Below are 56,812 nucleotides of genomic sequence, written 5' to 3'. Positions count from 1 at the left end.
CGTCTCGTCCAGCATGCGTCCCGTCACCTTCGGATACCAGTGATAGATCGCCCCGAAGATGACGAGGATCGGCGCGACCCCCATGACCATGTGGAAATGCGCGACGACGAACATCGTATCCGACAGAGGCACGTCGACGACGACGTTGCCGAGGAAGAGACCGGTGAGCCCGCCATTGACGAAGGTGACGATGAAGGCGAGCGCAAAGAGCATCGGCAGCGTCAGGTGGATGTCCCCGCGCCACAGCGTCAGCACCCAGTTGTAGACCTTGATCGCCGTGGGCACGGCGATGATCAGCGTCGTGGTGGCGAAGAAGAAGCCGAAGGCCGGGTTCATGCCGCTGACATACATGTGGTGCGCCCAGACGACGAAACTCAGCGCGCCGATGATGACGATCGCCCACACCATCATGCGGTAGCCGAAGATGTTCTTGCGCGCATGCGTGCTGATCAGGTCCGAAACGATGCCGAAGGCAGGCAGCGCCACGATATAGACCTCCGGATGACCGAAGAACCAGAACAGGTGCTGGAAGAGGATCGGGCTACCGCCGCCATGCTGGAGCTGCGTGCCCATCTCGACGATGGCGGGCATGAAGAAGCTGGTGCCAAGCACGCGGTCGAACAGCATCATGACGCAGGCGACGAAGAGCGCCGGAAAGGCGAGCAGCGCCATCACGGTCGCGGTGAAGATGCCCCAGACGGTGAGTGGCATCCGCATCAGCGTCATGCCGCGCGCCCGTCCCTGCAGCACCGTCACCACATAGTTCAGGCCGCCCATGGTGAAACCGATGATGAAGACGATCAGTGAGCTGAGCATCAGGAGGATGCCCCAGTCCTTGCCGCCTGGCGTGCCTGACAGAACCGATTGCGGCGGATAAAGCGTCCAGCCGGCCCCTGTCGGGCCGCCGGGGACGAAAAAGCCCGCGACCAGGATCAGCACCGCAAGCAGATAGATCCAGTAGCTCAGCATGTTCGCGTAGGGGAAGACCATGTCGCGCGCGCCGACCATCAGCGGAATGAGATAGTTGCCAAAACCGCCGAGGAAGAGCGCGGTCAGGAGATAGATCACCATGATCATGCCGTGCATGGTGATGAACTGGTAATAATGATCGGCATCGATGAAGGAGAGAGCGCCGGGAAAGGCGAGCTGAATCCGCATCAGCCAGGAGAGCACCAGCGCCACCAGGCCGATCGAGATGGCGGTGATCGAATATTGCACGGCGATGATCTTCGCATCCTGGCTGAACACATATTTGGTCCACCAGCTGTGCGGATGATAAAGCTCGACATCCTCGACTTCGGCGGAGGGGATGCTGCCGGATGGAATCTCGACCATGATCTCTCTTCCCTTTCCTTCCCGATGCGGCCTCCGGCCGTCTTCCGCCGGTTAACCGGCCGGCGGCCTCCAACCCTCTTCGCCGGCTCAGTTTGCCGGCGGTGGCTCTCCCGATGATGCCGTAAGCTGGGTGAATGTCTGCTGTTGATCGAGCCAGGTCTGATAGTCTGCGGCGTTGTCGACCACGACGGTCCCGCGCATCTGCGGATGGCCGACGCCGCAAAGTTCGGCGCAGAGAATTTCGAAGGTTCCCGTCCGTGTTGGCGTAAGCCAGAAATAGGTGACCATGCCGGGGATCATGTCCATCTTGGCGCGGAATTCCGGCACGTAGAAATCGTGGAGCACATCGACGGAGCGCAGCAATATGTGCACCGGCTTGTCGATCGGCAGGTGGAGCTCGCCGCCCTCGATGATGACGTCGTCGAGGCCGCTTGCGTCGTTCTTGTCGAGGCCGAGCGGATTTTCGGCGGTGACGTCGCGCGTCTCGGCGCGGCCGAGCTTTCCGTCAGCGCCCGGCAGGCGGAAGCTCCACAGCCATTGCTGGCTGACGACCTCCACCGATGCGGCATCTGGGGGCACCGTGATGAACTGTTTCCACACGATGAGGCCGGGCGCCAGCATGGCGGCGACGCCGACCGCCGTTCCCGAGGCGAGCAAAACCTCCAGCCTGCGGTTCTCGGGCTCGTAACGCGCCCGGTTGCCTGGCTTGTGCCGGAAGCGAAACACGCAATAGGCCATGAAGGAAATCACCGCCACGAAGACGATACCGGTGATCCAGAAGGTGATGACGAGCGTGCTGTCTATATAGCTCCAGTTGGACGCGATCGGCGTCCACCACCACGGGCTCAGCACATGAAACAGCACGGAGCCGACGACAACAAGGACGAGGATCAGCACGACAGCCATTTCCGCTCCTCCCTGAGCAGTCGACCGTGAAACCGTATTCCGCAAAAGTCCGTATTTATTATCGCACAGATAGAAAATATCGGCAATTACGGCGATTTAGGCAGGGGCCACATGGTCCGCGACCCTCCATCAGGAGTATTGCCGTCATCTGGAATCTTGCCCGTCATTTGGAATATTGCTTGAGATAAGCGATGAGATCGGTGATTTCCTGATCATCCTTGAGGCCGACGAAGGCCATTTTAGTACCCTTCACCTTCACTCTCGGATTGTGCAGGTAATCGCGCAGCGTCGCCTCGTCCCAGACGAGCCCGCCATCGCCGGCCGCCTTCATCGAAGCTGAATAGGCGAAATCGGGATGCGTCCCGGCCTTCCTGCCAAGCACCCCGTTCAGCGACGGACCGACCTTGTTCGTATCGGAATCGACGATATGACAAGTCGCGCATTTCTTGAAAACAACGGCACCCGCATTGGCATCACCCTCCTGCGCCCCTGACTTACCAGGGGAAAGGGCAAACACGGATGCAGCGATCAGCAGAACAACACGGTAATCCACGGCAAACCTCATCCTCCTCAAGGTCGCCCAGCCACTCACACCCTCCGCTCACATTCGCGCGCCGATGGTGGTTGCTACGTCTCAAAGCTTAATCTTTCGCGGAAGCAAGTCAATCGGCTCCCCAATTCGGAGTTGGGGAACGGATGGGAAGGTCGAAACCATCAGGCTGAGTGACCCTGCCTGCGCACCGCGGCAATGGTCTTCTGCGCAAATATCTGGCCGGCATGCGGCAGAGCAGACAAAAGCAGTCTGTTCCGGCAGGATGGCCCATGGCAAACTCCACCGCAAGTGCCGGCGCAGGCGCATCGAACATGACGTCACTGGAGGCTGTCTTGCCACTGAACCGATTGGTGATCTACGCCGGCGATGTCGAGGAAACCGCCGCATTCTACGAGACATATTTCGGCTTCAAGCGCATTCGGCTGCCCGGCGACCGCATCGTCGAGCTGGTCGCGCAGGATGGCGGCGCCAATATCATGCTGCATCAGGCGGCCAAGGGGCAGCGCCGCGGCCAGTCCATCGTCAAGCTGGTCTTCGATGTCGAGAACGTCGAATCCTTCTGTGCCGAATGCGCCGGCAACGGCCTGACATTCGGGCCGATCCACAAGGCGGACGGCTATGTCTACGCCAATGCAAAGGACCCGTGTCAGAACTCGATCCAGGTTTCCAGCCGGGCCTTCCGGACCTGACATTGACCCGAAGCCTCGGGCCCCGCGCTTTCAGCCGCACAGCAGACTCAGGAGATCCTGCACGTGCCGATGAATGGCATCCGCACCCTCCTCTGCTGAGAGCGAGGTAACATCCAGGTTGAGCGTATTCGCATGCTCGGGATCGAGCACCTGCAGCGTCCGGCTGCGCTCCAGCGAGGCCTCGGCATTGACCGATTTCAGCCGCTCTCGCCGCTCCGGTATCGCCACCCGCCGCGCCAACTCCTCCGCCTCGCAAAGCAATCGCACCGGCACCAGCAAGGCGCCCCGCCCTTCGGCAGCTTCGGCAATCTGCCGGAAGGTTCGGTGGCTGCGCTCATCGCCCTGAATGCCGGCATGGGTGAAGATGAAATTGGCTGACGGTGTGCTGAAAGCGACGATCGTATCCAGCACCGCCTGCCGCACCCTTCCCGTCTGCTCCCAGATAGCCTCTGGCAGCGGCTTTGTCAGATCGTGATCGAGAACGCCGAGGACCGGATTGTTGACCCAGTGATTGTCGATGATTTTTGCCGAAATGAGCGGGCTCAGCCGCTTGGCGATGGTGAGCTTGCCGGTACCGGGAAAGCCGATGAGCAGGAGGAAAATGCCGATCATGAGAGCGCAACTTCGATAATATTGCTTAAGCTATGCCGGCAATCTGACCGCTTGCACCGCCGTCTGCAAGGGGCTTGAGCGAGCGCTTCAATTTCGAAGGGCTTGTTGTCAGTCGAGCCAATTTTCGATGTCGCGGGGACCGCAAACGACCGCCACCACGAAGATGCCATAAGGCATCGGGAAGCCGGCGGCCGAGCGCATCTCGAATACCGGATACCGACCGAAAAGATGGACAGCTTCAACGCCGCCATCGTCGGGACCATCGCAGTGACGCAGATCTTCCGGTAATCTCCGCCTATTTGCACACGGCCCGTCCGCCCCTGCGCGACATGAGATCGAAGTGGAAATGGTTCCAGTGTTCGGGATTATAGCCCGGGCCAAGTACCGTCGTGAAATAATTGCAACTATCGCTGCGTACGGCCTTCAATAGGCGCCCTTCGCGGAAGGAGAACAGCCCCTTCTTGCGCACATCGATCTTGTGGCCGTTCTTCAGCACGAACTTGCCGACATCGATGGCATTGCCCTTCGCATGTTCCGAAATCGGATTGTATCTCTGGCGGCTGTTGTTCATGCGCCGGCAGGAATAGCCGCCGAGCGGCTCGATTGTCTGAATGCCGGTCCAGTAACGGAAGCGGGCCGATGGTGCGAGCTCGTTCTTCACCCATTTGGCGAAGGCGAGTGTCACCTGGCAATTCAGGATCACCGCCGGCTTGACGCCGATATTGCCGGAGAGGCCCTTCAGCGACACCGGGTATGGCACCTGGCAGGCCGGCCCGTTGGAGATCGGCGGGCGATCCTCGAAGATCACCCCCATGCGTTTCAGCTCGCGCCGGCAGGAGAGTTCCGAGGCCGGCATGGCGCCGGGATCGATGGGCGCTGCCGGCTCGCTCATCATGGGGTTGTTCGGCCGCAGCATGGCGACCTCTTCCGGCTCATCCTCCTCGGGCACGCGCGTCGGCGCCAGAACTGGGCTGCCGTCGCTCCAGGTCTGGGCACCATTGCCCCGAGCGACACGTACCGGCGCGCGGCTCATCTGCGCAGCCGCGACCGGTTGCGGCATATTCCGCTGATTGATCTGCGTGGGATTTTCCGTGCCGATGCCGTCGACGACAGGTTCGGTGGCGTTGCCCTCGGCGATCTGCTGCTGTTGCTCCTGCGCCAGGCCGACGACCGGCTGATTGCCCGGCCCGGCACCGAGCTCCTCATCCATGTTGACGCCGCCCTGGGGAACGGCGAGCGGCTGCACGCCGCCCCAGTTGCCGTTGGATGCCTGTTGCTGACTCTGTTGCGCCAAGGCTTCATCGCTATCGATCATCGGCAGGCGCCTCTGCCCCTGCTGCGGCGTGGCCATGGGCGCCGATTGCTGTGCCGGCGCGCGCATCTGCTGGCCCGTTCCGGCAAGGTTTGGCGTATCGAGATAATCGATCTGCCCCTGCGTATTGCCGACGGGCGCGCTGGCGACGGGATAGGGTTGCTGGCTCTGGACCGGAGCCATGTGCATGGCCCCGCCCCGCACCGGCGAAATGGAGCTGACACGCGTGCTGCTATCGACATTCTCAGGCGGCACAAGCCCATCGCTGATGGAACAGGTCGTCAACGCCGTGGAAAGCAGGATTGGCAGGGCGGTACGCCGGAGAAGGGAAAGAAACGCCATACTTATCGCTTCCGCATGCGGCCTGTGATCGGAAAACCTCGATTCAAATTTAATTAAAAACGGTGAATGAAAGCTTTACGTGTGGAGATTGGAAGATCGGGAGCGCCTGCACTCGTCAGAGAGGTATCTCCACACCGCAGGATTAAAACGTATCCCAGCACACAAGAGCTGTTGCCATGAGCCGGCCTGCTCTAGCTTTCCGGCAAACTTCGAGAGGCACAGACCCCTATGACCCCACCCGAGATCCGCATAGAAGATCTCCGCACGCTTGAAGAAGCCCTGCATCGGCCGGAGATACGTCGCTCCCGCGAAGCCTTGGAAGACTTGCTGGCAGATGGCTTTGGCGAATTCGGCGCATCGGGAACGGTTTATCGCCGCGACGTTATGATCGGGCTTCTGCTGCAGGAAGACGACAGCGCCGACAACGACGAACTGCATTCCGACGACTATGCCTTGACGCAGATTTCGGCCGATGCTGCCCTGCTGACCTATCGTACCTGGCGCCGACAAGCGGATGGATCGGAGCGGCATGTGCTGCGCAGCTCCATCTGGAAACACGATGGACGGCGATGGCAGATGCTCTTCCACCAGGGCACGCCGACCCGGCTATAGCGTCGCAGCTGATTACCGATTGAGCTCTGGCGATCCGGCAAACGCTCGTCTTTGCTTTCGGACCTATTGGCATCTCAAGCCAGCACCATAACTACTGCACCATGAGCCCGGTCCTTACTCTGGAAAGTAGCCGATGGAAGCAGCGGTAAGCAAACTGTTCGAGCGCTATGAACGCCTTTTCCGGCAGGCTCTCGCAGGCAAAACCGATCTGGATGAGGTTGCCTCCCTCTATGCCTCTGATGTCATCGCCGCCTCGCCTGCCGGGGTCATGTCCAGCAAGAATGACGATGAGCTCAAGCAGAGGATGGCGCAGGGGTTATGAGCACTATCGCTCCATTGGCACGAAGGAGATGACGCTTCGGTATGTCCGCCTCTCGCCAATCGACGAGAGTCACTGTGTGGCGCATGTCGCCTGGAGGGCGACTTACGCCCGCAAGAGCGAGCCAGACACGAAAATCGACTTCGATGTCCATTACCTCGTGCAGGTTCTGGATGGAGAGGCGAAAGTCTTCGGCTGGGTTTCGGGCGACGAGCAGGCGCTCTTGAAGCAACACGGTATTGGCTGACGCTTGCTGCCAGGCCTGATCTGTCTTCCGAGGAAAAACAAAGGGCCGAGGCAGCGATGCCGCGGCCCTTTCTCGTCAGATCGTCACCAGCCTATCAAGCAGCCCGGCCGTATCGCGCACCCTGCCCCGTCTGGTCGCGCAGGCGGAATTTCGACAACAACGTCCGCAGCTGCTGGCTTTCCTCCGCCAGCGTCTGGCTGGCAGCTGTGGTCTCCTCGACCATCGCGGCATTCTGCTGGGTCATCTGGTCCATGTGGTTGACGGAGGTGTTGATCTCATGCAGCCCGGTTGCCTGTTCGCGGGCGGCAGTCGCGATGGAGTCGACATGGGCGTTGACGCGGTTGACCAGCGCCTCGATCTCGACCAGCGCGTCACCCGTGGAGCGCACCAGCGCCACGCCGCCTTCGACTTCAGCCGCCGAGCTTGAAATCAGCGTCTTGATCTCCTTGGCCGCATTGGCAGAGCGTTGGGCAAGCTCGCGGACTTCCTGCGCCACGACTGCAAAGCCGCGGCCGGCTTCACCTGCACGCGCTGCTTCCACGCCGGCGTTAAGCGCCAGCAGGTTCGTCTGGAAGGCGATCTCGTCGATGACGCCGATGATCTGGTTGATGCGGCTCGAACTATCCTCGATGCGGCTCATGGCCGAGACGGCATTGCGAACGATCTCGCCGGATTTGCCGGCGCTCGTCTTCGTCTCCGCCACCATGCTGCGCGCCTCGTTGGCGCGCTCGGAGGCGGTGCGGACCGTCGCGGTGATCTCGTCGAGCGCTGCGGCGGTTTCCTCGAGCGCTGCGGCCTGCTGCTCAGTGCGCTTGGAAAGATTACCGGTCGCATCGCTGATGTCCCGGGCGCTGTCATTGACGATATGGCTGGATTCCGCGATCGCATGGATGACGCCGTTGAGCGCATCGACCGCCGCGTTGAAATCGGAGCGGAGCTTCGCATAATCATGGCCGAGATCGTCGATCGCGACCGTCAGGTCGCCGGCCGCAAGCCGCTCCAGGCCGGCGCCGAGCGCGTGCATCGCCGCCGTCTGGCGTTCTGAAGACGAGCGCAGGCTCGCCTCGTTGCCGCGCCGTTCGCTTTCGATCTCCCGCTGGCGCTCGTCTTCGCGAACGCGCAGTTCGGCACGCTCGGCAACGGAGTCGCGCAGCACGATCAGCGATTTCGCCATTTGGCCGATCTCGTCGCGCCGGTCGGCATCCGTGATATCGACGCTCGCATTCTCATCGGCAATCGCATTCATAGCAGCCTTCAGGCGCGCAACCGGCGCCGTCACGCTGCGCACGATCGCATAGGCGATGGCAAGGGTAACGAGCGCGCCGATGAGGCCGACCACGGCCGTCCAGATCGCGTTCTGGCGATAGAGCGCTGCAAGGTCATCCGAATAGACACCGGTGCCGACGATCCAGCCCCAGGGCGCAAAGCCCGCCACATGCGAGTATTTCAGTACCGGCTGGTCGGCGCCCGGCTTCGGCCAGTAGTAGTCCACGAAACCCTGCCCGCTCGCCTTCACCGTATTGACGAATTCGACGAACAGGAACTTGCCGTTCGGATCCTTGTTCTGCGACAGGTCCGTGCCGTTGAGCTCAGGCTTGACCGGATGCATCACCATCGTCGGATGCATGTCATTGATCCAGAAATAGCCGGTGCCGCCGCCATAGCGCATGGAAGCGATCACTTCCTTGGCTGCCGTCTGCGCCTGCTCGCGGGTCATCGTGCCCGCCTGCTCCAGCTTGTAATATTTGTCGAAGATGGCAAGCGCCGTCGCATCCATCTGCGCCAGCCCGGCTTTACGCTCGGCTTCCAGCTCCCGATAGGAATAGTTGAGGAAGAAGATCATCGTCGCGGCAAGCACGGCAAGCGCGAAGGCGACGAGGCTGTAGAGGCGGGTTGAAATCCTGATGTTGCGCATGGGGTTCCGGCAGCTCTCATGTGTGACAATCATCAGATACTGATATGAGCCACTTACCGGACGGTAAAACTTGATTAGAATGTGATTAAATAACGCTACGTGAGGCAATCGGGCGCAGCCCCGCTGCAAGATCAAGCATTTGAATTCGAACCGAATTTTAACGGTTGAGATTCTTCTGCAGCCGCCTGATATTTTTTTCAGGCGTTGCGCAAACCTGTGTTTTTGCGTCCTTTCCCACCGGCTGGCCTTTGCATTAGGGTGATTCCAGATGAATCACCGGCCAAACGGAGAGCCCCTGATGACCGATGCCGCCAAGCCGACAGGCGAACTGACGCTACGTACGCTCGCCATGCCCGGGGACGCCAATCCGGCCGGCGATATCTTCGGCGGCTGGGTCATGGCGCAGATGGACCTGGCAAGCGGCATCCGCGCCGCCGAGCGCGCCAGGGGCCGCGTGGTCACCGCGGCGGTGAAAGAAATGGCCTTCGAACTGCCGGTCAAGATCGGCGATACGCTGTCCATCTATACCGAGGTGGAGCGGGTCGGGCGCACTTCGATCACGCTGCGCGTGGAAGCCTGGGCGCACCGCTCGCGCTACAATCAGCAGGAAAAGGTCACCGCCGGCACCTTCATCATGGTGGCGCTCGACGAAGACGGCAAACCCAAGGTCGTTCCGCAGGAGTGAGATGATGCAGGCGGCCGCGACACCGGAAGTCTACGTCTACATCCGGACCGTGATGTCGATGGTGATCGGCCTCTCGCTCGCCCGCCTGCTGACTGGCCTCGGCGGCATCGTGCAGTCGCCCGGCAAGTTCAGGGTCTACTGGGTGCATCTCGGCTGGGTCGCCTCGATGTTCCTCTTCATCATCCATTTCTGGTGGTGGGAATATCGCCTGCAGTCGCTTGCGGTCATCTCCTTCGGCGTCTACCTGTTCCTCATCAGTTTCTGCTGCCTGTTCTTCTTCCTCTGCGTGCTGATCTTCCCGACGACGATCGAGGATTACGGTGGCTACGAGGAATATTTCATCTCGCGGCGCAGATGGTTTTTCGGCATGCTGGCCGTGACCTATGTGGTGGATTTTCTGGATACGCTGTTGAAGGGCAAGGCGTATCTGGTGGCGCTGGGATGGGAATATCCGGCGCGTAATGCCGTCTATATCGTGCTGTGCATCGCGGGGGCCTGGACGGCGAACCGGCGGTTTCATGCGGTGTTCGTCAGCGCTGGCCTCATCTACCAGATCACGTGGATCTTCCGGCTGTATGATTTCATTTGAGGTGTTGAGCCCTCTGAATAGAAAGCCCCATCAAGCCCGCAAGAACTGCGACCCCTTGTCAAAACTCAGCCCCGGAAAGATCTTCCCCGTCAGATCCTCCGCCGATACATCGAACTGCCGGTAGAGCATCGCCGCCGCCAGCTCCCGCACATCCGCCGTCGGCATCAGGTCCCGGTCATCAAGCAGCGCACCATCGGCAAGCCCCGGCCATCTGCCGAGAATACGCCCACCATCGATCGCCCCGCCCGCCAGCACCGCACAGCCACCCGTGCCGTGATCCGTTCCGCCCGAGCCGTTTTCACGCACCGTGCGGCCGAATTCCGTCACGGCGAGCACCACCGTCTTCGACCAGAGATCGGCGCCCATCGTGACTTTCAGCGTCGTGATCGCCTGCGCCAGATCCTGCACCGGCCGCTTGAACTGACCGAGCTGGCCGACATGCGTATCCCAGCCGGTAATCGAGAAGCTGGCGATGCGGTAATCGCCCTTCAGCATATTGCCGGCCAGCGCCGCAACATCGGTGATCTTCTCACCGCGCTGGCCGGAGGGCTCCGCCATCATGGAAGCGCTGTTCGCGCGCATCGCCTCGTCCATTGCCTTGGCGAAGGGCGGATCGCCGGCATAAAGCCGCATCAGGAACTGCATCTCGTCCTTGGCTGGCCCGAGATTGGAGTCCGATGCCCAGACATCGACATTGTTCGGCCCGGTCAGGATCAACTCGGTGGAGGTGTTGACGTCGATCGCCTTGCGCGCATCCGAACGCGGGATGACGGCAAGCGCCCGATTGAGCCAGCCGGTCTTCTCCTCGGCCACATGCTCGCCACCGGATTCCAGCATGTCCTGCCCGTCGAAATGGCTGCGCTGGTCGCGATAGGGCGTGGAGACCGCATGCACGAAGGCAAGCTCTTTCGTCCTCCACAGCGGCATCAGATCGGCGGCCGCCGGATTGAGCCCGAAATGCCCGTCGAGATCGAGAAGCCCCTTGTCCGGCGTCAGCGCCAGCGTCGGCCTGAGCGCCGCAAAGCCGGGCTCGGCATAGGGCTGCACCAGGTCGAGCCCGTCCATCGCCCCGCGCAGCACGATCGTCACGAAGCGCTTGTCGCCGGGCATGGCCGCAAAGGTGACCGGTGTGAAAATGGGGGCTGCGGCAACGCAGCAAGCAGATGTCAGAAAACCACGGCGCGAAAGCATAAACTCTGTCATGACGGGCTCCTATCGACGGTTGAATTCGGGGGACGCAAGAACCAGCGTCAGCCCGCTCACCCTGTTCGGCGCCTGGGAAACGACACGGATCGTCTCGTCGCGGGCGGCGTCCACAAGCGTCGCCTTCAGAAATTCGCGCGGATCGACATCCTTGCCGAACTGGGCGCTGGCGCGCCGCGCCCAGGACAGCCGCTCGGAAAGCTGGCTTGCGGTAATCCAGGCGGAAAAACTCTCCTCGAAGCCGGCCGGGCTCGGCGGCAGCCATGTCGGCTGGCCCATGCGGCGAAGAGCGCCCTGCCCGAGCGCGCGCGCCATCTGGAACGCCTTGCGCCGCTTGATACGCACCTCGTCTTCAGGGCTCGGCGGCGCCTGCATCATCGCTTGCCCGTCGGTAGCGGGCGCTGCATCCTTCTTCGGCATCGCCATCATCTCGTCGTTGTCGGCATCGTCCTGCTGATAGGCCTGCATGAAGGCCGCAACATCGCCCGCCCCCGCGCCGCTGCTCAGCGCCCGCAGGCCCGTGACGATAAAATCGAAAGGCTGGCGCGCCTTGGCGCCCTCGTCCGCCCAAGCGGCCGGATGGTCGAGCATGGCGCGGTAGACGGCGGGCAGTTCCCCATCCGTCTTCTTCCACGCCTCGCTCATGGCCCGGATCATCTCCTGCGGCGGCTGGTCAGAGATGAAATGCACCGCAAGTTTGCGGCAGATATGCTCGGCCGTCTTCGGATTGACTGCGAGATCGTCGAGCATCGCGAGATAATCCTTGCGCGTGCGCTTGGCCCCGCCATAGCTGACGCCGAGCACCTCATGTGCGCCGGGCTCCGAGATCTGCGGACGAAAAGCCGTCTCCATCGCCTGCTGGTCGACGGTCAGTCCGGTCAGCACCATCGCCGCCGAACGCACATCGGCCTGCGTATAGCCGCTGCCCGCGCCGAGCGTATGCAGCTCCAGGAGCTCACGGCCGAGATTTTCGTTGAGCCCTTTGTTGCGTTGCATGCCGCCTTTGGAATCCGGGCCCAGCGACTGCGCCTGATCGAGATAGATCAGCATGGAGGGATGCTCGGTGGCGCTGCGCAGCAGCGTCGCAAACTTGGCTCCCATGTAAGGCCGGATCGCCTCGGCCTCGTAGAGCGGCACAATCAGCCGCATCGGCAGGCTTTTAGCAGCACTCGTGGAGAAATGATTAGTCCAGAAAGCGGCCAGCCGCTCGTTGAATCCATCGGGCGAAAGCACCGCCTGCATCAGCCGCGCATTGGCATCCATCTGGAAGAGCACCTGCGCCCGGCGCTGGAGAAGCCGACGCTGCTGCCGGCGATCGAGATCGTCGCCATCGGCCTGCCGGATCTGCTTCAGCCTGTCTTTCAGGTCGAGGATCGCAGTATGCCGCGCCTCGACGCCGCCCACGGGAAAGTCCGGCACGCCATTCGCGCCGCGCGTCACCTGCCCGATCAGATCATCCTTGGTCTGCGGCAAGGCCTCGCCCGGCCGCAGCCCGTAACCGAAACGGATCGCCGCCATCGTCGGAAAAGACAGGCTCATGACCACTCACCTCCTCATCACCTGACGGTGACAAGGTCTCAGCCAATTGCGACGGCAAGGTGTAGGAAATGCGGCGATTTTCCGACATGGACGATTTGTAATCTATTGAAATCGTTGGATTCGAGTTGTCGGTGGCGTCACGCCATTACTTGTGGGTGGGTTTGTCAATTGCCTGTGGAACGGCACCATTGACCGCGTTGTCATTTGGCTCAGCAGCCGCGCGCGACAGACACCACCCGCGGGCTGGACATGTCGCGCGGCTGCTCGCCCTCGACCATCACCCTGTTGCGCCCGGCCTCCTTGGCGGCATAGAGCGCCTTGTCGGCCCGCGCGATCTGCTCATAGAGGGAATGATCGGCCGGATTGGCGCCGGCGACACCGAAGCTTGCGGTGATCTTGCCGTCGGAGCCGATCGGCTCGCCGTCGAAACCGATCGGCTTGCGGTCGATAGCAGCAAAGGCAAGCCGCACCCGGTTGGCGAAATCGGCAGCCGAAGCCAGCGGTGTTGCCGGCAGGAAGATCACGAATTCCTCGCCGCCGAACCGCGCCGCAAAGCCGCCCTCCGGCATCCGCGCCTGCAGCATCTCGGCAAAGGCGCGGATCACCTCGTCGCCGGGCCCGTGGCCAAACGTGTCGTTCACCCATTTGAAATTGTCGATGTCGCAGATGATGACTGCGCCTTCCACCCGGCCGCGCTCCCCGACCATGCGGTCAAAGCCGCGCCGGTTCAGCATGCCGGTCATCGGATCGCGCTCTGCGGCATCGCGATGCGCGGCGATCGTATCCAGCGTCGTTGCCGCAAGGGCCGAAAGCGCAAACATCAGCACCAGGATGGAAGCCGCCGCCTGCATGGTGAAGGCATATTGCGACGAAATGAAATCCTCGTGGCCGCCATAGGATGGCACGATGAAGACGAAGACCACATTGCGGATGACGATATCGGCAATGACGAGGCCGGAGACGGCAAGCAGCAGCTTGTCGGCCGCATGGCGCATGTGCCGCAGACTGACGGCGACGGCAAAGCCGAGCAGAGCCACGCAGGCAAGATCATTCAGCAGGAACTCTGCCGGAATGCTGGCGGCCACCAGCGCCGCATAGAGCATGCCCGCATACATCGCCCCGGCAAAGGCAAGACGCAGCCAGAAATAGGAAGGCCGTTTGAAACGGGCGAGCATGGCCCCGGAATAGAAAAAGAACGCGAGAAGGAACAACGCATCGGCAATGGCAGAGGCGGTGCGCTCGGCGAGCAGGCTGTCGAAAAGCGGAACGGAAAACGCGGCCGCAGCAAAAAGATAACCCGGCCCCCACAACTTCGCTTCCCGCGACCCGAACCGGCCGACGATCAGAAAGGTGCAGCCGAAAATCAGCATCATGACCGGCAGCAGGAAGGCGAAATTACTATCCATGACCCCTCGCGGCGGGACGCAACACAGAACCGGCGCTCGGACACGCTAGGACAATGATCTTAAAAAAGGAGAAACCGGCCGGCACCAGAAATTCGTACCAGAACTAGGCATTACGAAGCGACCGGGGTGCCGGCAAAGTGGTGTGACCACAAGGAAAGGCCGGCAGCTTTCGCCGCCGGCCTTCAAGCCGCAGGCAGCGCTATATTCGCATCGCGCCACGCGGCTCCTCGGCCTCCTCCGTGCCGAAGCGCACATTCTTCTTCTCGTAACCGAGGCCCGTAAGCACTGCCACGACGACAGCGACGATCACGGCCACTATGACCAACGCATAGGCGTAGTCACCGTTCCAATGGGCGGCGAGGTCAGCCTGCATCGTTGCATTGCCTGAGGCCAGCAGATTGCCGAGCTGGTAGGCGAAGCCGGGGAATGTGCCGCGCACCTCGTCAGGCGAAAGTTCGTTCAGATGCACGGGCACGATGCCCCAGGCGCCCTGCACGAAAAACTGCATCAGGAAGGCGCCGATCGCGAGCAGCACCGGCCCCGGCGCATAGGCCCAGAGGGGTGCGACAGGCACGGCGATCAGTGCGGCGATGACGATCGCCCGCTTGCGGCCGATGCGCTGCGACAGCGCTCCGAAGAACAGCCCGCCGACGATCGCGCCGATATTGTAGACGATGGCGATCGCGCCGACCGTATAGCTCGAATAGTTGCGCTGGCTTTCGAGGAAGGTCGGGTAGATATCCTGCGTGCCGTGGCTGAAGAAGTTGAAAGCGGTCATCAAGAGCACCGCCCAGATGAAGAGCGGAATGTTTTCGCGCAGCACGGTGAGGAACGGACGGCGTCCCTGCTGCTGGCGTTTCAGGAAGGCCGGGCTCTCCTGCACATTGCGGCGGATATAGAGCACGAGCAGCGCCGGAGCCACGCCGACGAAGAACATGCCGCGCCATCCGATGACAGGAAAGAGCAGGAAGAACAGCAGCGAGGCGATCAGATAGCCGGAGGGATAACCCGCCTGCAGGATGCCCGAAACGATGCCGCGGCTTTCCTCCGGCACCGTCTCCATGACGAGCGAGGCGCCGACACCCCACTCCCCACCCATGGCGATGCCGTAAAGCGCGCGCAGTACCAGGAACATGGTGAGCCCGGTCGAAAAACCGGTGAGGAAGTCGAAGAGCGAATAGAGCAGCACATCCACCATCAGCGTGATACGCCGCCCGTAACGGTCTGCCGCAAGCCCGAAGATCAGCGCGCCGAGCGCCCGCATGGCAAGTGTCAGGAAGATCGCCACGGACACCGCGGGAACGTCGGTATGAAACTCCTCGGCGATATATTTGAGAACGAAAACGAGAATGAAGAAATCGAAGGCGTCGAGCGTCCAGCCGAGATAGCTGGCGACGACAGTGTTGCGCTGCTGCGGCGTGAGCGCACGCAGACTTGCCAATGCGGACATAAGCATTCCTCCGTCCGAAAGCGGCGGCGAGGCGGGGCAATTCCGGATGCCGTCGGAAGGGGTGCCCAGGGTGGGCATTCGCTGCCGGGACACAGCCAGGCGGAAACGTCAGGGTTGCTGACTGGGTTCCATCACATTGGCGCGATTGGGGGATGCGTGGCTTTGAGCGTTAGCGCGTAGGATACCCCCCTCTGGCCTGCCGGCCATCTCCCCCACAAGGGTGGAGATCGAGAAGCGGCGCGACCTTCGCGCATCACTAATGTCGTGCAATTTGCAACGTTGATTGTTTGGGGAAGCCCGTGCTCCCAGCCAATCTCCACCCTTGTGGGGGAGATGGCCGGCAGGCCAGAGGGGGGTGCCACGCGGCAGGCCTTAGCGTCTTCAGCAGCGGACGCAGGAGCCCAAGTCCGTGTCACCTTACGAGCGGCGAAAGCCTCCCTCGCCGCCCATCAGCCTCAGCCACGGCCCGACATGGAACAGGCTCATCAGTCCATACATGGCCGCCATGCCGCTGAAGGCCGATGCGCCATGCATCGGCATCCCGCCCATCGAGCAGATCATGTCCGCCGCCGGGTCGCTTGCCGAGAGCGCGGCCATCACGGCAAAGGTGGGTGCAGCGGCAAGCGATAGCCCGCGCGCGATACCGGGCAGAAGCGGGCCGGCGCTATTGCCGGCCCCCATCTTCGAAGGCGTGCTCATTGCCCTGCCCCGTAACGGTCGTGGTGACGCCACCATACGCCCGTTTCGTTGCGACCCAGCGGTGCGCGGTCGAGCAGCTGGTACATGGCCCAGATCCCGTCCAGCCCGCGGGCATAGGAGGAGTAGCTGTGGTAGATTTCTCCGTCCTGCAGGACGAAAGCGCTGAGGCCAGGGCGGTCGCGGGTGTAGGTGGAGATATCGGTGCCCGTCGTTGCGGCCATCTGCGCCACCGGGCCCTCGCCGCCGCGCAGCTCCCATTGCTGTACCCTCTTGCCGGCCTGCGCATCCGGCATCGGCGGTTCGCGGCGGTAGTTATAGTCGATGCTGCCGTCGCGCTGTTCCTGCAGCGTGAACACCACATTGAAATCATGGTTGAAATCGCTGCCGGCCGACGACGCCCAGTCGAAGGTCCAGCCCATGCGGCGCTTGTATTCCAAGAGTTTGGCAAGCGGCGCGCGGGAGATGGCGGTAAAGGCGACATCGTGGTTTTCCAGATGCACGGTGACGCCGTTGAAGCCATCGGCGATCGCCGAGCAGGATGGGCAGCCGGCCGTATAGTCCGGCCCGAACATGAAGTGATAGACGAGCAGCTGCGAGCGGCCCTTGAAGAGTGCCGACAGCGGGACGATGCCGACTTCGGTCTCGAACCGGTAGTCCTTGTCGATCTTCACCCAGGGCAGTTCCTGGCGGCGCTCGGCCAGTGCATCGCTGCGGCGTGTCAGATCCTTTTCCTCGTCCAAGAGCGCCAGCCGCGCCTGCAGCCATTCCGCCCGTGTTCCGGTTTTGTGCATCATCATTGGTCTTCTCCTCATTTGCATTGAAGGGTCTACGCCGGCGGGCCGTTGCCTGCCGATGGGGAATAAACTAGGTCTGAATGCCCGAGGGGTGGGAGTTACAAGTGTGACGGGATTCCGATGGACTCGCTGATAACAGCTGCCGCACAGGCGCTGGCCGTGGGCGATGCGCTGGGCGCGATGAAGCGCGTGGCGCTGCGCGACGACCCGCCGGCTCTCGCCCTTCGCGGCATCGCCATGGCCCAGCTTGGCGATCTCATCCGCGCCAAGGCACTGCTGAAGAGCGCTGCTCATGCCTTCGGCCCGCGCGAGGCTGTGGCCCGCGCCCGCTGCATTGTGGCCGAGGCCGAAATTGCCCTCGTCTCGCGCGATCTCACCTGGCCGGAAAAGGCGCTGGAAGGCGCGCGCCTGACGCTCGAAAGGCGCGGCGACCGGGTCAACGCCGCCCATGCCCGCAACCTGCAGATCCGCCGCCTGCTCCTGATCGGCCATCTCGATGCCGCCGAAAAGCTGCTCGCCGATCTCGACCCTTCGCCGCTGCCGCCGGCCGCCCGCGCCGGCCATGAACTTGCTGTCGCCGGTGTCGCAATCCGCCGGCTGCGCACGGAGCCGGCGCGCCAGGCACTGGCTCATGCGGCCGAAGCGGCGCGGAAAGCAGACATACCGGCACTTGCCGTCGAGGTGCGAGATGCCGCAAAGGTTCTGGAAGCGCCCGCCGCCCGGCTGATCGATGGCGGCACGGAACGCCTGTTGCAGCTTCAGGAGGTCGAGGCGCTGCTTGCTTCAGATACGCTCGTCATCGATGCCTGCCGCAACGTGGTGCGCGTGGGCAGCGAGATCGTGCCACTCGCAAGCCGCCCGGTGCTGTTTGCGCTCGCCCGCACGCTCGCCGAGGCTGCACCATCGGATGTCATTCGTTCGATCCTGCTTGCCCGCGCCTTCCGCGCCCGCCATGCCGATGAATCCCACCGGGCGCGGCTGCGCGTCGAGATCGGCCGGCTGCGTGCCGCCCTTGCCAATCTTGCTGAGGTGAAGGCGACGAGCCACGGCTTTGCACTGATGCCGCATGATGGGCGCGCCGTGGTGGTGCTCGCCCCGCCGGTCGAGGAGGAGCACGCCTTCCTGCTGGCACTTCTCGCCGATGGCGAATCCTGGTCCAGCACGGCGCTCGCAATCGCCCTGAGCCTGAGCCCGCGCACGGTACAGCGGGCGCTCGACGCGCTGGAAACGGCCGGCAAGGTGCAGTTTTTCGGCAACGGGCGGGCGCGCCGCTGGATGATGCCGCCGGTCGTCGGCTTCCCGACAACATTGTTACTCCCGGGTCCGCTGCCGAGCGATTAGAAATAAACGGCAGCAAAGTGCGGAGCGGTTCTGCGTCCGGAATTGCGAAAAAAGAAGGAGGATGGAGCGCCATGAAGACATCACAGGCAGAAATCGTCAGGGAATACGGCCCCTTCGAGGGCACGCGCAATATAGGTGGCGTTACCTATGATGGCCGCCGGGTCTGGTTTGCCGCCGGCGAAAACCTGCGGGCTTTGGACCCCGAAACCGGGGCCGAGCTCAAGACCATCGATGTCGCCGCCCATGCCGGCACCGCTTTCGACGGGCGTTATATCTTCCAGATCGCCGAGGACAAAATCCGCAAGATCGATCCCGAAACCGGCACCGTGGTCGCCACCATACCCGCCCCCGGCAAGGGCGCCGATTCCGGCATGGCCTGGTGCGAGGGCAGTCTTTGGGTCGGCCAGTACCGCGAAAACTGCATTCACCAGATCGACCCTGAGACGGGGACGATCCTGCGCACGATCGAATCCAAACGCCATGTGACGGGCGTGACCTGGGTCGATGGCGAGCTCTGGCATGCCACCTGGCAGGACGACATGAGCGACATCAGGCGCATCGACCCTGACTCCGGCGAGGTGCTGGAACGGCTCGATATGCCCGAGGGCACCGGCGTTTCCGGGCTCGAGGCCGATGGCGCGGACCTGTTCTATGCTGGTGGCGGCGGCAGCGGCAAGGTACGGGCGGTCCGCCGGCCGCGATAAGGTTGGGCCGGGCTGGGATGTCCATGGTGCAGCACAATTGCTGGAGCTGCCGATCCGCTCGCCCTGCTTACTTACCCTTCTTGCGCAGCGCCTCGATCAGCACATGCGCTGCCGGACCTGACGATGCCGGGTTCTGCCCGGTGATCAACTGCCCGTCTGTGACGGTGTAGACACCCCAATCCTTGACCTTGGAAAAGATCGCCCCGAGGCTCAGCAATTCGTCTTCCACCAGGAAAGGCACCACCTTCGTCAGCCCGACTGCTTCCTCCTCGCCATTGGTGAAGCCGGTCACCTTCCGGCCCGCGACGAAGGGCGTGCCGTCGGCGTTCTTGACCCGATGCAACACGCCCGGCGCATGGCAGACGAGCGCGATGGTCTTGCCGGCCGCGATGAAGGACTCAATCAGCTTGATGGAGTTGGGGTCTTCGGCCAGATCCCACATCGGGCCATGCCCGCCGGGATAGAAAACCGTGTCGTAGTCAGCCTGGTTGACGCTATCCAGCCGCACCGTATTGGCGAGCCGCGCCTTGGCGGCCTCGTCGGCATTGAAGCGTCGCGTGAGATCGGTCTGAAACACCGGCTCGTCGCTCTTGGGGTCGAGCGGAGGCTGGCCGCCCTTGGGCGAAGCGAGCGTCATCTCCGCACCGGCATCCTTGAACGCATAGTAAGGAGCGGCGAGCTCTTCCAGCCAGAAACCCGTCTTCTTGCCGGTATTGCCGAGCTGGTCATGTGAAGTCAGTACGAGCAGAACTTTCATAGTACCTATCCCTCTGTGATTGGCTTGGGGCTGCATTGATCACGACTGAAACCTGGGAGCCGCTGTCACGCGGGCGACAGCATCGGCGATTGGCGATGGCTTTAAGATTTTCGATACAGGGACGAAGTAGCGGAGAAGAATAAAGAGGGAAGACCACGCCAGAGGCAAGTAGTGCTCGCGAAGCCCCAGAGAAACGGAAACTTAACCATACAAAGACAGCTCCGGAACCGTCTTCCATGGCGGGAAGTTTCCCTACTGCAATCGATGAAGTGAGAGTGACATGGTTCAGTCGTTTCAGGAGCGGTTTATCACGCGCGAAGAGCATCAGCGGATCGTCGATTATTACCGGAAGCTGGTGGCGCGGCTCTATGGCAATGTGCGGGATTTGAGGGCGCAGGCCGAGGCGCCGGTGAAGAAAGCTCCGCAGGCCGCCGAACGGCCGGGCGGGATGCCGCAGGAAAAAGACCTTGGGCCGAATGTCGTCCACCTTGGCTTTTACCGCGACCGGCGGAAATCCGGTGCCTGATAATCCGGTGCGCGTCTCTACGGTCGGCGCCATCTCCGGTGAATCGCAGCCAACGTCAGCTTACCCCGGCACCCTGCCCCGGCAGGCCCAGGCAACAGAGGCAAACGACCGCGGCCCGTCTGGCTCTCCGGCCTCATAGGCACCCCTCACCGCGGTATCGACCCTCGCACGCGTATACGCATCCAGTCCCGCCACATACTTGCCGAGAGGGCCTTCGCCTGACGCGATCGGGTCCCAGTAGTCGGCAAACGAGCCGTAATCCATGCGGATCGTGAGCGAGGTCTCCTCCACATCGGCAAGGCCGTTGCTGATAAAGCTCGCCTTCATCTCCCCAGGCTGCGTCATCGGCTGGAAAGAATAACGATGGCGCATCGCCCGCGAATTCGCGTCGATCATGGCAACCGTATCCCACATCATGCGCATGCCGGACATGCCGCCATAATGATCCCAGACGGCGGCGGCAACGACACCGCCCGGGCGCACGACGCGCCGCATCTCGGCCACCGCCCTGCCGGCCTCCGGCACGAAATGCAGCACGAGCATCGAGATCGCCCGGTCGAAGCTGTTATCCTCGAACGGCAGCGCGCAGGCATCCGCTTCTCGAATGCTGATGCGGGGATCGGTATTGCGCCGGTTTGCCGCCTCCACGAAGACGGGCGAAAAATCGATGGCCGAGATCGCCTTCAGACCGGGATTTTCCGCCAGCGCGAAGGTGAGGCTTCCCGTGCCGCAGCCGACATCGAGAATGCTTTCCCCATCCTCAAACCCGGCAAAATCGATGAGCCCGGGCGCGAGCCTTCTGCTCCAGCGCCCCATCAGTTGCTCGTAACCATCGGCACTTTCGACATTGAAACTCGACGGCATCGCAGTCTCCCCCCAAAAAAGAGGCAAGCAAGCGGGACAATGTCCGCACCAACATTAGAACTGCGCGAGCCACGCCGCAAGCAAATCGGCTCTCTATGTTTCACTCAACTTTGGCCGCAAGACCGCGGCGCAGTTTTCTAGACATCAGCAGACTTCGGTTTGCGCCACATGATCGAGATGCGGCATACTATTTCACGCTGGCGAGCAGGCGTCCGAATGCGGCGTCGAAATCCTCCAGGCTGAAATTCTGCGGGTCGTCATGCCCGTCGCTCAAGCCCTGATCAATTGCCGCATGAAATGCTGGAACCAGGCCAGTGTGGGCACGCACGCTCGCCATGAGGTAAAGGAGCGCGAGGCGGTCATACTGGGCTGGCGAGAAACCGGGCATTGGCGCATTACCGTCGGGCTGGCTCGGGTGCTTCCGGCGCGGCTGGACGTTCTCGATGTGAAGGAACATGCCACGCGCCAGGGTTCCGATCTGCAGTTCCAGCTTGGTTGCGCGCCAGGGCACGCCAAAATCATGGCCGACATAAATCTCGCCCCGGCGGTTGAGAAATATATGCGCCTTGGCGTTCGACGCGCTCTTGAAGCCGTCGAGCCGATTGACCTGGTTGCTTGTATCGATGTCGGCGGGAAACTGCGCCACGTTCCCGAAATTCGGCGAACTCGTGTCGTGAATGACGAAATAACGCGCCTCCGGCGCATGCGGATTGTTCGAGTTGCCACGGGATACCGGGGCGTCAAGACTGCCTCCGAGCGCGGCTTCGGTCAGCCCGGTGGCAGAGATTGCCTGCTGCAGCTTGGGCCTGGAGATCTCCACCGGTTTGCCGATGAAGCCTGCGAGATTGGACGGCAGCTGCGCGGGCGTGGCGTCCACATTTCCCAGTATTTTCACCTTGCGCAGCAGACAGGACGCCTGTTCGCCGGGAGTTCCCGCAAAGGCCATGGCCTCTGTGTTGAACTTGCATTTTCCAAAGGTCGCCGCACTCGTCTGGCTGGCCGCGCCGGCAACTATCAGAATGCCTAGGGTCAAAAGGTAACGCATCGCAAACTCCTCTCCTGCTTGCGTGGAAACATCACGGGCACATTGCGCCGCCCGTCAGGTTGAGCTTCTCCTTCGCAAAGGCACACAATTTCGAGATGGCGTTCTCCGGCTTCAGATCGGAGCTCCGGCTGTCTGGGTAGACGATGAAAATCACATCGTGGCCGAGCCCGAAATTCTTGTAGGGATAAACGTGTCCCGGCCCGACGCAGGCCGTTCCATCGCTGTTCCACTTCTTGCAGCGACTTTCGCCGATTGCCTCGAAGACCCTGCTCGATCCCTCGCCGAGCCGCATGAAAGGACCGCCATCCGCGATCAGAACCGGCGTCCATCGGTCCTTGTAGACGACGACGCCCATATCACCTAGCCGCAGCCCGGTCTTGTCCGCGAACATGCGGCCCATTTCGCCGCTCTTGCTGGCGGTTATCTTGGAAAGGCCGGCCGTCGGCATCACGATGAAAGGAATGCGGTCAGGATCGATTTGCGCGGACTGCGCGGAAGAATTAGGTGAACCTGGCCACTTATAGGACGTCTCCTTCAGATCGGTAGCGCCAGGCAGACCGTTCCATGCCGCCCAGGATCCATCGACATCGAGCGCCATCTTGCTGCGCCAGTAGATCGCGCCGTCCTTGAGGCGCAGCAGCGCCTTCACATTGCTGGGGTCGCGACTGCACAGATAGTACTGTTTCGATTCTGCGACACCAGGAAGCCTCAGGTTAAAACCGAGAAACTTGTCCTTCCTGCTCTGTCCGGCCGCGCCGTCGCAACCGACAAATTCTCCCCGGTAGGACTCGTCGAGCGGCGTCGAAGCGGAGAATTCGACGGCTTTGAGGAGGTCGGCGGAGCTCGCCGGCGGTTCCGCAGCGTGAGCGTGAATAGCGAGCATTGCAATGCCAAGCGTCACTAAAACGCGAGATAGTTGAAGCATGTAGAGAGACATGATCTGCGGCTCCTCCTGCTCGCTCCGGTGCAACGTGTGCGACCCAAGTGACTATTCCATTTAATCGTAGATTGTGCAATATTAACGACAATAAAAACGCCAATGTCTCCGCAGGTTGAAAGTATTTCCTATAAAGATTTCGCACGGACGGTGAAAATGCAGCGGCTGCTTCTTATGACTTTGAGAAACGTTGGGCTTGCCATTCTGGTCGCCGCGTATGTCACGCGCATCACGCAGGCGGCAGAGATAGATCCAGCGGCGCTGATAGCTGAAACGAAACATCGCTTCGAGACTCGGATTAGTGGCGGCCAGTATATGAGGTCATCGTGCTCGCCGACGGCGGCTGACGACTGGCCAGGCGTCGAACTCCTGCGCTGCACATACAGGGAACTGAACACAGAGGCGACGGTGACGCTCGCCTTGCCGAGCGCCGCACAGCTGGCACGCTGGACAGTCTCCGCCTGCCGCGATGCTGGGGCAACCGACATGAGGGCCTGCGCGCGCCACATCGAGAAGCGCATCTGGTCGGCTTCGAATGCCCAGTTTCCGGTACGCGGCTATGTGATCGAACCGCATTCGGTACTCGGGGGCGCGTCGAACGAAGCCTACTGTTTTCTGTTCCGCGACGGCGTGACGGTAAGGACGGCGGCGGTCACGTCACGCGTGCCGCAAGGCGGCAAATGCGCGCCGCAAAGTGCGGAAAATGATCCGATCACGCGCGCCTTCACCTATGCGCGGATTGCGTCGACCACCCGGGCAGAGTTGGCGCTCGCGCCCGGCGCCCCAAGCGAGGCTGACTTGGCGGGCAAGGCTTTCCCCGATGCTGTGCGCAAGGAATTCGTCGCCGCATGGGCTTCCGATCGCAACCGCCTGATTTCCGGCGCTGCAATTGCAGACAAAGCGAAGGGGGAATTCAACTGACCGTATCTCGTGATTTTCTGTCTAGTTCAACGAGGCGATGGCAGCATTGAGCGCCGTGGCATAGGCGACCCAAACGCCGTAGGGCATGAACAGGACCGATGATAGCCGATCGCGTTTCCACGACAGCGCGATGAAGGCAAGGATCAACAGGAGCAGCGGGATGATGATCATCAACCCCAGGTTCGGGGATTTTAGGCCGAAGAAAGCCGGCGACCAGGCGAAATTCAACACGAGCTGGGCGATCCAGGTGGTCATGACGGGTGAACGCCTGCTGCGCGCATAGGTCCGCGCGCCTGCAATACCAACAAGGATGTAAAGGACGGTCCAGGCCGGGCCGAACAGCCAGTTCGGCGGCGTAAACCAGGGCTTGGCGAGCGACTGGTACCATTCATCCGGCAGATTGATGAGACCGATGAGAAGCCCGCCGCCGAGCGTGAGCAGAATGAAAACGAGATAATGATCAAACCGGTGCAACGGAACCCCCGCGTAAGTGACGATTGAAGTGGCGTCCGCGGGCGCGCCGTCAAGAGCGGCCTCTTCCCGGCTCGATCAGGCGTCTCGCCAGTAGCGTTTCGGCGCACGGCCGAAGACGCGCTTGAAGGCATTGCCGAAGGCGCTTTCGGAGGAATAGCCGAGGCTGGCGGCAAGGCCTGCCACCGTCGCCTCCTTGCGGCGCAGCGCCTCGCGGGCGCGATGCATGCGCCAGCGGGTGACGTAATCGAGCGGCGCAACGCCGACCAGATCGCGGAACCGCTGCGCAAAGGCGGAGCGCGACATGCCGGTGCGGCTTGCGAGCTCACCCACCGTCCAGCGATAGCCAGGCTCGTTGTGGATCAGGCTGATCGCCTTGCCAATGCCGGGATTGCCGAGCGCGCCGATCCAGCCGGCATTGTCTGCGCCGGCACGGGCGACATGGGCGCGCAGCGCCTGCACGAGCAGGATATCGCCCATCCGCCGTGTCATAAGCGTCGAGCCCATTTCGCCGGCTCCGAGTTCGTCGTTAAGGGTCGCAAGTGTAGCGCGCAGAACGGCAGCAGCGCGGTCGCTTGCCGGTATATGGATGAAGGGCGGCAGCGCATCGAGCAGCAGTTGCGCATTGCCGCCGGATATGACGAGACTGCCACCGATCAGCACCGTCTCGTCGCCGCCATGCCGGGCAATATTGGAATGGTCCCAATCGAAGAAGGCGATACCGTCTTCCGGCTCGCTCGCCAGATCATTGGCGATCACATAGGCGGGCGCATTGGCAAGCAGGAACGTATCGCCCGCTTCAAGCGTAAAGGGCGGCTCGCCCGGCAGGATGATCCAGCAGCCGCCTCTGATGACCGCGACGAATTTCAGCGCCGGCTTCGGCGGAAAGCGGAAGGCCCATTGCCCGCCCACCTCGAAACGCGTGCAGCGGGCGCTCTCGATATCAACAAGCGAAAACACATCGGACAGGGGATCGATCATGAATTCCGGACGATCTCGACGAAATGACAGAGCATAGAGCATAGATTCTCCAGCCAACCGCTGCAATCCTTGAGGTCACCATCAAGGAGAGAGACGATGTCACCGATCAAGGACAAGGTCATTGCCATTACCGGCGCCAGCAGCGGCATCGGCGAAGCGACCGCCCTCATCCTAGCCGAGCGCGGCGCCAGGATCGCGCTCGGCGCCCGGCGCAGCGAGAAGTTGGAGGCGTTGGCTCAGCGCATCACCAAGGCGGGCGGCGAGGCCATCTACCGCGTCACCGACGTCAAGAAGCGCGCGGATCTCGAAGCGCTCGTCGCCCTTGCTTGCAACACCTACGGCAGGCTCGACGTGCTGATCAACAATGCCGGCATTGGGCCGATTTCGCCGATGGATGAATTACGCGTCGAGGATTGGGAGGAGATGATCGACGTCAATGTCAAGGGGCCGCTTTATGGCATTGCCGCCGCCCTGCCCGTCTTCCGCCGCCAGGGTTTCGGCCATGTCGTCAACACGCTCTCAACGGCGGGCATCACCATCAAGCCGACCATGGCCGTCTATGCCGGCACCAAGAATGCCATGCGCACCATTGCCGAGGGCCTGCGGCAGGAGGCCGGCCCGCATCTGCGCGTCACCAATGTATCGCCGGGCATCATCAGAACCAATTTCGCCGACTCCATGACCAGCCCGGCCGTGAAAGCCGGCATCACGAAAAGCATGGAGGAAATGGCGATCACGCCGGATGCAATCGGCCGCGCCATCGCCTTTGCCATCGAGCAGCCTGACGATGTCGATGTCGGCGATATCGTCATCCGGCCGACCGCGCAGGCGTGAACACGGCATGAAGCGGACCAGCCGATCGCCGGTCCGCTTTGCCCAATGCGGCCGTTCATCAGGCCTTGTCGAGAACACTCCAGTCAAAACCCTTCGCCCAGTCGGCATAGCTGTGCCAGGCGACATCGGGGAAATCGCGGCCCAGGGCGGCGATATCGGCGGAATAGCCGGTACGGTCGAACCATTCGAACATCAGCGCCGCATCCTCGCTCTGCTGGCGCATGGCCGCAATCGGCAACTCCTGGAAACGGATCGGCCGGCCGAGCGCCTCGGTGAGAATCTTCGCCTGCTCCTCGCCCGAGAGTTCGTCGCCGGCAATATCGAAACGCTTGCCGAAGACTTGCTCGCGCCGCTCGGCAAGGGCGGCGACGAAATGGCCGATATCGTCGATGGCGATCTGCTGCAGCTTGCGGGCCTGCGGCAGGGCCGCAGCATAGACGCCCTGTTTCAGGCCGCCGATCGCCCAGGGAGCCACGGTATTTTCCATGAAGGCGACGGGCGCGCTGATCGTATAGGGAATGCCGAGCCCGCCGATATGCTGTTCGACCAGATACTTGCTGTCGAAATGCGGAATACCCGTCTTCCTGTCGGCATCGCCGACCGAGCCGTAGATGAGATGGCCGATACCGGCCTCCTTGGCCGCATCGGCAGCCGCGATGCCCTGACGGGTTTCTGCCTCGACGCCCGCCTCATAGCTGTTGCCCATCAGGTACATCGTATCGACGCCCCTGGCAGCCTTGACGATCGACGCCTTGTCGTCGAGATCGCCTACGACAACCTCGATGCCGGATGCGGCAAGCCGCTTGGCGCTGTCGCCGTCCGGCCGGCGCGTCAGCCCCTTGACGTGATGGCCGCGTGCGGCGAGCGCGCGGGCGACGGCGCCGCCCTGCTGGCCGGTTGCGCCCGATACGAGAATGCTTCTGCTGTTGCTCATGTCTCTGCTCCTTCTTTTGCCGATGGCAGTTGCTGATGGAGCAGATTTAGGATTGCTGCATTGGTTCATAATGGCCTAAAAATGCCAAACATCGTCCCATTGAGAGCAACAATGATCGATCTCAACGATATCGTGATCTTCTCCCGCGTCATCGAAACCGGCAGCTTCACCGCAGCCGCGCGGCTGCTCGGCATGCCCAAGACGACGGTCAGCCGCCGGGTTGCGGCCCTCGAGCGCGACCTCGGCGTGCGCCTCCTGCAGCGCACGACCCGCAGCCTAGGCCTGACGGAGGCCGGGCGGCTCTATTACGGCGAGGCAAGCGAGGCACTGAGGAAGATTGAAGGCGCCAATAGCAGGCTCGCCGAAGCGCAGGCCGAGCCCTCGGGCACGATCCGTATTTCGGCTCCCGTCGGCTTCAGCGGCCATTTCCTGCAGGAGGCGACTTTCGAATTCATGGCGACCTATCCGAAAGCCAAGGTCGAGCTGCGGCTGACCGACGAGCGGCTGAACCTCGTCGACAACGGCATAGACCTCGCCTTCCGCACCGGATCGCTGGAGGATTCCACCCTGATCGCCCGCAAGCTCGGCCCGACCTATCGCCTGCTCTGCGCCAGCCCCGCCTATCTTGCCCGCGCAGGCCGACCCTCCACGCCTGATGATCTCGCAAACCATGACTGCGTCATCGCCGGACCATCGGCCGCCCACGCGCAATGGGTCCTGGAAGGCTCGGCCGGGCCGGAAACGGTCTCCGTATCAGGACGCTTCGCCGCCAATGAAATGCAGGCGGTGATGGAAGCCGCCATTGCCGGCTACGGCATCGCGCAGCTGCCTTACGGCGTCGCATTCACCTGTATCGCAGACGAGCGGCTGCAGCGCGTGCTCGACGACTACACGACGGCATCGGGCGGCCTCTATGTTGTCTATCCCAGCAGCAAGCACCTCTCGCCGCTGGTGCGCGCCTTCATCGCGCTCGCGGAAAAGCGGCTGCATGCGGCCGATGCGCGAAACGTCCTGCCAGATAGCGCATAGGGGCAGCGCGCTTCAGCCTGAATAGTTGCCAAAGCCGCCCGATAGGCGGAAGCTCGTTTTTTGTGATTGGGGGAATGCGGCACATGACGATATCAGCCATATCAGGGCATCCGCCAAAATCCGGCAGCGCGAGCATCTGCCGCGGCTGCTGGGACCAGATGCATATGCCGATCCCGATCCGCGGCCCGCTTTCGCTGCCCTTCCGCGCGTTTGGCATTACGCGCAGCAAGATGAACCCCGATATCTGCACGATCTGCGAGCGCTCCTTCCAATATGTGAAGAAGCAGCGCCACATCACTGCAGGCGCCACCATCCTCTTTGCCGATATCAGAGGTTACACCGGCCTTTCGCAGCGCATCGGCGCAATCGACCTCAGCCGCATCGTCAGCCTGTTTCATGATCGCGCCGCACAGGCGATCTGGGAAAATGACGGCATCGTCAACAAGCAGATGGGCGACGGGCTGATGGCGATCTTCAACTTCCCGATCACCCGCAAGGACCATGCCGCAGCTGCCATCAGGGCCGCGCTGGAGATCCAGCGCTCCTGCACGGAAGCGCTCGCCGAGCTCGACACCGGCTACACCCTCGGCATCGGCGTCGGCATTCACACGGGCGATGTGCAGATCGGCGAATTCTCCAGCTTCCGCAGCGATTTCACCGCAATCGGCGGCGTCGTCAACCAGGCCGCCCGGCTGGAATCGCAGGCGGCACCCGGCGAAATCCTCGTGTCGCTGGAGACGACGCTGCAAGCGCCCGAACTGATGGGCGGCACGGAAGCACGGTCACTGTCGCTGAAGGGCATAGAGCAGCCGGTGGAGGCGCGGGTTTTGCGGGTGGATTGAGCCGAAACCCAATATTTCCCGGGCTTTTCAGCGCTGTGGCTCCAGCCCCTTTCGCCGCCCTGTCATTCCATAAAAACAAAAGCGCTTGCATTTAAATCCGAACGTTCGTATTTTTATCCGCGAAAACCGGGAACCCTATTCGTGACGCGAACGCGCAAGATCACCACTGACGATATTCTGGACGCTGCCGAGCGCGTCGTCGTGCGCGCCGGTGCAACGGGGCTTTCGATCGATGCGGTCGCAAAGGAAGCCGGCGTCAGCAAGTCGCGTGTTGTCTATGACCACAAGACCAAGAGCGCCCTTCTGGAAGCGCTGGTCGATCGCCGCGTCGGCGCCGATATCGCCCATATGGAAGAATGCGTGAAGGCGAGTTCGGATACCCCTCACCCGGAGCTTTACGGCCGTATCGCGGCTGCCGACAAGACGCTTGATGATACCGACCGCGCCGTGGCGATGGCGATCAGCGCCTCCATGTCGAGCGAGGAAAATCTGCAGCAGATCATCCGCAAATGGGTGGTGACCGATCTGGCGGCGATGGCCGCCGGGCCGAAGCCGCGGGCAGCCCTGATGGCCTATCTGGCGCTGACCGGCTTTTACTGTACCGAACTCTTCGATTTCCACCGCTGGAGCGGTGCGGAACGGCAGGAGCTGCTCGAGGATATCCGCAAGGTCTACACGACCTTCCTCGAGCCGCCTGAAACGAAGACTTGAAAAACTCGAAACCACAATAACTTAAGCAATTCCAGGAAAAGTGTGAAACGGTTTTCCGTCCGGAATTGCGTGAAAATGAAGAAACCAAAGTAATAACCTAGCAAGCCGCCGGGGCGGCCAAAAAGGGATACGTTCGATGTTGCGCAATACCAGACTGCCGCGCCTGAAAGCGTTGATGGCAGCCACGACCCTTCTCGTACTGACAGCAGGGCACACATTCGCTCAAGAGGGCGGAATGCAGATGCCGCCGGCGGCCGTCGGCGTGGTCGAGATGAAGAGCCATGCCGTGCCTGTCGTCAACGAACTGCCGGGCCGCATTGCCGCCACCCGTGTTTCGGAAGTGCGCGCCCGCGTTTCCGGCATCCTGCAGGAGCGCGTCTTCGAACAGGGCACCTTCGTCAAGCAGGGCGACGTGCTCTACCGCATCGATCCGCGCCTTTTCCGCGTGCGGGTTGCCTCTGCTGAAGCCACATTGCAGCGCGCCAAGGCGACACAGCAGAATGCCCGCCTGCAGCTGGAGCGCCAGCAGAACCTGAAGGAGCGCAATATCGCGACCGGCATCGATTACGATACGGCAGCCGTCGCTGTCGCCCAGGCGGATGCCGATGTGGCGAGTGCCGAGGCCGGCCTCGATGAGGCCAAGATCAATCTCGATTACACCGAGGTCCGCGCGCCGATTTCAGGCATCATCGGCGGTGCGCTGGTGACCGAGGGCGCGCTCGTGACCGCCGACGGCACCTCCAATCTGGCGCTGATCCAGCAGGTCGACCCTGTCTATGCCGACTTCACCCAGTCGGCCCAGGATCTCCTGAACCTCAAGCGGGCCGTGGCCGAGGGCAAGCTCGCCAGCACCGCACCCGGCGAAGCCCGCGTCGAACTCGTCTTCGACGATGGCAGCCTCTATGCCGAGCCCGGCCGGCTGCTGTTCGCCAGCGCCAATGTCGACCCCAATACCGGACAGGTGACGCTGCGCGCCGAATTCCCCAACAAGAACGGCGATCTCCTGCCCGGCATGTATGTGCGCGTCCGCATCGAACAGGCCGTGCGCGAGAATGCACTGACGGTGCCGCAGCGGGCGGTCACGCGAAACGAAGCCGGCCAGGCGCAGGTCTATGTGCTCGCCGAAGGCAACAAGGCGGAGCTTCGCCCTGTCACGCTCGGCCAGGTTCTCGGCTCCGAGTGGGTCGTGGAATCCGGCCTGAAGGCAGGCGAAACCGTCATCGCCGATGGCGTCCAGAAAGTGCAGCCCGGCGCCACGGTCGCGCCCGAACCCTGGAAGCCGGACGCGGCAGCGGATGCTTCGGCGCCCGCCCCGGCAAAGGCGGAGTAACCCCATGGCACAATTCTTCATTCGCAGGCCGATCCTGGCCTGGGTCTTCGCGCTGTTCATTTCGATTGCCGGCATCATCGCGATCCCCTTCCTGCCGGTCTCGCAATATCCGAAGGTCGCCCCGCCGCAGCTTTCGATCTCCACTTCCTATCCGGGCGCTTCCCCGCAGGAAATCTATCAGGGCGTGACGCGCCAGATCGAGGATGAGCTGAACGGCGTCGAAGGCCTGATGTATTTTGAATCGACCTCGGACAATTCCGGCTCGGTCAGCATCAACGCCACATTCCGCGCCGGCACCGATATCGACCAGGCCTCCGTCGACGTGCAGAACGCCATTCGCCGCGTCGAGGCCCGCCTGCCCGCCACCGTTCGCTCGCAGGGCATCAACGTGGAAGAGGCAAGCTCCGGCTTCCTGATGTTCATCGCGCTCACCTCGACCGATGGCACGCGTGATGAAGTGGCGCTCGGCGATTACATCACCCGCAACATCATCGGCGAGCTGCGCCGCATCGATGGTGTCGGCCGCGCCCAGCTCTTTGCCGCCCAGCGCGCCCTGCGTGTCTGGATCGACCCGGACAAGATGGTCGGCCTGAACCTCACGACCGATGACATCAATGCCGCCATCACCGCCCAGAATGCCCAGGTGGCCGCCGGCCAGATCGGCGCCGCGCCGAACCCGGTCACCCAGGACCTGACGGCAACAATGCTCATGCAGGGGCAATTGCAGACGCCGCAACAATTTGGCGAGATCATCCTGCGCGCCAATCCCGATGGCTCCACCGTGCGCCTGAAGGATGTCGCCCGCGTCGAGCAGGGTGCGGAATCCTACAATTTCACCAGCCGCCTGAACGGCCAGCCGAGTGCCGCAATCGCCATCCAGCTCTCGTCGACGGGCAATGCCGTTGCCGTCTCCAACGCCGTCAACGAGAAGATGAAGGAGCTTTCGCGCTTCTTCCCCTCAGGCATCGAATATTCCGTTCCCTACGATACCAGCCCCTTCGTCTCGGCCTCGATCGAAAAGGTCATCCACACGCTGGTCGAGGCCGTCGCCCTCGTCTTCGTGGTGATGTTCATCTTCCTGCAGAATTTCCGCTACACGGTCATCCCCACACTCGTCGTGCCGGTGGCTCTGCTTGGAACCTGCGCGGTCATGTATGCGACGGGCTTTTCCATCAACGTGCTCACCATGTTCGCGATGGTCTTGGCGATCGGCATTCTCGTCGATGACGCGATCGTCGTCGTTGAAAATGTCGAGCGCATCATGGCCGAGGAAGGGCTGTCGCCAAAGGCAGCCGCGCAGAAGGCGATGAGCCAGATCACCGGCGCCATCCTCGGCATCACGCTGGTCCTCTCCTGCGTCTTCATTCCCATGGCCTTCTTCCCGGGATCAACAGGTATCATCTACCGCCAGTTCTCGCTGACCATGGTCGTCTCGATCCTGTTTTCGGCCTTCCTGGCGTTGTCGCTCACACCGGCGCTCTGCGCTACCTTCCTGAAGCCCATCAAGCAGGGCCATCACCACAAGCGCGGCATCGGCGGCTGGTTCAACCGCAATTTCGAGCGCATCACGTCAGGGTACTCGAAGACGGTCACCGGCATGGCGCGCCGCGCCGGTCGCATGATGATCGTCTACCTCGCCCTCGTCATCGGCCTCGGCTACCTCTTCATCAACCTGCCGACGGCCTTCGTGCCGGATGAAGACCAGGGCTTCATGATCGTCGACATCCAGGGCCCGCCGGAAGCGAGCGCCAACCGTACGATCGAATCCATCAAGCAGGTGGAAAAGATCTTCCGCTCCGAATCTGCTGTCGAAAATATCGTGGCGATCCAGGGCTTCTCCTTCTCGGGCAACGGCGCCAATGCCGCGCTGGCCTTCGTCACCCTGAAAGACTGGGCAGACCGCGGCCCCGGCAACACCGTGCAGGAAATCGCCAACCGCGTGAACGGCCAGCTCTTCGCGCTGAAGGACGCCACCACCTTCGCGCTCTCGCCGCCGCCGATCGAAGGCTTCGGCGCCACCGGCGGCTTCTCCTTCCGCCTGCAGGACCGCGGCGGCAAGGGCCAGACGGCACTTGTCGAGGCCGCCGGCCAGCTGATGCAGATGGCGGGCAAGAGCCCTGTCCTGACCGGCATGCGCGTCGAAGGCATGCCTGACGCAGCCCAGGTGCTGATGGTGATCGACCGCGAAAAGGCCAACACCTTCGGCATCTCCTTCGCCGATATCAACAACGCGATCACCGCCAATCTCGGATCGTCCTATATCAACGACTATCCGAATACCGGCCGCATGCAGCGCGTCATCGTCCAGGCGGATGATCGCGCCCGCCTGCAGATCGACGACGTGATGAAGATCAACGTGCGCAATGCGAGCGGCGGCATGGTGCCGCTCTCCTCCTTCGCCATTGCCCAATGGCAGAAGGGCGCACCGCAGATCGTCGGCTATAACGGCTATCCGACCGTGCGCATCTCCGGCGCGCCGGCCCCCGGCCAGTCCTCGGGTGCGGCAATCGCCGAAATGGAACGTCTCGCTTCGCAGCTTCCCGAGGGCTTCGGCTTCGAATGGTCCGGCCAGTCGGCGGAGGAAATCACCTCCGGCAGCCAGGCGCCGATCCTCTTCAGCCTGTCGATCCTTTTCGTCTTCCTGCTTCTGGCAGGCCTCTACGAAAGCTGGTCGATCCCGCTCGCGGTCATGCTGGTCGTGCCGCTCGGCGTCATCGGCTCGGTCGCGGCGGTGATGCTGCGCGATATGCCCAACGACATCTATTTCAAGGTGGGCCTCATCGCCATCATCGGCCTCTCGGCCAAGAACGCCATCCTGATCGTCGAATTCGCCAAGGATTATTACGCCGAAGGCAAGTCGCTCCTGGATTCGGCGATAGAAGCCGCCCGCGTCCGCTTCCGCCCGATCATCATGACCTCGCTCGCCTTCACCCTCGGTGTCGTGCCGCTGGCGATCGCGACAGGGCCGAGTGCCGCCAGCCAGAACGCCATCGGCACCGGTGTGCTCGGCGGCATGATCTCCGCCACCGTGCTCGCCATCTTCTTCGTCCCGGCCTTCTTCGTCTTCGTGCTGAAGCTGATGCGCACGAGGCGGCCGGTCGCTGAGGAGCAACCGCCAGCCGCACCCGAGACACCACCAACCGCCCCGGCCATCCACTCCTGACCTACGACCGGTGCGTCATGCCTCCCGGGCTCCCTTGAGGGTCCGGGAGGTTTTTTGTTTTCGGGCTTGGGCGAAGCTGAAGAATTGTAGGGTCTGCAGTGGGGCACCCCCTCTGGCCTGCCGGCCATCTCCCCCACAAGGGTGGAGATCGACAAGCGGCGCGACATTCCCACCTCGCTGACATTGCGCAGTTTGCAACGTCTACTATTTGGGGAAGCCGGCGCTCCCAGCCAATCTCCCCACCTGTGGGGGAGATGGCCGGCAGGCCAGAGGGGGTGTCGAGCACTCCAAGGCCGGACGAACCAGCCCAAGCAATAGACACCGTATCCACCCGCCCTATATCCGTCCGGCAAAAGCACATCCGCCGGGAAAACCCATGCCATCTACCTTCATCGCCAGGGGCGCACAGGCCTATGAAGCCGCCATGGGCCGCTGGAGCCGCAAACTCTCAGACCCCTTCCTCGCCTTCGCCGGCGTGCCCTCGCACGGCCGCGTCCTCGACGCCGGCTGCGGCACCGGCAGCCTGACGCTGGCGCTCGCAGCCCACCCCGGCCTGCAGGCCATCGAAGCCCTCGACTTCGAAGAAAATTTTGTCACCGCGCTCCGCGCCCGCACCGACGACCCGAGAATATCGGCCCGTCAGGGCGACGTCTGCGCCCTGCCCTATGAGGACAAAAGCTTCGACGCCGCCTATTCCCTGCTTGTCCTCCACTTCGTCTCCGATGCCGACAAGGCCATCACCGAAATGCGCCGCGTCCTCAAGCCGGGCGCCACCGCTGCCGCCGCCGTCTGGTCCCATGACGGCATGCCGAGCTGGCGCCTCTTCTGGAACACGATCCGCGCCGTCGAACCCGAAGCCGAAGGCAACGGCATTCCATCAGGCCCGCGGCCGATGACGGCGGAGGGCGAGTTGCGGGCGCTGTTTGCCAGTGCAGGCTTTGCCGATGTCACCGAGACAAGGCTGACGATCACGATGAACTACGCCGATTTCGACGATTTCTACCTGCCGAAAGTCTATGGACAGGGACGGTTTTCGGCCTTCTTCGAGGCATTGCCGGAGGCAAGACGCGAGCGGCTGCGGGAGGCACTGAAGGCGGCCTATCTCGATGACAGGTCAGAGGATGGGCCGCGCGGGTTCGAGAGCGTGGCCTGGGCGGTGCGCGGTGTGGGTTGAAGGCTGAGTTGGCTCTGAGTTCATCCGTCAGGCGACCTGGCGAAAACGTCGCCTGATCATGAAGGCGAAACACAGGCACGATGTTGCTAGAGCCGGAACGAGAAGAGCCAAGGGCGCCGCGGTCAGAAACGCCCTGAATTCACCTTCGTTCCGGAACCAGACCAGAGACAGAATCACGGATGGAAACAGTACGGCAAGGAACAGGACAATGGACGAGAAAACCGGGCGCCTGTGCATGCGAGAGGCGTTCGTCGCATATATTACGAATGCGACGAGACAAACCGGCACCGAGAGGACGACTTTCAGGAGCATCAGCATCAGCGCGAAACCGCCGGCAAGAAACGGAATGTGCCCGACGAGCATTCCCACCGTCTAGGCCAGCAGGAAAATATCGACTTGTGGTAGATTGATGTCCTTCATCCATACCCCATATTGCAGTTTCGATATATGCCATGGGTGATCCGCTGGTTGGCGAGGAGGCCGAAGCCCTCGCCCCTCCGTCAGGACTTCATGTTCCGCAGCTCGGGAAAATCGTAGTATCGCAGCCGCTTGTCGTGGCAGCGATAGTCATTCTTTGCGAGGCCCATGATCATGTTCTGTTCCAAGGAAAGGCCGATATAGGACCAGTTTGGGTAGGCACGCTCCGCAGTCCGCGTGCAGTAAACGTAGATCTGTTTTTCAGGATCGAGCAGTACCACGCTGGAAATCTCGGCCTTCACGAAGTTTCCCGGTTTAATGGTCCCGCGCAGGGCGTCAACATATTCGCGTTTGACCGAGTCGGACGCAGGACGCTGAGAATCTACAACGGATTGCGGCATCGGCGTCTGGCACCCAGCCAGTGTCATCGCGGCGGCACTGAGAAATACAATCGTCCTCATCAGTTCAATCTCCAAACAGGCAAAGCAAGGCGTACATTCCTACAAATATTACGAGAATAATATCTGCCATACACGGCTTTCCACAGCCGATGCCGTGAACCCGCGACATCGGCTTTGTGCAAAGATCCGGGAAGTACTTCACCAAGCCTGCTGCGTCGGCATCACAAACACCTCGGCAATATCCATATGCCGCGGCGACTGCAGCGCAAACAGCACCGTCTCGGCAATATCCTCGGCCTTCAAAAACTCCATTTGCGTCTTCAGATCATCCATCTGCTGGCGCGCAGCCGGGTCCGAGATCTGGTCGTAGAGTTCGGTTTCGACAGCACCCGGCTGCACGCAGGTCACCCGGATATTGTGCTTCTTCGAAAGCTCGATGCGCATGCCGTCAGACAGCGCCGTGATCGCGTGTTTCGTCGCGCAATAGACCGACAGGCCCGCAAAGACCTTGCGGCCGGCAATCGACGAGGTGTTGACGATATGACCGGATTTCCGGCCGATCATGTGCGGCAGCACGGCAGCTGTGGTGTTGAGCACGCCCTTGATATTGACGTCCACCATCCGGTGCCACTCATCCGTCTTCAGCATGTCTATGTCGGAAAGCGGCATGAGGCCGGCATTATTGAAGAGGATATCGACCGTGCCGAATGCCTCGACGAGCTTTGAAACACCCGCAGTGACGGAGGCGTTGTCGACGACATCCATCTCCAATGCGATGGCCTGACCGCCGGCTTTTTCAATCTCGGCGACGAGTTGCGTCAGCCGGTCGGCGCGGCGTGCGGCAAGGCCGACCTTGGCACCATTGGCGGCAAGCTTCAGCGCCGTGGCAGCGCCGATGCCGCTGGATGCACCCGTGATGAGAGCGACTTTTCCCTGGATTGACATTGTTTCATTCCCTTTCATTGCCGTCGTTGCGACGGTCGGTTGCGATGGGAACAAACTAGAAAATCGGGCGCCCGCTTTCGCTCGGCCGCTTGCTGCAACTATCGGGGATTTGCTGCGAACAAGAGCAATTTCAGCAAAAGTGCGCAGCGGTTTCGCGCCCGGAAATGCGCAGGACAAAAGCGCTACCCGCGGTAATCGCGCGGGCTGACACCGACGGCCCGCCGGAACACCTGCGCGAAATGGCTGGGGCTGGAATAGCCGAGATCGAGCGCGATCTGAATGATGCTCTCATCCGTCTCGCGCAGCAGCCGGCGCGCCTCGGCCATCTTCAGCTGAATGAAATAATCCGATGGCGACGTGCCGGTCGATTGCTTGAAGACGCGGGAAAAATGAAAGGCGCTGAGCTCGGCCTCGGCCGCCAGGCTTTCGAGATTGAAGGCCTGATCGAGCCCCGCCTCCATCATCCGCACCACCCTCTGCAGCTTGAAGGCCGGCAGCGCCCCGCGCCGGGCGGGCACTGAGCTATCCCGCCTGCCATACTGCCGCACGAGATGGACGGCGAGCGCCTGCGCAATGCCCTGCACGACCATTTCGCTGGGCGCGGCCGCGTCCGTCAGCTCTTTCAGGATCATCCCCATCAGCCCCGAAATCGCCTCGTCCCGCGCCCCCGAAACATCCGCCAGCCGAAACCGATCCGCACCGTCAGCGCGAAAAACCTCGGATATCGCCTGTTGGTAGATCGGCAGCCCAAGATAGAGATGCATGACGCAAAGCGGCTCGCCCGCACTCGTCTCCCACCGCATCTCATAGGGTGTCTCGCTCTGCGTCAGATAAAAATCCCCCGCCGAGACCTCCACCGACATCCACTCCCCGCCGATGTCCCGCTCCTCGATGCGAGCGGAGCCGGAGACGATCCAGACCACGAGCGGCTCGGCGACGGCGGGCACGAGGAGATTGGTTTCGAGCGGCTGGTGGGAGAGCAGGTGGGCGGAAATGGTGCTCCACGCCGGGCCGCTACTGCGGGCGAGAAGGCGGGCGTGGATGCGCTGGCTCAGAGCTTCGGGGGTGGATTTTTCGGGCATGGGGTGCTCGTTTCGCCGCTGACTAAACACAATAGGAAAAGCTTCCAGGTGTCCATGTCCTCCTGCCAGTCATTCCTCTCCTCGTGTGCCTCGCGCCTGGGAAGGTATTGCCTCGCAAATTAGGTGAAGGAAGACGAGGCCAACTGACTTGCCCGATCGGGGTTGGCATCATGGCAGACAGGCAAATCGGTTAGCGGCGCAAAATTACCTCATCCTAATACTTTCCAACTCCCAAGATTTTATGGGTATCAGAGCGACAGATTATAACGATGCTTCTTCATAAACGGAGCGCATTCAGTATCCCACTGCAACCGCACCCTCTCCATCGCTTTGAACGCTCGATGTGGGCTGTAGAGTAGCGAGATATTCTGTTGATATGATGCTTCTGCCTCAGGCTCTAGGCCCTTACCGGTAGCGAAGACATCCACCCCGTTCTCGGCCCATTTCTTGTCGGTTGCGTGCAACAGGTCCATATTCTGTCGCGCGAACGCAAAACCGAGAAAAACAATTGTTTCGGCGTCGCTCATCGCATGACCCATGCGCTCTTTAACTTGCGGGTCGCGGATAGATTCTGACCAAGTAATGAGGTTGTCCGCCATGGCTGCAAAGTTTTGCACGCGCCCAAATGGAAACGCTTTCAGAGACCCGAGCCATCCATAAGGATGGATGATGTTAATACTGTTGACGATTTCGCGGGCCCGCTCACTGGAAGTTCCCGGATATGCATGCACGATTGCATGCTCCAAATAGTGTTCGACGCAACGGTCATAGTTGAAGCAGATGATTGTTATGTTGTCGCCAATTCGATCAATCTCTTCCGCTCGTATCCCGATCATCAAGACCTTGGCAAAATTGTAGACCCACGAGTTGTTTGCGACTTTGAATTTGTCAGCCGCGTTAAAGCCGTCGGGACGAAGATGGCAGCCATGTTCCGCGCGCGCTATCGCATGAGCCACCTGCAATTTCCCGACTTCAGCTACAAGTGGATTGTGGCTGTGGCGATAAATGTACTCGTCGATGCTCTCGGCCATGTCGATGCTTGAAACGATTTCGCGCATGACTTCCAAATGGGTGTTCAGAGCATCAATATCCTCCTTTTTATCGAGGCTGTACTTGTTCGTATAATGTCGGAAAAGCAACTCGGCCTCTTCCCCCATTTTAAACCGACCATATTCAATCGAGTAAGTGCAATTCTTTCTGATTGTTTCCATAAGCGCCGAACCTACCGGCATGCCAAATTCTGCGCTGGCACCGGCCCCGACAACAAAAACGGTCTTGTCTTTGAACATGCGAATCTCCGTGTATAACGGAGACAATAACGCCAACCTATGCGAGCAAAATATAGCGACGCATAGAATTCCCCCAATTTCACAATCGGGCTCGGATCAAATTGAGAATAGATCAGATCTTCAAAATCCCCTGTTACATAGTCGGGCTGCTCTTAATCGGGCTCTTCGCCTACCTAATCATTGAGGAAAAGAGCGGAACATATCTGACGCTCCTCGCAGCGGCGGTCGTTCTGATGATGACACGCCTACCCGATATCGAGGTTTTCAAACTCTTCGGAGACAAAGGTCTCGTTACGGAGATGCGCAAGGCGGTCACAGAAACGCAGGCGACTTTGGAGCAGTTGCACGAGCTAGCTGAGACACTGGCGGGAATTTCGGTCAATCAGATTAAGGGCGCTGGTCGATGGGGCGCTGCTGGCCCTAAGTTTCAAGGGGAAATGATCGACACGCTCATCGGCTCCCTCAGAACCATTGGCATGGAAGAGCCAAAGATCCAGCACATCATCGACTTACAGAGGCCGATCGACCGTTTCGACTACTTTCACCACACAGTCAACGCCATGCACAAGATCGCGAACGATGATAATCAAAAGGCGTGGCGGGTCTATTCTGACCCCTTCATCCATAAGGGAAGCGGACACCAACCGGACCCAAATCAGTTTGAGGTTTTCCTGAAAGAACAGGGATTGCTTACGGGCGAAGTTGCAGAGCGATTAGCCGACTACAAGCAATATTGGACGCACGGTACGCACAGACGTAAACAATTGTGGGACGTCAGTTATCGTGAAGATGTTTGAAAACTTTCCAAATCAAACAGTTGGTCAGGCCGCTTTACATGGGGGTGACGGCGCCAAACGCGGAGATAGTTCGGCGACGAACTTTTCTCGGTAGAAGGGCAAGCAGGCGGGCCTATCCGTCAGCTTGTATGTTCCTTACTCTCCATACATCCAGCTACGTTACGCCAGATACTACTAGGAACGGAACTTGTCGCATTTTCGGCAGCCAAAAACGACACCTGGAAAGCCATTAGTGATTTTTCGGACAGACACATGCATTGCTACGTCGATGCCTAAAGAGGCCACCTGTAGCGACGGAGAGATTATGCTTCGAGCCTTTTGGATCGGTAACAGGGATCTAATTCCCCTCACTCCCCCACCACACCCCCAGCCTTCTTCCAAGCATCAATCCCACCCTCAATATGGCACGCGCTCCCCACACCGGCATCCTGCGCCGCCTGCACGGCCATCGCCGACCGCTCCCCAAACGCACAGTAAAACACCACCCTCTTGCCCGTCGCCACCGCCAGCTCATGCAGCATCCCGCCCGCTGACAGGTTCTCCTGCAGATCCGCATAGGGCGCATGCAGCGCACCCGGTATCACCCCATGCCGCTCCCGTTCGCTCCTCTCGCGCAGGTCGACGATAACGACATCCGGGCGGCCGCGGAGAACAAGCGCATCCTTGGCAGATACCGCCCAGCCCTTGCGGGCGATTTCGTCCTGGTGGAGGCCGATGTGGATGTTGGCAGGGACGGCGACGTCCATCATTTTTGGGTTGGGCAGGTGCAGGTTGTTCATCAGCTCGGCATATTCCTCGACCGATTTCACCTGCAGGCGCGGGTTGAAGCGTTTTTCCTCGCCGATGGTGGAGACCGTGTCGCCCTTGTAGTCATGGGCGGGGAAGAGCAGCGTTTCCTCCGGCAGGCGGAGCAGCTTGTTGAAGATCGAGTCATATTGGGCGCGGGGGTCGCCGTTCTGGAAATCTGTGCGGCCGGTGCCGCGGATGAGCAGCGTGTCGCCGGTGAAGATGCGGTCGCCCATCAGGTAGGAATAGGAATCGTCCGTATGGCCGGGCGTATAGAGCACGTCGAGGCTGAGGCCCTCTATGCCGACGCGGTCTCCTTCGGAAACCCGCATGGCCACGACATCCGCCTTGGTCTGCTCGCCCATCACGGTGATGCAATGCGTCTGGTCGCGCAGCGCGCCGAGGCCGGTAATGTGGTCGGCATGCAGGTGCGTATCCACCGCCTTGACCAGCTTCAGGTCCAGTTCGCGCACGAGCTGCATGTAGCGATCCACCTTTTCCAGGACGGGATCGATGATCAGCGCCTCGCCGCCGCGCCTGGAGGCGATGAGATAGGTGTAGGTGCCGGAAACACTGTCGAAAAGCTGTCGGAAAATCATCTGTCCACTCCGTTGCTGGCTTGGTCGTCCCGGACCTGGGCTGCGAACTGCATCGGACCTATCAGCAGATCATAATATTGCGCCGGAAAAAGCGGAAGGAGCGACAGGGACGGATCGAATGGCCCGCCCTCGCCTAATATTACTAGCTGCCGTAAGGCGATGTAGCCTTTCCCTTACGTAAGCCCCTGCCTCTCAGGTCAGGTCCCTGCCTCTCAGGTCAGATCGGCTGGGGCACGATGCGGATATAGGCTTTGGCCCCTTCCGGCCCTGCAAATAGAGCGGCTTTGCCTCCTGGTTGGAAACTGAGCCGGCGATAATCGCCTTGGTGTCGGGGTCAGATGCGCGAATCGCAGATCGGCATTGCGGTTTGAGCAGTCAAAAAGTCACACAAATCGCCGTTTTTACTGTGCAAAGATTGCGTAAATGCCCGGCGGAAAGTACCGCCGGGCATTTATTAAGCAATAGCTGAAATAATTTCCCCGAGATTTAAAAAGTGAAATTGCGGTTCCATTATTCCAGCCTACAATGCTCCACGCTGGATGCTGCAAACCCAGTGGAGAAGGGTTGCCCACAGCTCTAAATCGGGCCTCCCTTCTCCTTCCATACCGCAAGCGCCGATATGTTGCTATTACGTGCGTAACATCGTGAACAGGCATTGAAGAAATCCCCAGGACGGACCGGGGGCTGCACGATGACGTGATCTCCTTTTTATTGAAGAACACAATCTGCGCCCTAGAACGTTCCCGGGGGACGTTTGAGGGAATGTCTATGATCAGAGATAAAATGTCGGCGAGCCAGACGCCGATGCAGGAAGAAGATGTCGCTCTTTGCCAGCGCGTCTTTGAGCATATCTGCATGGCAAGGCATATCGCCAGCAATGACGAGCGTGAGGAACTGGCCATCCAGATCCTGCATTTCTATCAGCATGGGGTGAAGGACCAGGGGAGTCTGGAGCGCCTGTTGCTGTAGGTCAGGAGACGCGCATTGCGGAGGGTGTGCGCCGTGCGGCCCTCTAGCTGCCAGCGGCTCTTTCGTCATGTTCGGGGCTGCCCACGATATCTGCAGCGGGCAGACTGCCTTTCGCGCCTATGCTACACTCCGCTCGAGAGCATGCTCATCGAGGGGACCGGCATGGAACGCAAGCTCGCCGCTATTCTCGCCGCCGATGTCGCCGGTTATTCGGCGCTGATGGAGCAGGATGAGGCCGGCACGTTCCAGCGGCTGAGGGCGGATCACAAAGAGCTGCTGGAGCCGGAAATCCGCAAACACAACGGCCGCATTTTCAAGCTGATGGGCGATGGATTGCTGGCCGAATTCGGCAGCGTCGTCGATGCGGTGGAATGCGCCGCCGCCCTGCAGCGCGGCATGATCAGGCGCAATGCCGGCGCTTCGGAAAACACCTCGCCGGAACTCCGCCCCCTGGAAATTCGAATTGGCATCAATCTCGGCGAGGTGATCGTCGAGGGTGAGGATCGTTATGGCGAGGGCGTGAACATCGCCGCCCGCCTGCAGGCTCTTGCCGAGCCCGGCGGCATCTGCGTGTCGGGCAAGGTTTCCAAGGAGGTTTCCGGCAAGCTCGCCTTTGCCTTCGAGCCGATGGGCGAGCAGCGGGTCAAGAACATCGCCGAACCAATCGCCTGCTACCGCGTGAATTTCGATCAGGGCATGTCTTTCCGCACCGAGCCGCGAGCGCTTAAGAAAATATCGATCGCCGTCCTGCCCTTCAGCAACATGAGCGGCGACCCGGAGCAGGAATATTTCTCCGACGGCATCACCGAAGACATTATCACCGACCTCGCGAAAATCTCCGACCTGCATGTCGTCGCCCGCAATACGAGCTTCACCTATAAGGGCCGGGCTGTGAAGATCGAGCAGGTGGCCCACGAACTCGGCGTCGCCTTCCTGCTCGAAGGCAGCGTGCGCAAGGCCGGCGCCCGCGTCCGCATCACCGGCCAGCTTGTCGACGGCAGGGATGGCAGCCATCTCTGGGCGGAGCGCTACGACCGCGAACTGACCGATATCTTCGCCATACAGGACGAGATCGCCCACGCTATTATCGAACAGCTGAAGGTCAGGCTGCTACCGGGCGAGAAAGCGGCGATCAACACCGCGCCGACGGAAGATGTCGAGGCTTACACCTATTACCTCCGGGGCCGGCAATTCCTGCACATGTGCTCAAGATCCTACATGCTTTTGGCGCGGCGCATGTTCGCGAAGGCAGCCGAGATCGACCCCGACTATGCGCGCGCCTATGCGGGCATCGCGCTCTGCGATTCCGTTCTCCGCTCCTGGCAATATGCCGATATCTCGATCGATGGCATCCTCGCGACGAGCGCCAGGGCGCTGGAACTCGATCCCGATCTGGCCGACGCCCATGCCTCGCGCGGCCTCGCCCTGCAATATGGCGGGCAGCGAGATGAGGCCGCGGCCGAATTCGAGCTGGCGCTCACGCTCGATCCCGATCTGCATGAGGCAAATTATTTCTTCGCGCGCTTCTTCTTCGAAAATGGCGATTTCGAAAGGGCCGCCCTCCTGTTCGAACGGGCCACCCAGCTGCGGTTCGACGACTATCGTTCCGCCGCCCTGCTGGCCTGCGTCTATCTCAAGCTTGGCCGCGACGCCGACATGAAGCGGGCCGGCCGGCTGGGCCTGGAGCGGGCCGAACGCGAGCTCAGCCTGCATCCGGAGAATTCGAGCCCGGCCCAGCTGGGAGCATTGGTCCTGGCCTATCTCGGCGAGCGCGAGCGCGCCAGGGAATGGGCGGCGCGCACGCTCGCCATCGACCCCGATGATCTCAACGCCATGTACAACATCGCCTGCGCCTATCTGAACATGGGAGACCATGAAGCGGCGCTCGATCTCTTGGAAAAAGTCATCCCCCGCGCCTCCGCGCATCGCTATTGGTGGAGCAGCGATCCGGACCTCGACCCGATCCGCGATCACCCGCGGTATAAGCGGTTGGTTGAGGCCGTGATGGCGAGCGGCTGATCAACGCAGTTGACCTCTGCATACGAGCGCTACCTAAAGCCCAGCTGATATGCGCAGGAGGCTATGGTGACGGCACCTATCGAGGATTACGCCCTTATCGGAGATTGCGAGACCGCGGCACTTGTGTCCAGAAACGGCTCGATCGACTGGTTGTGCTTTCCGCGCTTCGATTCTCCCGCCTGCTTCGCCGCCCTGCTCGGCACTAAGGATAATGGCTTCTGGTCGCTCTCGCCCGCGGGCGGAAAATACCGCGTCTCGCGCCGCTACCGCGAAGACACGCTCATTCTCGAAACAGAGTTTCAGACCGAGACCGGCACCGCCCTTCTCACCGACTTCATGCCGCTGCGTGATGGAGCGAGCGATCTGATGCGCATCGTCGAGGGCAAAAGCGGCACTGTCGCCTTCGATATGGAGCTCAATCTTCGCTTCGATTACGGGCGAACCGTTCCCTGGGTCACGCATGGCGAAGACGGCGGCATCACTGCCATTGCCGGCCCTGATAGACTGACGCTGAACTGCGCCGTGCCGCTGGAAGGCCGCGGCATGAGCACGGTCGGCGCCTTCCAGGTCGCGGCTGGCGAGCAGCAGATCTTCACGCTCACCTGGTCCCCCTCGCATCTGCCGCCGCCGGCCCAGCGGCAGGTGGAATATGCACTGCCGGATACGGAGGAATTCTGGTTATCCTTTGCCGCGAAATGCCCCAAGGTTGGCAAGTGGACGGATCAGGTGAAGCGTTCCCTCATCACGCTGAAGGCGCTGACCTACATGCCGACAGGCGGCATCGTCGCGGCCGCCACGACCTCCCTGCCCGAAAAGATCGGCGGCCCGCGCAACTGGGACTACCGCTATTGCTGGCTGCGCGACGCGACGCTGACCCTGCTCGCCCTGATGAAGCTCGGCTATTACGAAGAGGCTCAAGCCTGGCGCCGCTGGCTGCTGCGGGCCGTCGCTGGCGCTCCGGCACAGATGCAGATCATGTATGGCGTCGCCGGCGAGCGCAACCTGCTGGAATGGCAGGTGCCCTGGCTGCAGGGCTACGAGGGCTCGGCGCCGGTGCGCATCGGCAATGCCGCCGCCGAACAGGTGCAGCTCGATGTCTATGGCGAGGTGGCGGATGCCATGCTGCAGGCCCGCAAGGGCGGCCTGCCGTCGCATCCGCGCGAGCGCGAACTGGCGAAGGCCATTCTGCCCTTTCTGAAAAAGGTCTGGGTCGAGCCCGACGAGGGCATATGGGAGGTGCGCGGCCAACGCCAGCATTTCACCTATTCCAAGGTCATGGCCTGGGTGGCCTTCGACCGCGCCGTCCAGATTGCCGAGGCCGACGGCGAGCCCGCTGGCGCCGCCCGCTGGCGCGCGCTCGCCGATCGCATCCATGCCGAGGTCTGCGAAAAGGCGTTCAATGCCGAGCTCGGCTGCTTTACACAGGCATACGGCTCCAGGGCGATGGATGCCAGCCTGCTGCATCTCGGCATGGTCGGCTTCATTGCGCCCGATGACCCGCGCTATATCGCGACCGTCGAGGCGGTGGAGCGCAAACTGCTGCGCGATGGCCTGCTCCTGCGCTACGAGACGCAGGAAGTGGATGACGGCCTGCCGCCAGGCGAAGGCGCCTTCCTCGCCTGCAGCTTCTGGCTCGTCGACGCCCTCAATATGATCGGCCGCCGCGACGATGCGCTGAAGCTGTTCGAACGGCTGCTTGATATCTGCAACGATGTCGGGTTGCTGGCGGAGGAATATGACCCGGGTGCGAAGCGCATGCTGGGGAACTTCCCGCAGGCGTTCAGCCATATCGGGTTGATCAATAGCGCCCTGAACCTGGCGCGGGCGGAAGGGCCGGCGGATCAGCGGTCGGCGTGATGGGTGTGCGGGCCTGGTTGGTGGAAGAGCAGCGGAAGGACGGCTAGCGTAATGGGTGAGTTGGGCGGCGGCGGTTCCTCCTCTCCCTCATTCCTGTGCTTGTCACAGGAATGAGGGAAGTTGGAGTTGCCGTCGGTGCCCAAAGCGAAGTCGACGCTTAAAAGCGAGGGTGGAGCCCTTAAGAGACACCCCCACTATTCCAAAATCCGAACGATTCATTCGTTTCCCTTTTGTACTCTCAACCCCTTCCATTTCACGATGACAACAGCCATATTCCGCGCATGGCAAAATCTCCGAAGAAATCCCCCGCCTCGACCGGTTTCGAGGAAGCCCCCCAATCGTCATTCGAAGGTGCCCCGCTCAGCGGCAGCGTCTCCGATTGGGTGAAGCAGCTCGAGGCGGATGCAGAGCAGGCCGGCGTCGAGAGCCAGCGCGAAATCGCCTCCAAGGCGGGGAAGCACCGCAAGAAGGTGGAGAACGAGGCGCGCAAGCATACGGAGGCCGTCAGCGTCAACAAGAAGGCCACTGTCAGCAAGACGGCGCGTGGCGTTTCCATCGGCGGGTCAAGCGATCCGAAGACGCGTGCGGCGGCCGGTCTCAACCCCGTCGCCGGCTTGGATATTTCCCTTGAGGATGCCGGCAGTCTCGCCAACGGCGGCGTCACGGCTACTGTCGAAGCGCTGTCGGCGCTGATCGAGAGCGGCAACCCGCTGCACAAGAACGGCAAGATCTGGACGCCGCACCGCCCTGCCCGGCCGGACAAGTCCGAAGGCGGCATCGCCATCCGCATGTCCTCCGAATACAGCCCCGCCGGCGACCAGCCGACGGCGATCCGCGATCTCGTGGGCGGGCTGGAAACCGGCGAGCGCAGCCAGGTTCTGCTCGGCGTCACCGGCTCGGGCAAGACCTTCACCATGGCCAAGGTGATCGAGGAAACGCAGCGCCCGGCGCTGATCCTGGCGCCGAACAAGACGCTGGCCGCCCAGCTCTATTCCGAATTCAAGAATTTCTTCCCCGATAATGCGGTGGAATATTTCGTTTCCTACTACGATTATTACCAGCCGGAAGCCTATGTGCCGCGCTCCGACACCTATATCGAGAAGGAAAGCTCCATCAACGAGCAGATCGACCGCATGCGCCACTCGGCGACGCGCTCTCTGCTCGAACGCGACGATTGCATCATCGTCGCCTCCGTCTCCTGCATCTACGGTATCGGTTCGGTCGAAACCTATACGGCCATGACCTTCCAGATGAATGTCGGTGATAGGCTGGATCAGCGCCAGCTGCTGGCCGATCTCGTGGCCCAGCAATACAAGCGCCGCGACATGGATTTCCAGCGCGGTTCCTTCCGCGTGCGTGGCGACACGATCGAAATCTTCCCGGCCCACCTTGAAGATGCCGCCTGGCGCATCTCCATGTTCGGCGACGAGATCGACGCCATCACCGAATTCGACCCGCTGACGGGACAGAAGACCGGCGACCTGAAATCGGTCAAGATCTACGCCAACTCGCACTATGTGACGCCGCGCCCGACGCTCAATGCCGCGATCAAATCCATCAAGGAGGAGCTGAAGGGCCGCCTTGTGGAGCTGGAAAAGGCCGGCCGCCTGCTGGAGGCCCAGCGCCTGGAGCAGCGCACCCGCTACGATGTGGAAATGCTGGAGGCCACCGGCTCCTGCCAGGGCATCGAGAACTATTCGCGCTATCTCACCGGCCGCGACCCCGGTGACCCGCCGCCGACGCTGTTCGAATATGTCCCTGACAATGCCATCGTCTTCATCGACGAAAGCCATGTCACCGTGCCGCAGATCGGCGGCATGTACCGAGGCGACTTCAGGCGCAAGGCGACGCTGGCCGAATATGGCTTCCGCCTGCCCTCCTGCATGGATAACCGCCCGCTGCGCTTCGAGGAATGGGACGCCATGCGCCCGGATACGATCGCCGTGTCCGCCACGCCCGGCAGCTGGGAAATGGAACAGGCCGGCGGCGTCTTCGCCGAACAGGTCATTCGCCCGACCGGCCTCATCGATCCGCCCGTCGAAGTACGCTCCGCCCGCAGCCAGGTGGATGACGTGCTCGGCGAAATCCGCGAAACCGCCGCCAAGGGCTATCGCACCCTCTGCACCGTGCTGACCAAGCGCATGGCCGAGGACCTGACCGAATATCTGCATGAACAGGGCGTGCGCGTGCGCTACATGCACTCGGATATCGACACACTGGAGCGCATCGAGATCATCCGCGACCTGCGCCTAGGCGCATTCGACGTGCTCGTCGGCATCAACCTCCTGCGCGAGGGCCTGGATATTCCCGAATGCGGCTTCGTCGCCATTCTCGATGCCGACAAGGAAGGTTTTCTGCGCTCCGAGACCTCGCTGGTGCAGACGATCGGCCGCGCCGCGCGTAACGTCGACGGCAAGGTCATCCTCTATGCCGACAACATCACCGGCTCCATGCAGCGCGCCATGGATGAAACCACACGCCGCCGCGAAAAGCAGATGGCCTATAACGAGGCACACGGCATCACGCCCGAAAGCGTCAAGGCCAAGATCTCCGATATCCTCGACTCGGTCTACGAGCGCGACCACGTGCGCGCCGATATCTCCGGCGCCTCCGGCAAGGGTTTCGCCGATGGCGGCAACCTCGTGGGTAACAACCTGCAGACCCACCTCAACGCGCTGGAAAAGAGCATGCGCGACGCCGCCGCCGACCTCGACTTCGAAAAGGCCGCCCGCCTGCGCGACGAAATCAAACGCCTCAAGGCCGTCGAACTCGCCGCCATGGACGACCCGCTGGCCCGCGAGGAAGCCAAGTCGATGGAAGGCATCCGCCGCAACGCCAAGGCCACCAGCGAGTCCCTTCCCTCGAAGGGAGAGAAATCAAACGGCAAGGCGGATGAGAGCGCCACACCCTCCTACTTCGCCAAGCCGGAACTGGATGACATGGGCGGCCGCAACGCCAACGGCAAGACCCTCTTCCGCCGCAACACGCTGGATGAGATGACCGTGGGCCGGACGGAAAAGCCGGTGACGGGACATGTGCCGGAAAAGCCGGATGCGGCCAAGGGCACGCAGCGGTTTTCACCGCTGCTCGAGGGCCAGCCGGAGCGCGATGATGTGCGGCCGCTGGTGCGTGGGAAGACGGGTGTCGGGAGCTATGAGGATGCGGGCGAGCAGAAACGCAAGAGCCGGACGAAGGGTAAGACTGGGAGGCCTGGGCGGTAGTGGAGTGTTCGTCTAGGCCCAGACATGAAGCGACAAGATTAGTTTACGACACTCAGTAACCAAGTAATATTTCGGCTTTACGAGCCACTTATATTTGTCGAAAATCCGAAATAGAGAATCAATTTACTAGACGGTGAGGACGTGGACGTTCATTCGTGGATTGACGATTGCCTTCCCAAGCACGAGAGACTAACAGCATCCGTAGTAACAATAATATCCAGTCTCCTTGACGCGCGAAAAATAGACCACCTATCCATCTCTGGCCGCACCAAAAATAGAGATGGTATCTTGGAAAAATCCAAAAGAAAGAAATACAAAGATCCACGCTCACAGATGACAGATATATCTGGCGTCAGAATTATTGTATTTATTGAATCGGACATTCAAAAGGTATCTGATCTAATAAAGGAGACATTCAACGTCGATGAAAAGCATAGTAGCAACAAAGACGACGTATTATCGCTGAACCAAGTGGGATATAGATCCGTACATTTTGTATGCGACCTGGGAGATAAACGTGCAGTTCTTCCCGAGTTCGAAGGTCTGTGTGAATTGAAATTTGAATTTCAAGTTCGGACAGTGTTGCAACACGCTTGGGCAGAACTAGCACATGACAGGTCTTACAAATTTAAAGCAGGCCTTCCCAAGGAAATTGAAAGAAAATTGTATTTGCATGCCGGATTGTTGGAAATCGCCGACAAAGGTTTTAGCGATATCTCGAGAGAGATCGACGCATACTCTGCCAAAGTTCTTGAGGACTATCGCATTGGCAACCTAGATCAAGAAATAAATTCGATCACCCTACGCAATTTTATAGAAGATTGGGCAAAGGAAAATAATTGCCAGCTTGAAGACAACAGCGACGATGGCCAAATGCCGTCGCTCATAAGAGAGTTGAGATACTTTGATATATGCAATATAGATCAGCTAAAAAAAATAATACCAGATAATTTTTCTAAGGTCTACAAAGAACTAAATTATGAAACAACCATTTACGGTCTCATAAGAGACTGGCTCATTATAAGTGACGTAAAAAAACTTAAAGAAGAACTTAGGGTAGATTGGAGTATATTTGATCCAGATAACCCGGACAATGGATTGGAAATATATAGAAGATTCTCCAACGGAGAAAATTATCGAAATATTGTTGAATACCTGGAGAGAGAAAGATTCTCGGATAACGAGGATTTCGGGGATCCATACCCCGACGACGATGAAGATTCTCGTAATGAAGAGTAACTGTCCGACAGCCGAGAGCGGCAGCTGATGACGGAAGGGACTATCCCTGTGCTCCACACAAAACGCAGGCCATCTGGCCTGCGAAGTATTTTTCTTCAGAAATACTGTTGACTTCCAGCCGTCTTTAACCAGATTCTTAATGCGGTTTCCATATCGTCATCGGATTTTCGCCTGTAAGCCGGCTGTAAACTTCAACGCAGTATCTATCCGTCATGCCTGCAATATAGTCGCAGATGACACGCTGTTTCCAAGTTGGTTGATCTACAGCCTTATGTAGTATTTGCCAGTCATCAGGCAAAAGTTCGGGCGTATCCACAAAGGAAGTAAATATCTTCGTTATGATCTCATCGCCCCGCTTTTCGGCAATTTTTAAACGCGGTGAGGAAATCAACAGCTCATATGCGAACCGCTTGAGGGTCTCAACTTTCTTAAAAGTTTCGAGTTTCAACCGCGCCCGACTCAAAACCGGATATTCTTCGTTTACGACAACTTCGACGCTTTGAATATAATCACCGACCAACTGAGACGTGAACGCAGTCCTGAGATATCCGTTTTGTGCTATCTCTTGCGAACTCCTGTGCGTATGAGAACCCAACATAAATGCCGCTTCTTCGGGACTTACGCCCTTATACAGAGCTGCAAGCACATTCTCTTCCGGCAGTAAGATATCTCTAAAAAGATCCGCTAGAATGTCATTTAGGTTTTGTATCGTAAACTTCTTTTCGCTTTCAGAAGCGTCGTCATAGTATTGGTTTATTTTACTCCTGACACCCTGAACGATCTTTTCCTTAAAGTCGTCTGGCATCGATATCATTCTCAAAGGAGAAAGAAACCCAGCCTTTAAGGAGTCCTCAACATCATATGTCGAGTAAGCTATGTCATCGGCGACGTCCATAATTGAACATTCCAAGGTCTTGAAATCCAAATTTTGAGGAACTTCCAGCGCATCTTTTATCGAGTTCAGTAGTTCCAACTCAGACGCATAAATCGCCTTAACCGGCGCCCCAGCAGAATTCTGATCTCTGCGGCTTTCCTCTGTAACCGGGATAGTCCTGTTGTATTTGATTATGGAGCCCAGAGTTCTAAACGTGAGGTTCAAGCCGCAGCGAATATCCTCACCATTTTTTCCTATCGGTTGAGGGACCGTTGTCTTCAGAGGAAACTCCGTCGTTTCCTTCTTCTCCAAACGCGACAATATTCTTAATGTCTGCGCGTTCCCTTCAAAGCCTCCGCTCGAAAGCATAAGTTTATCGAGCGTCTTCTCGCCATTGTGGCCGAATGGCGGATGTCCCAGATCGTGGGCCAGACCCGCAAACTCCACCAGGTCAACGTTAATCTGCATTGAAGCCGGCCCAAAAAAGCTCTCAGTGCTGTTAAGTCTAATCGCAATGGATTTTGCTATTTGAGCGACTTCTAGCGAGTGAGTTAGTCGATTACGGAAGAAGTCGCTCTCGTGCGAAGGGTAAAGCTGCGTCTTCCCTTGAAGACGTCTAAATGCCGGAGAATGTATGAGTCGCGCAAAATCACGTCGCGCGGATGTTCGATACTTTTCGACACTTTTACCAACTTCTTTGGTTACTCGCTCCCAACTGCGCTTGCTGTATAACTTATTTTGAACCTTTAACACGCCCTAATGACCCCTGACGAGACTGCGATTCGCTCGCAGTAATCTTCCCAGAGGTTGCATTAAATGCAATAGTTCGCGTGCTCTCTCCAGCTATAGACACTGTTGAAACAGATGACAACTTGGATGAGCCCAAGGCACTGGCCCCTTTGAGACCAACCGAACGTACTTTTGGTCCTGCCATCGTCATGTCGATGTCTCCCAATCTATTTGGAACGCGGACAGCTATCCGCATCAACGTTCTACACGAAAATGGGTTAAGAAAAAGCATTGACATTTTGCAGTATGGGTAACTGACGGTTGTGATTCATTGTAGACAATTTCATGTTGATCGAAACACATTTCAAACCTCCTAGTTCCATCACTCCACCACCCTCATTACCCTCAACCACCCCCGCCCTACCTCCACCCTGCCCCACTTTCGCGGGCACACCATACACTGGAGCAACACCATGGCGGCCTATACGACCCATGATGCAATGCGGGAGCTGTCTCAGCTTCTCGCCAAGGCGCCGGCGGGCGCGGTGCGGGAATGGGAGGCTACAACGGATGCAGGCGCGGCATTCCTCCCGCACGGGCGGCTGTCGCGATGCGGCTGGGGCCATGTGGGGAAGGCAGGCCGGACAGTTTGAGCATCGTCGAGAAGCCGGAGACCGGCGCGCGTCAAGTCGCTGATGGCCCCTGTTTCAACAAGGTGCTGATCCGCTGGAAGAAGCCGAGAATTCCCTTCCGCCGAACCCGCCTTCGGGCAACGGCGCCTGAAACAACCCGCCTTTATTAGCGCCCGGTCATTGTAATGGCCGGCCCGCGCCCCATATCCCCAGTATGGCGGCATGTGGAATAAAACCGCCTTTTGCATCGGTTTACCCGATGCCCTCAAGGGAAGACGCGCTGTCTTCCGACACTCTGCAGAACATCTTTTTCGCAGCGATCCTGAGCAGCATGGCCGCGCCCGCAAGGGCCGGCAAAGAGCAATGTCTCTCATACGCCCAGAACACTTAAGAGACCGCGCTGAAAAAGACCTCTGACGCATTCGATGATGAGCCGTGCATATCCCCGCCTGGTATCAGGCGTGGCCGCTTATGAGTCCCCGGCAGGAGCCGGAGGCGCCAATTTCTGGAGAAACTTCGATGTCCCTGATCTTCCCCAATAGAAGCCGCAGTTTCGACGAGGGCCGCGATGGGGTTCGTTTCTCCGGCTATGACGGCATGTTCGAGGTGCGGTTTCTGATCGAGGCGAGCGCGCTGCGCTCCATCGCCCAGACGGGCCGCACGGAAGCAGAATGCCTGAACGCCTTCGATGCGGCGCGCCCCGCCATTCTGGAGGCGGCATCCGGTGTCTACGGCCGCGGCGGCAAGGACCGGTATACGCTGACGGAGAAGGATATCCGCCGCTAAAGCATATCGCGCAAAAGTGCGCAGCGGTTTTGCGACGACGACATGCGTAAAACGAAGACTTAAAGCGTGGAAAACGAATCCTGGAGATCGCGACACGCTTCAATTTCACGCCCGGGATGAACCGGGCACGGAGATGAGACATGTCAGTCGACAGAAAACATCTGAGCGTGGTGGGCAGACGCCCGCGTGCTCAACCCGAAGACGTCGATCTCGAAACGGCTGTCTACGATGCGCTTGCCCATACGGGCGATCTCGACCCCAGCTATATTTTCGTAACGGCGCGCGGCAGCGACGTCACGCTCGCCGGCTGGGTTTCCGTCAGCGAGGAAATCTCGCTCGCCGAGCAGGTGACCCTGCGGACACGCGGCGTGCGCAGCGTTCACAACGAGCTGTCGCGGGATCTCTAGCGCACCCATTCGTCTCGGCGCGGCTGCGCGCCGACCTCCGGCATCGCTCGAACGCAGGCCGGAGGCGAGGAGCCCGGCCCCGCGCCGGGTTCCACGTTGCCGGGCACGCACTCGCGTTGCAAGTCGCGAGCTGCCCGGCTCCCCCAAACACGCGACCGATCGCGATCGGCCCCACACGATCGATGGATAAGCATGCGCAAGAAAATCGACGAGATCACCAGACCGGCCGCTTCCGCCACAGGCCGGCATGCCACTGCCAATGAGAACCGCCCTGCCCGAAGCCCCTCCGCAGGCGAGATGATCGCCGAAGCCGAAACCGCCCGCGCCACGCTGGATACGGACGGCGATGAGCCGGCTGCGGCGGAAAAGCCCGGTGAAGGCCAGGCAGACAACAAGGCGCCGGCGGGCGGCCCGCTTCCCACTATGGAAGAGCTGGAACTGGCCCGTGACGACCACAGCAGAAAGATCGCCGGAAGAGAGGCGGATGGGGAGGATTGAGCTGTGCGGACGCGGCGGTCTCGTCGCGCCGAGTAGGCTCGGAAAGCCCGAACCTGCGCGCCGGCATGGCCGAGCGGCTACATTTTCTGTAGCGTCAATCGACAGAAACGCCACCGACCGGACTCGGACAACAAGCAATGCCAGACATCCGCATCGACCCATTCCCCTCGCCCGATGAATTCGGCGCTCTCTGGGCCGCCGCCTGGGATGGCGCGCAGGCGCCGGATTTCGCCCGCATCCTGCCGCGCAGCCTTGCCCATCTCGGGGCCTACCACGAGGGCCGGCTGATCGGCTTCGTCAATGTCGCCTGGGATGGCGGCATGCACGCCTTCATCCTCGATACTTCAGTTCATCCGGATCTGCGCCGGCAGGGTATTGCGACCGCGCTGGTGATGGAGGCGGTGCGGATTGCCCGGGAGCGCGGGGCCGAATGTCTGCATGTCGATTTCGAGCCGCATCTGACCGGCTTTTACCGCGCCTGCGGTTTCAGGCCGACGGAGGCAGGGCTGATACGGCTTTAAGACAGCAGAGGCCGGTAGCCGCCGCCAGGCTCGCGCCGGGTCAGGAAGAAATGCAGGAGATTGGCATAGCCGCGCGCATCATCGATGGCGCGGTGCGTGTGGGGCACATTGCCCAGCCATTCGCGCGGATAATGGGCGATATCGCATTCCCACGGCTTGCGGCCCGTCGCACCCGCCACCAGCGACAGGATGCAGAGCGGCGGATGGCGAAACAGGCGATCGGCAATCCACGGCCCCTGGAACAGCGGTCGGCCGCTGAACCGCTTCAGGTAGTGATCGAGCCAGGGACCATCGAGCGCCACGGGATGAGCGGCAAAGATCGGCTCGGCCTTGAAGGTTTTCACCCAGGTGATGAAGCGGGCCATGACCTCGGCAGCCGGCTCAGGGTTTTCAATCGCAGCCGCGAAGGCTTGCGGATGGGTCTGCCAGAAGGCCGTGGTCACAGGGTCGCGCCCGGCGCCCTCGAGCGGCTGCAGCACGGCTTCGAACTCGCCGAGGGCCTGGCCGGTCTCGGAAACGGCGACGGAGGCGAAGGACAGCATCGAATGGGTACCCGGTATCGGGCCGTCGAATTCGCAATCGGTGACGATGTAGATATGCGGCACGCGCGGGTTCTCCGGGGTCTGCTTCGGTGTTGAGAGCAGCATAGCCGGATATTTGCGGGTTGCCATGGGTGGTTTGGGGTGATCGGCCTCGATCGGGACTTGACGCCTCTCTCTCCTCCGTCATTCCTGTGCTTGTCACAGGAATCCAGCCGGCTTGCGTCTGCAAGCCGAAAAGACTCTTGAAAAACAGCGCCGAGACAGTCCACTCTTCAACCATGAAGGGCTACGTCTACATCCTCGCGTCTAAGAGAAACGGCACGCTGTACACCGGCGTTACGAGTGATCTTCCAGGCCGGCTATACGAGCATCAAAACGAGCTGACGCCGGGTTTTACCTCTCGATACGGCGTCAAGACGCTCGTTTGGTTC

The 56,812-nt window shown here is 60.7% G+C and carries 53 protein-coding genes and 1 pseudogene (2 of these 54 cut by a window edge); 28 read left to right on the top strand and 26 right to left on the bottom strand.

All coding sequences use genetic code 11. The annotated features are described in order from the left end of the window. The 3 genes from ctaD to AB4Z13_RS02285 all read right to left on the bottom strand — a co-directional run. On the bottom strand, positions 1-1,335 hold the 5' portion of the coding sequence (gene ctaD / locus AB4Z13_RS02295) for a cytochrome c oxidase subunit I (protein ID WP_113321569.1). 435 nt of this gene lie to the left of the window's left edge; the window shows 1,335 of its 1,770 coding nt (coding positions 1-1,335); its start codon is at positions 1,333-1,335; the stop codon falls past the left edge of the window. Between the two features lie 87 nt (positions 1,336-1,422). Then, entirely contained in the window at positions 1,423-2,241 is an 819-nt protein-coding gene (locus AB4Z13_RS02290; RefSeq protein WP_442205694.1) for a cytochrome c oxidase subunit II, read from the bottom strand. 163 nt (positions 2,242-2,404) lie between these two features. Then, complete coding sequence (locus AB4Z13_RS02285; RefSeq protein WP_113186269.1) at positions 2,405-2,794, bottom strand: c-type cytochrome; 390 nt, start codon at positions 2,792-2,794, stop codon at positions 2,405-2,407. A 332-nt stretch (positions 2,795-3,126) separates the two neighbouring features. Between AB4Z13_RS02285 and AB4Z13_RS02280 the strand changes: the two genes are divergently transcribed. Next, on the top strand, positions 3,127-3,483 hold the full coding sequence (locus tag AB4Z13_RS02280) for a VOC family protein (RefSeq protein ID WP_442205911.1): 357 nt from the start codon (positions 3,127-3,129) through the stop codon (positions 3,481-3,483). Between the two features lie 30 nt (positions 3,484-3,513). On the opposite strand, the gene AB4Z13_RS02275 is transcribed toward AB4Z13_RS02280, so the two are convergent. Further along, complete coding sequence (locus AB4Z13_RS02275) at positions 3,514-4,092, bottom strand: chloramphenicol phosphotransferase (protein WP_442205910.1); 579 nt, start codon at positions 4,090-4,092, stop codon at positions 3,514-3,516. Between the two features lie 108 nt (positions 4,093-4,200). Between AB4Z13_RS02275 and AB4Z13_RS02270 the strand changes: the two genes are divergently transcribed. Then, complete coding sequence (locus AB4Z13_RS02270) at positions 4,201-4,383, top strand: hypothetical protein (RefSeq protein ID WP_442205693.1); 183 nt, start codon at positions 4,201-4,203, stop codon at positions 4,381-4,383. A 7-nt stretch (positions 4,384-4,390) separates the two neighbouring features. Here the strand turns inward: AB4Z13_RS02270 and AB4Z13_RS02265 are convergent, their stop codons facing one another. Beyond that, entirely contained in the window at positions 4,391-5,749 is a 1,359-nt protein-coding gene (locus AB4Z13_RS02265; protein WP_442205692.1) for an extensin-like domain-containing protein, read from the bottom strand. Positions 5,750-5,977: 228 nt separating this feature from the next. Between AB4Z13_RS02265 and AB4Z13_RS02260 the strand changes: the two genes are divergently transcribed. Together AB4Z13_RS02260 and AB4Z13_RS02255 are read left to right on the top strand one after the other, a co-directional pair. Then, on the top strand, positions 5,978-6,361 hold the full coding sequence (locus AB4Z13_RS02260) for a nuclear transport factor 2 family protein (protein WP_442205691.1): 384 nt from the start codon (positions 5,978-5,980) through the stop codon (positions 6,359-6,361). Between the two features lie 133 nt (positions 6,362-6,494). Continuing rightward, positions 6,495-6,927: pseudogene (locus AB4Z13_RS02255) on the top strand (nuclear transport factor 2 family protein). 94 nt (positions 6,928-7,021) lie between these two features. On the opposite strand, the gene AB4Z13_RS02250 reads toward AB4Z13_RS02255, so the two are convergent. Continuing rightward, positions 7,022-8,842 (bottom strand): methyl-accepting chemotaxis protein, encoded by a 1,821-nt coding sequence (locus AB4Z13_RS02250; RefSeq protein ID WP_442205690.1) that lies wholly within the window; start codon positions 8,840-8,842, stop codon positions 7,022-7,024. 298 nt (positions 8,843-9,140) lie between these two features. Between AB4Z13_RS02250 and AB4Z13_RS02245 the strand changes: the two genes are divergently transcribed. Then, positions 9,141-9,527, top strand: a complete 387-nt coding sequence (locus AB4Z13_RS02245; protein WP_007816464.1) for an acyl-CoA thioesterase — start codon at positions 9,141-9,143, stop codon at positions 9,525-9,527. A gap of 4 nt (positions 9,528-9,531) precedes the next feature. After that, entirely contained in the window at positions 9,532-10,116 is a 585-nt protein-coding gene (locus AB4Z13_RS02240; protein ID WP_442205909.1) for a hypothetical protein, read from the top strand. Positions 10,117-10,146: 30 nt separating this feature from the next. Here the strand turns inward: AB4Z13_RS02240 and AB4Z13_RS02235 are convergent, their stop codons facing one another. The 6 genes from AB4Z13_RS02235 to AB4Z13_RS02210 form a co-directional block, all read right to left on the bottom strand. Continuing rightward, positions 10,147-11,319 carry a DUF1501 domain-containing protein gene (locus tag AB4Z13_RS02235; RefSeq protein WP_442205689.1) on the bottom strand — a complete coding sequence of 391 codons (1,173 nt, stop codon included), beginning with the start codon at positions 11,317-11,319 and terminating at the stop codon, positions 10,147-10,149. A gap of 9 nt (positions 11,320-11,328) precedes the next feature. After that, the gene (locus tag AB4Z13_RS02230) at positions 11,329-12,858 is read right to left on the bottom strand and encodes a DUF1800 domain-containing protein (RefSeq protein ID WP_442205688.1); all 1,530 of its coding nucleotides are present in this window, start codon (positions 12,856-12,858) and stop codon (positions 11,329-11,331) included. 209 nt (positions 12,859-13,067) lie between these two features. Then, positions 13,068-14,264 carry a GGDEF domain-containing protein gene (locus AB4Z13_RS02225; protein ID WP_442205687.1) on the bottom strand — a complete coding sequence of 399 codons (1,197 nt, stop codon included), beginning with the start codon at positions 14,262-14,264 and terminating at the stop codon, positions 13,068-13,070. 199 nt (positions 14,265-14,463) lie between these two features. After that, on the bottom strand, positions 14,464-15,714 hold the full coding sequence (locus AB4Z13_RS02220) for an MFS transporter (RefSeq protein WP_442205686.1): 1,251 nt from the start codon (positions 15,712-15,714) through the stop codon (positions 14,464-14,466). A 417-nt stretch (positions 15,715-16,131) separates the two neighbouring features. Continuing rightward, complete coding sequence (locus AB4Z13_RS02215) at positions 16,132-16,413, bottom strand: hypothetical protein (RefSeq protein WP_442205685.1); 282 nt, start codon at positions 16,411-16,413, stop codon at positions 16,132-16,134. Next, the gene (locus AB4Z13_RS02210) at positions 16,410-17,210 is read right to left on the bottom strand and encodes a DUF899 domain-containing protein (protein ID WP_442205684.1); all 801 of its coding nucleotides are present in this window, start codon (positions 17,208-17,210) and stop codon (positions 16,410-16,412) included. The genes AB4Z13_RS02215 and AB4Z13_RS02210 overlap by 4 nt, the downstream gene beginning before the upstream one ends. A gap of 117 nt (positions 17,211-17,327) precedes the next feature. On the opposite strand from AB4Z13_RS02210, the gene AB4Z13_RS02205 reads away from it, so the two are divergent. Both AB4Z13_RS02205 and AB4Z13_RS02200 read left to right on the top strand, forming a co-directional pair. Beyond that, entirely contained in the window at positions 17,328-18,548 is a 1,221-nt protein-coding gene (locus AB4Z13_RS02205; RefSeq protein ID WP_442205683.1) for a helix-turn-helix domain-containing protein, read from the top strand. Between the two features lie 71 nt (positions 18,549-18,619). Then, entirely contained in the window at positions 18,620-19,252 is a 633-nt protein-coding gene (locus tag AB4Z13_RS02200; protein WP_442205682.1) for a Vgb family protein, read from the top strand. A gap of 67 nt (positions 19,253-19,319) precedes the next feature. Here AB4Z13_RS02200 and AB4Z13_RS02195 read toward each other — a convergent pair whose 3' ends face one another. Beyond that, on the bottom strand, positions 19,320-20,009 hold the full coding sequence (locus AB4Z13_RS02195) for a type 1 glutamine amidotransferase domain-containing protein (protein ID WP_442205681.1): 690 nt from the start codon (positions 20,007-20,009) through the stop codon (positions 19,320-19,322). A 280-nt stretch (positions 20,010-20,289) separates the two neighbouring features. On the opposite strand from AB4Z13_RS02195, the gene AB4Z13_RS02190 reads away from it, so the two are divergent. Continuing rightward, on the top strand, positions 20,290-20,535 hold the full coding sequence (locus AB4Z13_RS02190; RefSeq protein WP_442205680.1) for a hypothetical protein: 246 nt from the start codon (positions 20,290-20,292) through the stop codon (positions 20,533-20,535). 60 nt (positions 20,536-20,595) lie between these two features. Here the strand turns inward: AB4Z13_RS02190 and AB4Z13_RS02185 are convergent, their stop codons facing one another. The 3 genes from AB4Z13_RS02185 to AB4Z13_RS02175 all read right to left on the bottom strand — a co-directional run bounded on the left by AB4Z13_RS02185 (position 20,596) and on the right by AB4Z13_RS02175 (position 23,381). Beyond that, a complete protein-coding gene (locus AB4Z13_RS02185) occupies positions 20,596-21,399 on the bottom strand; it encodes a class I SAM-dependent methyltransferase (RefSeq protein WP_442205679.1) in 804 nt (267 codons plus the stop codon). A 187-nt stretch (positions 21,400-21,586) separates the two neighbouring features. Further along, positions 21,587-22,345 carry an N-acetylmuramoyl-L-alanine amidase gene (locus AB4Z13_RS02180; protein ID WP_162748044.1) on the bottom strand — a complete coding sequence of 253 codons (759 nt, stop codon included), beginning with the start codon at positions 22,343-22,345 and terminating at the stop codon, positions 21,587-21,589. A gap of 130 nt (positions 22,346-22,475) precedes the next feature. Continuing rightward, a complete protein-coding gene (locus AB4Z13_RS02175; RefSeq protein ID WP_442205678.1) occupies positions 22,476-23,381 on the bottom strand; it encodes a hypothetical protein in 906 nt (301 codons plus the stop codon). Between the two features lie 102 nt (positions 23,382-23,483). Here AB4Z13_RS02175 and AB4Z13_RS02170 point away from each other — a divergent pair, with 102 nt between their 5' ends. After that, a complete protein-coding gene (locus tag AB4Z13_RS02170) occupies positions 23,484-24,302 on the top strand; it encodes a hypothetical protein (protein WP_442205677.1) in 819 nt (272 codons plus the stop codon). Between the two features lie 21 nt (positions 24,303-24,323). On the opposite strand, the gene AB4Z13_RS02165 is transcribed toward AB4Z13_RS02170, so the two are convergent. Continuing rightward, positions 24,324-24,776: a TspO/MBR family protein gene (locus AB4Z13_RS02165; RefSeq protein WP_310387962.1), complete on the bottom strand. Its 453-nt coding sequence runs from the start codon at positions 24,774-24,776 to the stop codon at positions 24,324-24,326. A gap of 75 nt (positions 24,777-24,851) precedes the next feature. After that, the gene (locus tag AB4Z13_RS02160) at positions 24,852-25,754 is read right to left on the bottom strand and encodes an AraC family transcriptional regulator (protein WP_442205676.1); all 903 of its coding nucleotides are present in this window, start codon (positions 25,752-25,754) and stop codon (positions 24,852-24,854) included. 96 nt (positions 25,755-25,850) lie between these two features. Here AB4Z13_RS02160 and AB4Z13_RS02155 point away from each other — a divergent pair, with 96 nt between their 5' ends. Further along, complete coding sequence (locus AB4Z13_RS02155; RefSeq protein ID WP_442205675.1) at positions 25,851-26,588, top strand: SDR family oxidoreductase; 738 nt, start codon at positions 25,851-25,853, stop codon at positions 26,586-26,588. A 58-nt stretch (positions 26,589-26,646) separates the two neighbouring features. On the opposite strand, the gene AB4Z13_RS02150 is transcribed toward AB4Z13_RS02155, so the two are convergent. Continuing rightward, positions 26,647-27,522 (bottom strand): NmrA/HSCARG family protein, encoded by an 876-nt coding sequence (locus AB4Z13_RS02150; protein WP_442205674.1) that lies wholly within the window; start codon positions 27,520-27,522, stop codon positions 26,647-26,649. A 111-nt stretch (positions 27,523-27,633) separates the two neighbouring features. On the opposite strand from AB4Z13_RS02150, the gene AB4Z13_RS02145 reads away from it, so the two are divergent. The 6 genes from AB4Z13_RS02145 (at position 27,634) to AB4Z13_RS02120 (ending at position 35,771) form a co-directional block, all read left to right on the top strand. After that, positions 27,634-28,551 carry a LysR substrate-binding domain-containing protein gene (locus AB4Z13_RS02145; protein ID WP_442205673.1) on the top strand — a complete coding sequence of 306 codons (918 nt, stop codon included), beginning with the start codon at positions 27,634-27,636 and terminating at the stop codon, positions 28,549-28,551. Between the two features lie 74 nt (positions 28,552-28,625). After that, a complete protein-coding gene (locus AB4Z13_RS02140) occupies positions 28,626-29,393 on the top strand; it encodes an adenylate/guanylate cyclase domain-containing protein (RefSeq protein WP_310387970.1) in 768 nt (255 codons plus the stop codon). Positions 29,394-29,534: 141 nt separating this feature from the next. Beyond that, complete coding sequence (locus tag AB4Z13_RS02135; RefSeq protein ID WP_439015304.1) at positions 29,535-30,104, top strand: TetR/AcrR family transcriptional regulator; 570 nt, start codon at positions 29,535-29,537, stop codon at positions 30,102-30,104. A gap of 136 nt (positions 30,105-30,240) precedes the next feature. Then, a complete protein-coding gene (locus AB4Z13_RS02130) occupies positions 30,241-31,434 on the top strand; it encodes an efflux RND transporter periplasmic adaptor subunit (RefSeq protein ID WP_442205672.1) in 1,194 nt (397 codons plus the stop codon). 4 nt (positions 31,435-31,438) lie between these two features. Then, positions 31,439-34,597, top strand: a complete 3,159-nt coding sequence (locus tag AB4Z13_RS02125) for a multidrug efflux RND transporter permease subunit (RefSeq protein WP_442205671.1) — start codon at positions 31,439-31,441, stop codon at positions 34,595-34,597. A 376-nt stretch (positions 34,598-34,973) separates the two neighbouring features. Then, on the top strand, positions 34,974-35,771 hold the full coding sequence (locus AB4Z13_RS02120; protein ID WP_442205670.1) for a methyltransferase domain-containing protein: 798 nt from the start codon (positions 34,974-34,976) through the stop codon (positions 35,769-35,771). A gap of 500 nt (positions 35,772-36,271) precedes the next feature. On the opposite strand, the gene AB4Z13_RS02115 is transcribed toward AB4Z13_RS02120, so the two are convergent. From AB4Z13_RS02115 to AB4Z13_RS02100, 4 genes are all read right to left on the bottom strand, one after another. Continuing rightward, positions 36,272-36,649 (bottom strand): hypothetical protein, encoded by a 378-nt coding sequence (locus tag AB4Z13_RS02115; RefSeq protein ID WP_442205669.1) that lies wholly within the window; start codon positions 36,647-36,649, stop codon positions 36,272-36,274. 138 nt (positions 36,650-36,787) lie between these two features. After that, complete coding sequence (locus AB4Z13_RS02110; RefSeq protein ID WP_442205668.1) at positions 36,788-37,534, bottom strand: SDR family oxidoreductase; 747 nt, start codon at positions 37,532-37,534, stop codon at positions 36,788-36,790. Positions 37,535-37,716: 182 nt separating this feature from the next. Further along, positions 37,717-38,616: a helix-turn-helix domain-containing protein gene (locus tag AB4Z13_RS02105; protein ID WP_442205667.1), complete on the bottom strand. Its 900-nt coding sequence runs from the start codon at positions 38,614-38,616 to the stop codon at positions 37,717-37,719. A 248-nt stretch (positions 38,617-38,864) separates the two neighbouring features. Beyond that, positions 38,865-39,905: a hypothetical protein gene (locus tag AB4Z13_RS02100; RefSeq protein ID WP_442205666.1), complete on the bottom strand. Its 1,041-nt coding sequence runs from the start codon at positions 39,903-39,905 to the stop codon at positions 38,865-38,867. A 233-nt stretch (positions 39,906-40,138) separates the two neighbouring features. Between AB4Z13_RS02100 and AB4Z13_RS02095 the strand changes: the two genes are divergently transcribed. After that, complete coding sequence (locus AB4Z13_RS02095) at positions 40,139-40,702, top strand: hypothetical protein (protein ID WP_442205665.1); 564 nt, start codon at positions 40,139-40,141, stop codon at positions 40,700-40,702. A 347-nt stretch (positions 40,703-41,049) separates the two neighbouring features. On the opposite strand, the gene AB4Z13_RS02090 is transcribed toward AB4Z13_RS02095, so the two are convergent. Continuing rightward, entirely contained in the window at positions 41,050-42,087 is a 1,038-nt protein-coding gene (locus AB4Z13_RS02090; protein ID WP_442205664.1) for an MBL fold metallo-hydrolase, read from the bottom strand. A 768-nt stretch (positions 42,088-42,855) separates the two neighbouring features. On the opposite strand from AB4Z13_RS02090, the gene AB4Z13_RS02085 reads away from it, so the two are divergent. The 5 genes from AB4Z13_RS02085 (at position 42,856) to AB4Z13_RS02065 (ending at position 51,392) form a co-directional block, all read left to right on the top strand. Beyond that, positions 42,856-43,056, top strand: coding sequence for a hypothetical protein (locus AB4Z13_RS02085; RefSeq protein ID WP_113323600.1), 201 nt, complete (start codon positions 42,856-42,858; stop codon positions 43,054-43,056). A gap of 162 nt (positions 43,057-43,218) precedes the next feature. Next, complete coding sequence (locus AB4Z13_RS02080) at positions 43,219-45,075, top strand: TPR end-of-group domain-containing protein (protein ID WP_442205663.1); 1,857 nt, start codon at positions 43,219-43,221, stop codon at positions 45,073-45,075. 66 nt (positions 45,076-45,141) lie between these two features. Next, on the top strand, positions 45,142-46,932 hold the full coding sequence (locus AB4Z13_RS02075) for a glycoside hydrolase family 15 protein (RefSeq protein WP_442205908.1): 1,791 nt from the start codon (positions 45,142-45,144) through the stop codon (positions 46,930-46,932). A 281-nt stretch (positions 46,933-47,213) separates the two neighbouring features. Next, a complete protein-coding gene (gene uvrB / locus AB4Z13_RS02070; protein WP_442205662.1) occupies positions 47,214-50,153 on the top strand; it encodes an excinuclease ABC subunit UvrB in 2,940 nt (979 codons plus the stop codon). 141 nt (positions 50,154-50,294) lie between these two features. Then, positions 50,295-51,392, top strand: coding sequence for a GTP pyrophosphokinase (locus AB4Z13_RS02065; protein WP_442205661.1), 1,098 nt, complete (start codon positions 50,295-50,297; stop codon positions 51,390-51,392). 136 nt (positions 51,393-51,528) lie between these two features. On the opposite strand, the gene AB4Z13_RS02060 is transcribed toward AB4Z13_RS02065, so the two are convergent. Then, positions 51,529-53,019 carry a deoxyguanosinetriphosphate triphosphohydrolase family protein gene (locus AB4Z13_RS02060; RefSeq protein ID WP_442205660.1) on the bottom strand — a complete coding sequence of 497 codons (1,491 nt, stop codon included), beginning with the start codon at positions 53,017-53,019 and terminating at the stop codon, positions 51,529-51,531. Between the two features lie 1,127 nt (positions 53,020-54,146). Here AB4Z13_RS02060 and AB4Z13_RS02055 point away from each other — a divergent pair. The 4 genes from AB4Z13_RS02055 (at position 54,147) to AB4Z13_RS02040 (ending at position 55,839) form a co-directional block, all read left to right on the top strand. Continuing rightward, positions 54,147-54,413 (top strand): DUF1488 domain-containing protein, encoded by a 267-nt coding sequence (locus AB4Z13_RS02055; protein WP_007818474.1) that lies wholly within the window; start codon positions 54,147-54,149, stop codon positions 54,411-54,413. Between the two features lie 140 nt (positions 54,414-54,553). Beyond that, on the top strand, positions 54,554-54,820 hold the full coding sequence (locus tag AB4Z13_RS02050) for a BON domain-containing protein (RefSeq protein ID WP_310390556.1): 267 nt from the start codon (positions 54,554-54,556) through the stop codon (positions 54,818-54,820). Positions 54,821-55,012: 192 nt separating this feature from the next. Then, positions 55,013-55,318 carry a hypothetical protein gene (locus tag AB4Z13_RS02045; RefSeq protein WP_442205659.1) on the top strand — a complete coding sequence of 102 codons (306 nt, stop codon included), beginning with the start codon at positions 55,013-55,015 and terminating at the stop codon, positions 55,316-55,318. 137 nt (positions 55,319-55,455) lie between these two features. After that, positions 55,456-55,839, top strand: a complete 384-nt coding sequence (locus AB4Z13_RS02040) for a GNAT family N-acetyltransferase (RefSeq protein WP_442205658.1) — start codon at positions 55,456-55,458, stop codon at positions 55,837-55,839. Here the strand turns inward: AB4Z13_RS02040 and AB4Z13_RS02035 are convergent. Further along, entirely contained in the window at positions 55,836-56,510 is a 675-nt protein-coding gene (locus AB4Z13_RS02035; protein ID WP_442205657.1) for an exonuclease domain-containing protein, read from the bottom strand. The genes AB4Z13_RS02040 and AB4Z13_RS02035 overlap by 4 nt on opposite strands. A gap of 149 nt (positions 56,511-56,659) precedes the next feature. On the opposite strand from AB4Z13_RS02035, the gene AB4Z13_RS02030 reads away from it, so the two are divergent. Beyond that, positions 56,660-56,812, top strand: partial view of a GIY-YIG nuclease family protein gene (locus tag AB4Z13_RS02030; protein ID WP_439017226.1) — the 5' portion only. 138 nt of this gene lie beyond the right edge of the window; the window shows 153 of its 291 coding nt (coding positions 1-153); the start codon lies at positions 56,660-56,662; its stop codon lies beyond the right edge, outside the window.

Source organism: Rhizobium sp. YAF28 (genome assembly GCF_052113285.1).
Classification (GTDB): Bacteria; Pseudomonadota; Alphaproteobacteria; order Rhizobiales; family Rhizobiaceae; genus Rhizobium.
Note: the sequence above shows the minus strand (reverse complement) of the source record. Positions and strands in the feature narration are given on the sequence as shown.

Excerpts from the sequence above, each read along its gene's own strand:
- AB4Z13_RS02210 (WP_442205684.1), bottom strand. The coding sequence starts at position 17,210 with ATGATGATGCACAAAACCGGAACACGGGCGGAATGGCTGCAGGCGCGG.
- AB4Z13_RS02100 (WP_442205666.1), bottom strand. The coding sequence starts at position 39,905 with ATGTTCAAAGACAAGACCGTTTTTGTTGTCGGGGCCGGTGCCAGCGCA.
- AB4Z13_RS02250 (WP_442205690.1), bottom strand. The coding sequence starts at position 8,842 with ATGCGCAACATCAGGATTTCAACCCGCCTCTACAGCCTCGTCGCCTTC.
- AB4Z13_RS02090 (WP_442205664.1), bottom strand. The coding sequence starts at position 42,087 with ATGATTTTCCGACAGCTTTTCGACAGTGTTTCCGGCACCTACACCTAT.
- AB4Z13_RS02290 (WP_442205694.1), bottom strand. The coding sequence starts at position 2,241 with ATGGCTGTCGTGCTGATCCTCGTCCTTGTTGTCGTCGGCTCCGTGCTG.
- AB4Z13_RS02130 (WP_442205672.1), top strand. The coding sequence starts at position 30,241 with ATGTTGCGCAATACCAGACTGCCGCGCCTGAAAGCGTTGATGGCAGCC.
- AB4Z13_RS02105 (WP_442205667.1), bottom strand. The coding sequence starts at position 38,616 with ATGCCCGAAAAATCCACCCCCGAAGCTCTGAGCCAGCGCATCCACGCC.
- AB4Z13_RS02035 (WP_442205657.1), bottom strand. The coding sequence starts at position 56,510 with ATGGCAACCCGCAAATATCCGGCTATGCTGCTCTCAACACCGAAGCAG.
- AB4Z13_RS02120 (WP_442205670.1), top strand. The coding sequence starts at position 34,974 with ATGCCATCTACCTTCATCGCCAGGGGCGCACAGGCCTATGAAGCCGCC.
- AB4Z13_RS02145 (WP_442205673.1), top strand. The coding sequence starts at position 27,634 with ATGATCGATCTCAACGATATCGTGATCTTCTCCCGCGTCATCGAAACC.
- AB4Z13_RS02220 (WP_442205686.1), bottom strand. The coding sequence starts at position 15,714 with ATGTCCGCATTGGCAAGTCTGCGTGCGCTCACGCCGCAGCAGCGCAAC.
- AB4Z13_RS02175 (WP_442205678.1), bottom strand. The coding sequence starts at position 23,381 with ATGTCTCTCTACATGCTTCAACTATCTCGCGTTTTAGTGACGCTTGGC.
- AB4Z13_RS02215 (WP_442205685.1), bottom strand. The coding sequence starts at position 16,413 with ATGAGCACGCCTTCGAAGATGGGGGCCGGCAATAGCGCCGGCCCGCTT.
- AB4Z13_RS02160 (WP_442205676.1), bottom strand. The coding sequence starts at position 25,754 with ATGATCGATCCCCTGTCCGATGTGTTTTCGCTTGTTGATATCGAGAGC.
- AB4Z13_RS02110 (WP_442205668.1), bottom strand. The coding sequence starts at position 37,534 with ATGTCAATCCAGGGAAAAGTCGCTCTCATCACGGGTGCATCCAGCGGC.
- AB4Z13_RS02205 (WP_442205683.1), top strand. The coding sequence starts at position 17,328 with ATGGACTCGCTGATAACAGCTGCCGCACAGGCGCTGGCCGTGGGCGAT.
- AB4Z13_RS02095 (WP_442205665.1), top strand. The coding sequence starts at position 40,139 with ATGATGACACGCCTACCCGATATCGAGGTTTTCAAACTCTTCGGAGAC.
- AB4Z13_RS02185 (WP_442205679.1), bottom strand. The coding sequence starts at position 21,399 with ATGCCGTCGAGTTTCAATGTCGAAAGTGCCGATGGTTACGAGCAACTG.
- AB4Z13_RS02265 (WP_442205692.1), bottom strand. The coding sequence starts at position 5,749 with ATGGCGTTTCTTTCCCTTCTCCGGCGTACCGCCCTGCCAATCCTGCTT.
- AB4Z13_RS02050 (WP_310390556.1), top strand. The coding sequence starts at position 54,554 with ATGTCAGTCGACAGAAAACATCTGAGCGTGGTGGGCAGACGCCCGCGT.
- AB4Z13_RS02180 (WP_162748044.1), bottom strand. The coding sequence starts at position 22,345 with ATGGCCTTTGCGGGAACTCCCGGCGAACAGGCGTCCTGTCTGCTGCGC.
- AB4Z13_RS02115 (WP_442205669.1), bottom strand. The coding sequence starts at position 36,649 with ATGAGGACGATTGTATTTCTCAGTGCCGCCGCGATGACACTGGCTGGG.
- AB4Z13_RS02150 (WP_442205674.1), bottom strand. The coding sequence starts at position 27,522 with ATGAGCAACAGCAGAAGCATTCTCGTATCGGGCGCAACCGGCCAGCAG.
- AB4Z13_RS02200 (WP_442205682.1), top strand. The coding sequence starts at position 18,620 with ATGAAGACATCACAGGCAGAAATCGTCAGGGAATACGGCCCCTTCGAG.
- AB4Z13_RS02045 (WP_442205659.1), top strand. The coding sequence starts at position 55,013 with ATGCGCAAGAAAATCGACGAGATCACCAGACCGGCCGCTTCCGCCACA.
- AB4Z13_RS02140 (WP_310387970.1), top strand. The coding sequence starts at position 28,626 with ATGCGGCACATGACGATATCAGCCATATCAGGGCATCCGCCAAAATCC.
- AB4Z13_RS02125 (WP_442205671.1), top strand. The coding sequence starts at position 31,439 with ATGGCACAATTCTTCATTCGCAGGCCGATCCTGGCCTGGGTCTTCGCG.
- AB4Z13_RS02235 (WP_442205689.1), bottom strand. The coding sequence starts at position 11,319 with ATGACAGAGTTTATGCTTTCGCGCCGTGGTTTTCTGACATCTGCTTGC.
- AB4Z13_RS02085 (WP_113323600.1), top strand. The coding sequence starts at position 42,856 with ATGATCAGAGATAAAATGTCGGCGAGCCAGACGCCGATGCAGGAAGAA.
- AB4Z13_RS02230 (WP_442205688.1), bottom strand. The coding sequence starts at position 12,858 with ATGAGCCTGTCTTTTCCGACGATGGCGGCGATCCGTTTCGGTTACGGG.
- AB4Z13_RS02080 (WP_442205663.1), top strand. The coding sequence starts at position 43,219 with ATGGAACGCAAGCTCGCCGCTATTCTCGCCGCCGATGTCGCCGGTTAT.
- AB4Z13_RS02170 (WP_442205677.1), top strand. The coding sequence starts at position 23,484 with ATGTCTCCGCAGGTTGAAAGTATTTCCTATAAAGATTTCGCACGGACG.
- AB4Z13_RS02155 (WP_442205675.1), top strand. The coding sequence starts at position 25,851 with ATGTCACCGATCAAGGACAAGGTCATTGCCATTACCGGCGCCAGCAGC.
- AB4Z13_RS02190 (WP_442205680.1), top strand. The coding sequence starts at position 20,290 with ATGGTTCAGTCGTTTCAGGAGCGGTTTATCACGCGCGAAGAGCATCAG.
- AB4Z13_RS02195 (WP_442205681.1), bottom strand. The coding sequence starts at position 20,009 with ATGAAAGTTCTGCTCGTACTGACTTCACATGACCAGCTCGGCAATACC.
- AB4Z13_RS02040 (WP_442205658.1), top strand. The coding sequence starts at position 55,456 with ATGCCAGACATCCGCATCGACCCATTCCCCTCGCCCGATGAATTCGGC.
- AB4Z13_RS02055 (WP_007818474.1), top strand. The coding sequence starts at position 54,147 with ATGTCCCTGATCTTCCCCAATAGAAGCCGCAGTTTCGACGAGGGCCGC.
- AB4Z13_RS02245 (WP_007816464.1), top strand. The coding sequence starts at position 9,141 with ATGACCGATGCCGCCAAGCCGACAGGCGAACTGACGCTACGTACGCTC.
- uvrB (WP_442205662.1), top strand. The coding sequence starts at position 47,214 with ATGGCAAAATCTCCGAAGAAATCCCCCGCCTCGACCGGTTTCGAGGAA.
- AB4Z13_RS02240 (WP_442205909.1), top strand. The coding sequence starts at position 9,532 with ATGCAGGCGGCCGCGACACCGGAAGTCTACGTCTACATCCGGACCGTG.
- AB4Z13_RS02260 (WP_442205691.1), top strand. The coding sequence starts at position 5,978 with ATGACCCCACCCGAGATCCGCATAGAAGATCTCCGCACGCTTGAAGAA.
- AB4Z13_RS02225 (WP_442205687.1), bottom strand. The coding sequence starts at position 14,264 with ATGGATAGTAATTTCGCCTTCCTGCTGCCGGTCATGATGCTGATTTTC.